The sequence below is a fragment of the Hydrotalea lipotrueae genome (assembly GCF_019249625.1).
Lineage (GTDB): Bacteria > Bacteroidota > Bacteroidia > Chitinophagales > Chitinophagaceae > Hydrotalea > Hydrotalea flava.
The window spans coordinates 57,672-115,342 of record NZ_JAESDL010000008.1 but is presented as its reverse complement, the minus strand read 5'-3'; the positions used below and the strand labels follow the sequence as shown (position 1 = coordinate 115,342).

Sequence of the window (57,671 nt, the reverse complement as noted above, 5' to 3'; positions counted from 1 at the left end):
GCCATCCCATCCTGCATTGGGTTGTGAAGTGGTGTAAATTAGTTGCCCCCAACGGTTATAAATACTAAAAAAATCTAAGCGACTGATCCCTAACAATATGGGTCGCATAATATCGTTTTTTCCATCGCCATTGGGTGTAAAGGCTTTGGGTACCAATATATCAGGCCCTGAATTATATACCTTGACCCATAAACTGTTTTCACCAAAACAACCTGAAATGGAATCAGTAGCTCTTACCGTAAATCTTATTTCGTTAACCGGGCTTGTAATGGTGGCAACAGGATGCGAAATAGCCGGGTTATTGAGATAGACTGATGGTGTCCAGTTGTATGCAAAATGACTGCTATCTGCTAATAAAGCCTGTAATTGCAGAGGTTGATTGAGTACTACTGAAGTATCATTTCCCACATTAATTTGTATGGGCTGTACCACTTTTACCAATACAGTATCTGTTACCTGTTTAATACAACCACTGTTATTTTGCCCGGTTAAAACATAATGAGTAGTTTGGTTAGGGCCTGCAATGGGTTGCAATGTATTGCCATTGAGCAGCGTGTTTATCGGCGACCAGCTAAAATTATCTGCATTGGTATTGCCGTTTAATTGGGTTCTATTGCCAAAACAAATAATAGCATTTCCCGAAGCCTGAACGGTTGGGTACGGAAATACCTGTATGTTAACCGTATCATAAGCAGGACATTTGCCTAAGTTGGCTTGCACATAATAAGTAGTATTAGTAAGTGGTGCTACTTTTGGATTCTTAACCGGCGCAATTGGTATACCGTTAGTGCTCGTCCATTTATAACTGAGTGCATAACTTACAGGGTTAAACTGTAAGGTATCGGTTTTGCAAATACTGGTATCGGGTCCTGCATTAATGGTAATGAACTGTAGTACATTTACCTGTATAGAATCTTTATTAATGCAGCCATTATTATTTACAGTTACCACATAAGTTGCCGTGTCTTTTGGATGTACCTGTGGGTTGGGTGCAGTAGCATTGATAATACTACCCGGTGCCTGTATACTTGTCCATTGAAAACTACTGCCGGGACTGTTGGCGATTAATGGTAAGGTATCTATGCTGCAAATCAGTGTATCATGAAAAGGTAAACTTAAGAAAGGTTTATCAGGAACGGCAATGAATTTAGAAAGCGTATCGGTACAACCTTTTGAACTATATACCGTGAAGAAAACCTTTTTAGTTCCGGTGGAAGCATAAGTGTATGTTGGATTTTGTTGGGAAGAAGTATCTGATGTTGTGTTGGCATCTCCAAAGTTCCATTGCCAGCCGTTTATGATTCCATATTTGGTATTACTTGCATCTTTAAACTGATAAGGATTTAAAATACAACTACCAGAAACAGAAAAATCTGCTTTGAATCCGGGGAAAACAGATACCTGAGCAGTTGCAGAATCTTCGCAACCGCCGGTTGCGGTTACTTTTAATTTCATTTCAAAAGTTCCGGTATCTGAATAAGTATAAGTGGGTTTTGGACTTGTTGAAGTATCTTTCAACGGGTTTTTTAAATCGCCAAATTTCCAGGCATACGACTGTATGTTTGGATTGGTACTCTCATTAAAAAAGTTAAATGTAAAATTGTTGCAGTTAATGTATTTCGGATTGAGGCTGGCGCCGTTTACAGAACAATCGCCAATTGTTAATATAAAATCTTTTCGGTGATGGTCTAATAAAACGCCATTACGCCATTCTTCTACAATTACACATACCACATATTTTCCTGCCGGGGGTGCAATACCTGAAATTAAACCGGTGTGAACGTCAATAGTAACACCGCTACCCAATGGACTAAGCCCCGAGTAAGGTGCTATATAATTTACTAAAACGGGTTGTAAAGTGGGAATAAGGCTGGGATCAGGATCGGGATTAGTGCTTACAGTGTAATTACCGGGTGTACCGTCGTATGCCGGCGCAAATTTATAGGCCAATGAATCTCCATCAGGATCAGAAGCTGAGTAATTGAAAGTAAATCCTGTGTTTTTACATACAATGGTCGTATCACTAATGGTAAAAACAGGGCTGCTGTTGGTGCCTACAGGTAATTGCTGTGTGCCGGGAATTTCGGCAGTAAAGGTAGCGCCAACACTGCTGCCTGCTACATTTTGAACCACTGCTCTTGAATAACGAACCCATGAAAGGGTATAGCCTCCTGTATTAATTGGTAATTCTATGGTGCTGCTATAAGTACCTACCTGATAACAAGCCACCGGATTACCGGTTAAGCAGGGATTGATGCCTTGTGTGTTTTGAATTGTGGGTGGATTGCCAGCAAATTGCTGTGCCAGTTTGATAGAGGTAATATAGGTGGCAGTTGCTTTATCATAAATGCCAACCGTTACATTTTCTTCATTCAAGGGTGCTGAATTTGCGGGAGCATTGCACTCTCTGAACAAACGCATGGTAATTAAATATTTAGCCGTGTTGGGTGAGGAGCCAGCACCCTGGTATAAATAGCTTAATTCACCTGCTGCAATATGCACGGCATTTGCATTTTGAACCAGAAAGAGTAATAAAAAACTTATGAATAAATATTTCAGCATATCAACTTCTGCATCAACAATTAGGTGAATAGAATCAGTATTTTATTTTTCAAGCGGATATTGGTTTTTTATATGTACAAAGATGTATTTGCATTTGATAATGCTGCTTATCTGATGAGTACCACTGTTCCCTTTTTATAAATTTTTTTACCTGTAAAATCTATTCCCTCTGCGGTATAAACATACGTACCTGCCGGCTGCATGCTGCCATTATAAGTGCCATCCCAACCTTCCCCAATTTGATTTGTGGTAAAAATAAGTTGCCCCCATCTATTATAAATGCTAAAATATCGTAAATCGGTTATACCAACGGGAATGGGTTTCAGTATATCATTTTTATTATCATGGTTGGGGGTAAAAGCAGTTGGTATAAAAATATCGGGGCCGGTTCTAAAAACTCGAACCCAAAGTTTATCAGCACCGGTGCATCTTGCACTGGTGGTTGCCATTACGGTATATTGAATAGAATCTGTAATTCCGTTAAAGGTTGCAATAGGGTTGGGAATGTTAGGATTACTTAAATAGCTGGTCGGAATCCAGGCATATTGTACTATAATGCCGGTACTATCACTATCATAATTACTGGTAGCCATTAATTGCAAAGGCTGGTTTACTACTACTGCCGTATCATTGCCGGCATTTACTTTAACCGGAGTATACACTGTAACTAAAATAGTATCGGTAACCGGTTTAATACAGCCGGTATCATAACGAACGGTGAGTGTGTAAGGGGTAGTATTGCCCGGTGCAACAATGGGTTGTAAGGTATTGCTGTATAGTATATTTTTATTGGGCGTCCATTCAAATGCGGAGGCATTGGTAGTTGCATTCAACTGTGTTCGTCCTCCAAAACAAATACCTACATCAGGCCCGGCATTGGCTTTGGGATAAGGGTCGGTAATAATACGTGTATAAGCAGTATCCCTGCATTTACCTAAATGAGCGATGAGCCGATAGTTGGTAGAAGTAGTGGGTTGAAATAACGGGTTTTTTAATTTTGGGTTATCTATTCCTGTAGCGGGAAACCATTCATAGCCCAACGCTTCACTTACCGGATATAACCGAAACGTATCATTTAAACAAACCGTTGTATCGGGCACTACTTTTACGGAAATAGAATCTAATACTCGAACGCGAATACTGTCTTTACTCACACAACCATTGTTGTTTACCGTTACCTGATAAGTAGTAGTAATTTTGGGATAAACAAAAGGATTGGGTGTATTGGGATTAATGATATTATAATTAGGTACCCAACTATAAGCGCCAATGCTGGCGGATTGTAGTTGAAGGGTATCAATACTGCAAATCAACGTATCGCGAAAAGGTAACTGCAATGGTGGATTACTATATATAATTACTGATTGTTTGGCAGTGTCAATACAACCTTTATCGCTTTGCGAAATAAGTGTAACATTTACGGTACCTGGGGCAGAATAGGTGTACGATGGGTTTTGTTGTTTAGAACTGGCAGCATTTGAATTGGGATCACCAAAATTCCATTGCCATTTACTAACGGTACCGTATTTTGCCGTACTCTTATCAGTAAATTGAAATGGCCTTAAATAACAATCGCCCTGTACACTAAAATCAGCTTTATATCCCGGATATACCATTACAATAGTACTGTCGGTACCTACACAATCATTAGGTCCGGTAACCGTTAAATGTGCAACAAAACGGCCGGAATACGGATAGGTATATTGCAGGGTAGGTGTGTTGGCCGAGAAGGAAGGATTGGCAGGGTCTCCAACCGTCCATTTATAGGAAAGTATGGAAGAAGACGTGGACTGGTTCTCGAAATAAACAGTATAATCTTTGCAATTTACAATGCTGGAAGGTAAGTCGGCTTCAATAATATCGCAGGATTGTACTTTTAAAATAAAATCTTTTCTATGATACCCAATTTGTTGACCATTCCTGAATTCAGCAATGCAAACATTCACTACATATTGCCCGGCCGGAGGTGCAATACCACTAATAATGCCGGTAACAGGGTCAATGGTTACCTGATTGCCCAATGGCATAGTGCCACTATAACCGCCACCATAAGGTACAGGCGTTAAGGTTAAAAATTGCGATGGTGCCTGATTTTGCCCGGTATTGGGTGCCGAATAAGCATCGCAAAAAGAGTAACTTAACGAATCATTATCGGGGTCCACGGCACTAAAATCCAAATTGAATTTTTTGTTGGCGCAAACCAATGTTGTATCTTTTATTTTGTATTCAGGGCTGCTATTGTGGCCAACGGGCAGGGTATTGGTGCCTGGCAAAAAAGTTACATAATCGCTACCTACATTGTTATTGGTAAGGTTTGAGATATTATCAATACGGCAGCAACCCATTCTGGAAAGTGTATAACCGTTGGCATTAATCGGTAAATCAATTGTGTTGGTATATAATGCAATTTGATAACACACGCTTACATTGCCCACCAGACAGGGAAAATTAGCTGTATTTAACTGAATGGTTGTGATGCCGCCGGTTAATGGCAGGCCCAATGATTTTACCAATGTGGTTCCATCATAAAATCCTACTATCACATTTTCAGATTGCAATAATGGCCCCGTTGAAGCACAGTCTCTAAATAAACGCAAAGTAACCTGATAGCTATTGGTGCCGGGTGTTGTACCAGGACCTAAATATTTATAAAATAATTCACCACCGGCTACATGCCTGGCCCGTGCCAGATGTGCAACTGCCATCAATATTATAATTATCAATAAAATCTTTTTCAAGTGGTATAAAGTTTTATGCTCTATTCACTGCTTCTCATGCTTCGGCAGGATTGTTATATACAGACATTAAAAAACTGTTGATATGCTGATTTACTTTTTCTGTTTCCTCCCACATACCTATGTGGCCTGTTTCAGGAAGAATATACACATAAGAACAGTTGGGCAAATGTGATTGTTGTAATACATCTTCCATAGGTGCAGCTTTATCTTCTGTACCCATAATAAACAAAACCGGGCAACCTGCGTTTTTTAAGACATTGGTTCTGTCTGGCCGCAAACGCATAGCTTCATAATATTGCTGACATGCCTGTGTATTGCTGTTTTTTGCCCGTTCTATTAACAGATCTATTTTTTCGGGATGTGCTGCCTTAAAACGTGCGGCAAATAAATTAGGGATGGTAGTTTTGATAAAAGCATAGGCACCATATTCTTCCATTACCTGGATGCCTTTTAAACGGGTTTCTTTTTTTTCGGCATTGTCTGCAAATGCGGTTGAATGAATGAGTCCAAAACCTTTTAACTGTTCCGGATACAATGCAGCAAATGCTAATGTAATATAGCCCCCTAAACTATGCCCCAACATTACAAAATGGGTGATGTTTTCTTCCTCAATTATTTTTTTGATGGCCTGCGCATAATCTTCCATTTCAACAGCATCTTTTCCTGTTTGCGGTTGTAACATATCGGCATTGCCCGTTCCGGGAATAGATGGTGTAATTACAGTAAAATTATTTTTTAAAAAAGCAACTTGTGCATTCCAAATAGATGCATCTTCTCCAAATCCATGTATTAAGAGTACCACAGGTCCGGCCCCAACTTTGTGATAGGCCAGTTTACCGTTTTTGTAGTTGCAATATCTTTCCATCATACAATTACCTTTTTATCTTCAATTGCCACCATTTGAACAATTGATATAAAATTACCAATAACGCTGCAAATGCCGCCAGTTTGTATAACCAATCGCCCCATTTTACATACAAGGTACTACCGGATGCAGCAGGAATAGGAATATTGAATTTAATTACCGCAGCTTTGTTGTAATCTGTTCGGGTTAAAATTTTGCCCGATGGGTCAATCACTGCACTAATTCCGGTATTGGCACTACGGGCTACAAATTTTCTGGTTTCTATAGCTCTTAAACGGGCATAGGCTAAATGCTGTAAATGACCGGGTGTATTGCCCCACCAACCATCATTGGTGATAATAGTTAATAAATTGGCGCCTTTTTTTACATATTCTGCCACATAAGCACCATATATACTTTCATAACAAATAATAGGTGCCATTTTGTAGGGATTGTTGGTTTCTGAAAAAACCACGGCAGCCGTATCACGGCCATAACCTCCGGTAGTTCCTCCAAATTTTTCAAAAACAGGCCCCATAAAATTTAAAAAGGTAGGCAATGATTCTACACCCGGCACCAATTTGCTTTTGTTATAAAACTGATTGGGGTGGCCTACATTGATGGCAACAGCACTGTTATAGGCATCATAGTATTGTCCATTGGGCATGGCGTGTGCAGTAGGTGTTACTTTTTCATTCCCATACAAAACATAGCTTTCTAACCCGGTTAAAAGGGTAAGATTAGGATGTTGTTGTACAAACTGAAATACAGGTTGGTAAATAGCACTATTATTGAGTTCTTGTTGAATAACCGGTTCGGGCAAAGCTGTTTCGGGCCAAATAACCAATACGGTTTGTGGGTTAATGGCCGAATCGGATAAGTGAATTAAACGTTCTATTTGTGTTTGTGTGGAAAAACTTTCAAATTTTTGGTAGGGGTCAATATTGGGTTGCACAATTACCACATTAGTACTCATATTAGCTGCTTTTATGGTGGGGATAGATAGGTATCCAATCATAAGCGGTAACAGCAAAGTGACCAAAAAAATGCCTGCTAATGGTTTAGAAATGCGTTGACTGGTTTGGTGTATTTGTAACAGTTGAAACAACAAAATATTGACCAATAGAATCCATAATGTTCCACCGCTAACGCCGGTAACTGAATACCATTGCACCCAATTGGGATGGGTAGCAAACACATTGCCGAGCGTTAACCAGGGCCAGCTGAGTTGCCAGTTTAAATGTATCCACTCAAACAGCATCCAGTATACAATCAATGCAACACCGCTATAGAATGGAGTGGTTTTTTTGCGCAGTTTAAAATAGCCCCATAAAGGAATGCACATTAATATAGTATTCGCTATTATGGCAGCAATACTGCCCACATCGGTTGAGTTCCAAATCCACCAGGTGGTACCCACATTCCATATCAACAGGCTCAAAAATGCATAACCTATAAAACTACGGATTTTAGTAGTAGAAGCTGCTATCCAAAGCAAAGGCACAAACGCAAAAAATATACAAAAGGTGAAGGGCGATACCGGCCAGGATGCTACCAACAGCAGGCCACTTGCCATACTTAAAAAAAACAGTTGACTCTTTTTCAAACAAAATATATTTTTTCGCTCGAAAGTTCGGTTTTTTTTTGAAAGTGCCTGTTTTTTTAAGTTAAGTGGTCATTATTTTTAGTTGTGGTTCGTGCGTCAGAGTAATGCAAGTTTTTTTGCTTTAGGAATCAACAGGTTGTTTTCAATTTGCAGGTGCTCCCCTAAATTTTGATACAAATCTTTTAATGCGATGAAACTGAGCTGAAAAGTTTTACAGGCTTGCGGAGGTGTAGTAAAATTTTGCGTAAGCGTTTTTATTTTTTCCATTAAATCATCAGAATGGTCATGTTCTTTTTCTAAGATGCGCAATAATTTATCTAATTCTGACATGGTATTTTCCTGATTGTCTGTTGGTTGTTTTTTTTCCAAAGCTGTAATGGCCGGAAAAAGCTTTGATTCTTCATAAATTAAATGTGCAGAAATTTCATCTTTCCACATCTCAAAAAAGAAAAACACATCTAATAAAAATGGAAATTTTTCACCATGTTTATTGGCTACTTTTTCTAATTGCCCCAATAACACGGGTAACTGCATTTTTAAATAGGCGTGGTAATTATTGAGAATATAATTGATGAGTTCTGTTAATGAAAGCTGGCTCAAATCGCTGCTGTTGTTATTTGGCTTGAATGCCAATACTTTTTGAATAGCATTTGCTATTACGGAAGCAGGTATTTGTTGGATAGCACAAACCTCGGCCAATGTTTTTTTGCTCAGATGACAATAGTCAACATGAAATTTTTCCAGTACTGCACCTGTTGCCGGCGATTGTGCTACAATGGAAAAAAGTGGTTCTGACAAAATGTTTTCCATAGCTTTTTTTGCAAAGCTACAATGGTAAGAAAGTACAAACTATGATTAAAGTCAGTATGTACGTTTGTTTTTAAAATTTAACCCAAAAATTCCGGCCATTAATACCAGCGCAGCAAAAAGCAATGCTTCATTCGTATATGGAACAGCGTGGTAAGATAAATCTGCAATTCCTTCTATCATCAATAGCAATTCATTGAGTAAAATACCGGCAATAAATACAATCATACCTTTTTTGATACTCGGAGTGAGTATGATTATTTCTGAAACCAAACAATGCGCAATAATGTACAAGGAAATTACCCCCAACAAAACCAAATGCAAATAGCCAATAACAATTGGCCTAAAGCCATAAGTTAAAGTGCTTAATGCAGGAATGGCTGAACCTAATTGCAACAACAACTTTATGCTAAATGCAATGGCTACCAGAAATAATACAATTTTTGTAAACTGTGGCATCTGTGTTAAGAGTTGTTTTTTGTTTTGCAGTATAATTTGTAGCATCATTATCCAGGCAATTACCTGGGCAAATGCAGCGGCTACCACCAGCCAATAAACGATGGTTGGAATGGGTATCCATGGTGCTGACAGAAAATAATCTGGTACACAGGAACCCGCAAAAAGATAAAATAACCATTTTAATTTTTCTGTATTCATGCCACTTTGCTCTAATAAATGATTCCATAAACCCAAACAGGCAAATAAAAACCATCCATTATATTGAAAGTGGAGAAAAAAATATACAGAAGCCAAATAATTGTTCTGTTCAATATGTTGGGTAGCCATCATATAGGCTAAGGCAAAAACACCAATAGAAGAAAGTGCATTGAATAAAACCGCAGCTTTAAAATAGGCGTGTGTGGTACTATACCACTGAATTTTTTTTACATCCTTCCAATATAAAACTGCAAAAACATAACTTACTATAATAGAAAGGGTAGAGAAAGTGATAGAAGCTGCAGCATACCCTTCAAAAGGGAAAGTAAACAACATGCCATAAGCAGCCATTAAATTAGCCCATAAAACCGGTTTGTATTTTTTAAAAGCATGCGGGTTTTGATGATGGGCTAAATATTGCACCAATAACGTCATTAATGCCATACTAACCCAGCCTGTAAATGCAAAATGCGAGTGGGCATGTAATAAATATTTTTGATTTACAACAGGCAGTGCGTAAGCAATCTTATACCGAAGCGTTACGCCGATGATGGCTACAATCAATAAGTTGAACAAACTAACGGATATCCATTTTTGTGTGGCATCTTTCATAGCGTTGCAAAGTAAAAACAGCATTTTGTGTGCCGATATGATTTCAATCATGCCAAAGTATAAAATATTTTAAACATTCATGATTGTTGTAAATAAAATGTTTGTTTACAGGCACATTATCAGAAATATACTTTTCCTTTTGCTATGGCCAATTTTCCTTTATCCTGTAATTGGCGAATACTTCTGATAACCGTTTCTACGCGAAGGCCTGTCATATCGGCTATTTGCTGGCGGGTTAGTTGTACCATATTGCATTTGGGGCAAAAAAATTTTTTATTGTTTTTGAAGTAAGTTAACAGGCTGCATATTTTTTCTTCTGGTTTGTTATTCGCCAGTTCTTTCGACATTAAGAATTTAAATCTTAATCTTTTGGCTAATAATTTCGAAAACATAAAATGAATTTCCGGTTCTTCTTTTATTAATTGGTGAAAATGATGTTTTTGTAATCTTAAAATAATACTTTCTTTATTCGAAACTGCAGTGGCAGCGTATGGTCCCTCATCAAATAACGACAGTTCACCAATGGGTTCGCCGGGTTCAATCATATCCTGAATAAATTCTTTTCCTTCCTCATTGATATTGATCCATCTTACAGAACCTTCAACTAATTGATAATAAAAATGACATTCATCTCCTTCACGGAAAATCACTTCATTAGCTGCTGTTTTTTTGTAGGTAGCCCCAAAAGAAAGTAATAAGTCTGCATCTATCATGGTATGTTGATTCTGGTGAAGTATAAATTTAGATGCCACACTGTGCCCTAAATATGATATTAAGCAGTTGGGCACATGATTTTCGTCATGTTTTTTTGAATTGTTCAATCGAAGCATCTGCTGAAATATTGATGTACAAAGGGTTTTAATAAAAATCTGCAATTATCATTTTTCCTGCAATTCGGGTTGATAAATGCAATATGATTCTACGCATAAAACGGTGCCATCACGCTTTGTAATCTTGTGTTGAAAAAAATCATTATTGTCCGACAAAACTTAACTAAAAAATCGCTGTAATCCTTTGTTGTAAATGATTACAGGCTAAAAAATGATTGTTTCAAAATTGGAGGTAGTACCCCATCTTTTGAAATCGGCTGAAATATGTTTCTGTAAAGGGTTTGGACCATTATTTTACAATTTTAGTCGGACAACAATGAAAAAAAATAAAAAGTTTGTTACATCCCGTTCTTTCAACACTTAACTAAACAATACAATTTAAATTTAAAATTAACATGAAAAAGCTGATTATTTTAAGCATTTTTGGATTATTGATGGTTGCCTGCAGCAATTCAGGCGAAAAAAATGAAACAACTGCAAATACTTCCGGCAGTGCTGCCACTTCAGAAACGGCTTCAAGTAACAATCCATCTTACGATCCCAACAGGGGAGAGGGCAAATTCACCCATGTGGAGGTGAGTTCTACGCTTGATGCAGCGATGGCAGAAGCAGGCAATAAAGTGTACACCGTTAAATGCAGTGCCTGCCATAAACTAACCGGTGAAAAGTTAGTTGGTCCCGGTTGGAAAGGTGTTACACAACGCCATACACCGGAGTGGATTATGAATTTTGTTACCAATACAGATGATATGCTAACAAAAGATCCCAAAGCACAAGCCATGCTTGAAATTTGTCTGGTACGTATGCCTAACCAACATTTAACTGATCAGGAAGCCAGAGAAGTGTATGAGTTTATGCGTAAAAATGATGGTGTAAAATAACCCAATTTTCATTTATAAAATTTAACAAATATGAAAAAGAATAACTTTTTTAACTATGCATGGATATCTCTGCTTGTAATGGGCGGTCTTTTTTCATGCAAACCCAAAAATACCAGTGATGCCGTAAGTGGCGATGCTGCACAAAGTGTATATGTAGCACCGGGAAAATACGATGAGTTTTACAACTTTGTATCCGGTGGTTTCAATGGCCAGTTAAGCGTTTACGGATTACCTTCGGGCCGCTTACTGAAAATTGTACCCATTTTTTCTGTTTTTCCTGAAAACGGATATGGTTATAGTGAAGAAACCAAACCCATGCTCAATACATCGCATGGTTTTGTACCTTGGGATGATCAGCACCATTTGGAATTATCGCAAACCAATGGCGAAATAGATGGTCGCTGGATTTTTGCCAATGCCAATAATACCCCTCGTGTAGCAAGAGTTGATTTAACTACATTCAAAACTGCTGAAATTTTGGAATTGCCCAATAGTGCAGGTAACCACTCCTCACCGTTTATTACAGAAAATACCGAGTATGTGGTAGCAGGTACCCGCTTTGCAGTACCGATGGATAATGATAATGGAGATGTGCCCATTAATTCATACCGCAAAAATTTTAAAGCATCCATTAGTTTTATTAGTGTAGATAAAAATTCCGGCAATATGAATCTGGCATTTCAATTGCAGGTACCTCCGGTTGATTTTGATTTGAGTCATGCCGGAAAAAATAAATCGCACGACTGGTTTTTCTTCTCCTGCTATAATACCGAGCAAGCCAATACACTATTAGAAGTGAATGCATCACAACGCGATAAAGATTTTATTTTGGCAGTAAACTGGAAAAAATTAGAAGAATATGCCAAACAAGGTAAAGGCAAAACAGAAGCAGTTCAATATGCACACAATGTGTATGATGAAAACAAACACATGGCCACTTCTACTATTGAAAAACAAGTACTGGTGTTAGATGCTAAAGATTTGAAAGATGTTTGTTATTTTATTCCCTGTCCTAAATCGCCACACGGGTGTGATGTAGACCCTTCAGGTGAATATATTGTTGGTAGTGGCAAATTAGCCGCATTAATTCCGGTATTTAGTTTCGATAAAATTCAACAAGCTATTACCAATAAAAAATTTATTGGTGATTATGATGGCATTCCGGTAATTGAATATGAAGCTGCATTGTATGGTGAAGTTAAAAAACCAGGTTTAGGCCCATTGCACACAGAGTTTGATGGAAGAGGTAATGCTATTACCACCATGTTTGTTTCTTCAGAAATTGTAAAATGGAATATTAAAGATTTAAAAGTAATTGACAGAGAACCTACTTATTACTCACCCGGCCACTTATGTATTCCAGGTGGGGATACCAAAAAACCAAATGGTAAATATGTAATTGTATATAATAAAATTACTAAAGACAGGTATTTGCCAACAGGTCCCGAACTGGCACAGGCAGCGCAGTTGTTTGATATTAGTGGAGATAAAATGAAATTACTACTCGATTTTCCTACCGTTGGTGAGCCACACTATGCACAAGCGGTAGCCGCTTCACTCATCAGAGATAAATCAGTAAAATATTTCGATATCAATAAAAATCAAAATCCTTATGTAACAAAAGGTGAAGCTGATTCAAAAGTGGTGCGTAATGGCAAGCGTGTAGATATTTATATCACGCAAATTCGTTCACATTTTTCACCCGATAATATTGAAGGTATAAAAGTGGGAGATGAGGTATACTGGCATGTTACCAACCTGGAGCAGGATTGGGATCTACCGCATGGTTTTGCCATTAAAGGTGTGCCTAATAATGCTGAATTACTGGTTATGCCCGGTGAAACACAAACCTATAAATGGAGTCCTGAAAAACCCGGTATATATCCATTTTATTGCACCGATTTTTGCAGCGCACTGCATCAGGAAATGCAGGGTTATGTAAGAGTTTCTCCTGCAAATAGCAACGTGTCGCTTACTTTTAGCACAGGTAAAAATATTCCTGATGCTGCAACGGCACCCCCTTTGCTCGATAAATAATCTCACCCCTATTCTAAAGCCAACTACCGGAATATATCACGATTCCGGTAGTTTATTTCTTTAAATTTTTTATCATGGCCAATCATTTCCATATCTCAAAAATTAGTCGTATTCTTCTGACAATAGGCGGTATTGCATTATTAATCATAGTAAAAGTGCCCATGTGGCGTATCGATTTATCGGCACCACAATATCCGGAAGGATTAAGTATGTTTATTTATCCCAATCATTTGGGCGGTAATCTTGATATCATTAATGGTTTAAACCATTATATTGGAATGAAACATTTACGGACTGAAGATTTTTTTGAATTTTCTATGCTGCCGGGTATTATAGTTGGTTTTGCTGTTTTGTTTTTTATTGCTGCTTTTTTTGGAAAAAGATGGATGGTGCAAACATTGATTGTTTTATTTGTATTATTTGGCATTGTTGCGATGTTTGATTTTTGGAGATGGGAATACAATTATGGCCACAACCTCAATCCGGAAGCGCCGATTATTGTGCCGGGTATGGCTTATCAACCACCATTCATTGGGTTTAAACAGTTGCTGAATTTTGGTGCGTATTCAATTCCCGACTTGGGCGGATGGCTTTTTGTAGGCGTGGGTTTATTGTTGTTGGGTGTTAATATTAAAGAATGGATGGATGTAAAAAAAATAGCTAAAACTCTTCGTCAGCCCGCTACCACTATGGTTGCTACAATGGCTTTTTTATTTTTTTCTTGCAATACAAAACCTACTCCATTAGTTGTTGGAACGGATATGTGCAGTTATTGTAAAATGCCCTACAGCGATAATCGCTTTGGTGCTGAATTAATTACCCGAAAAGGAAAGATATATAAGTTTGATGATGTGCATTGTATTGTTACTTTTATACATGATCATACCGCCGAAACCGAAAATGGGAAAATTTATTTTGTAAATTTTGAAAATGGCCATCAACTCATTCCTGCTGAAAATACTGTTTTAATTAAAAGTGATCAATTGCATAGCCCCATGAATGGGGATATTGCTGCCTTCAACAATGTTGCTGATGCTAAACAGGCCCTTGAAAAATATACAGGTACTGTAATGGAATGGAATGAAATGATAGCTATTCCCAAACCTTGAAATATAGAAAGGCCAAAGCATGTTACCTGAATTTTTTTGTAATATTTTATAAAACATGAAATCTTTTTTATTGTGCATAGGCTTCATGTGGTGTGTGTATTGTATCCCCATTCATGCTGCAATCATTTATGTTGGCAAGGGCCATGCATATGTTAGTATACAACAGGCTGTAACCGCAGCAAAAAATGGCGATACTGTTTGGGTGGCTCCGGGTATTTATAAAGAAAAAAATATTATTATCGAAAAGTCGCTTGTTTTATTGGGCAAAAATTATCCGGTTATTGATGGAGAACATACATACCAGATGATTTCAGTAAGGGCTAATGGGGTAACCATAAAAGGATTTAAATTAATACACTCCGGCACATCCAGCCTTATTGATATTGCAGGTATTAAAATTTACGATGTAAAAAATATTAATATTGAAAACAATGTATTAGAAGATACTTTTTTTGGGATTTATTTACAGGGTGCTACTAATTGTACCATAAAAAATAATCGTTTAACTGCTTATGCTAAAACCGATCAGCAAAGTGGCAACGGTATTCATTGCTGGAAATGTGACAGCTTAAGCATTATTGGTAATGCGGTAACCGGCCATCGTGATGGTATTTATTTTGAGTTTGTAACCAATTCGCTGATTTGGAAAAATCGGTCAATCAAAAATTCGAGATACGGGTTGCATTTTATGTTTTCGCACAATGATGCCTATATCGCCAATATATTTCAAAATAATAGTGCCGGTGTTTCTGTAATGTTTACACATGGTGTTAAGATGTTTAATAATGTATTTGAAGATAATTGGGGCGATGGCTGTTATGGTATTTTTTTAAAAGAAATTACCGATAGCCATATTTCCGGAAACACTTTTCTAAGGAATACCACTGCTATTTTTTTTGAAGGTGCCACCCGTGTGTTGGTTGAAAAAAATACATTCATAAAAAATGGATGGGCTGTTAAAATTCAGGCTAACAGTATTCAAAATACCATTAAGCATAATAATTTTTTAGCCAACAGTTTCGACATTGCTACCAATGGCTCGTTGGTTGAAAATACTTTTAACAAAAATTATTGGGATAAATATGAAGGGTACGATTTGAATAAAGATGGTGTTGGCGATGTTCCCTATCATCCGGTAAGTATGTTTTCAATGATTGTTGCTGAAAATCCTACGGCAATGATTTTGTTTAGAAGTTTTATGGCCACACTTTTCGATAAAACAGAGAAAATTTTACCCAGTTTAACGCCTGAAAATTTAGTGGACAAATTTCCATATATGAAACCTTTACGATTATGATTATTGCAACCAATGTTACTAAAAAATTCGGCAGGCTTACGGTATTAAGCAATGTATCGGTAAACTGTAATAAAGGCGAATGCATTGCATTAATTGGCCCAAATGGCAGTGGTAAAACTACTTTAGTAAAAAGCATATTGGGTATGGTAGTTCCTGATAGTGGTTTTATAACATTTAACGGACTAAACATTTTACACAATTGGCAATACCGCAGACATATTGGCTATATGCCGCAAATTGGTCGATATCCGGAAAATATGACCATCCGACATGTATTTACCATGATGAAAGATATACGTAAAGCAGAACAGCACGAGCCATTAGATGAAGAACTGTTACACTCATTTGGATTACCTGGCATCATGGAGAAACGGATGCGTACCCTTTCCGGGGGAACCACACAAAGGGTTAGTGCTGCACTGGCTTTTTTATTTAATCCGGATGTGTTAATTCTGGATGAGCCTACTGCCGGTTTAGACCCCATAGCTTCTGAAATATTGAAAGAAAAAATTGTAAAAGAAAAAGAGCGCGGCAAATTAATCATCATTACTTCTCATATTTTAAGTGAGTTGGATGATTTGGTTACACAGGTTATTTACATGCAGGATGGGAACTTGTTGTTTCACAAATCTTTGCAAAATCTACAAAAAGATACTGGTGAAACAAAATTGTCAAGAGCCATTGCTTTTATTATGAAAAATAAATAAGGAATATTTAATGATTGAAAGAACCATTTAACCATGATAAAAATTATAAAATATGTTATTGCAGATATTCTGCGTAATAAAATAGTGATTGCTTATACTATTTTTTTACTGGCTATTGGTATGAGTGTTTTTAATTTAGAAGACAATACAACCAAAGGCTTGTTGAGTTTATTGAATATTGTATTAATAGTGGTACCGTTGGTGTGTATTATTTTCTCAACCATTTATATTTACAATAGTGCTGAATTTGTAGAGTTATTGGTTAGTCAGCCATTACAACGAAAACATATCTGGTTAAGTTTATTCAGTGGTATAGCACTGGCATTAACACTTGCATTTTTTATAGGTATTGGTATACCGGTTTTACTTTACTCTTTTACTGCTACCGGTTTAATATTGGTAGGGGTGGGTTTATTGTTAACTACCATATTTGTGGCCATTGCTTTATTGGCTGCGGTGCATACCCGCGATAAAGCCAAGGGTATTGGTATTGCAGTATTATTGTGGTTGTATTTCTCTTTATTATTTGATGGGTTGATTTTATTTATTTTATTTCAATTTTCCGATTATCCTTTAGAAAACTTAATGTTGGTTTTAAGCGCTTTGAATCCGGTGGATATGGGCAGAATATTAATTCTTCTCAAAATGGATATTTCGGCGCTAATGGGTTACACCGGTGCTATTTTTCAGAATTTTTTTGGAACTACAACAGGTATTATATCCACTTTACTGGTGATGCTTTTGTGGATAGTATTGCCGATTGGTTTTTCTTTAAGAAAATTTAAGCGAAAGGATTTATAAAATGGAAGTTGCCGGGAAAATATGCACCGAAATTTTGAATAGCAAAACAAATCATTAATTGTATTGTTACTGATATTTTTTCATGAAAAAAGATATTGAAAATAGAAATGATATTGAACTGCTGGTCAATACTTTTTATGCAGCAGTAAAAAAGGATGCCCTGTTGTGGCCCTATTTTGCTGCTTTATTGGAAGCACAATGGCAGAAACATTTGGAACGCCAATATTTATTTTGGGAAAATGCTTTGTTTTATACCGGTGGTTATTTAGGAAACCCATTGCAAAAGCATAGAAAAATTCATCAAAAAAAAATGATTGAAAACAAACATTTTAAACGTTGGCTTGATTTATTTTTTTCAGTTACAGATAGTTTGTTTGAAGGTGAGAAAGCCGAATTAGCCAAGCAAAGAGCCTATAACATTGCCGTTGTAATGAAGCTGAAATTAGATGACCAGACAGGTGTTCATGAAAACTAACAAAAAATATTTTAAATAAGAAAGCCCCTTTTTTAAAGAGGCTTTGATGCGTTGTATTGTTGCAGTACAAGTGTGCGACGCAACAGAAGCATTATAGTAGTACCATTAGCCGGGTACATACAATTATTTTCTGCTATAGTTGGGTGCTTCCTTGGTAATATCAATATCGTGTGCATGGCTTTCCTTCATACCGGCATTGGTAATTTTGATGAAAGTGGCATTTTGTAAGGCCTTAATATTGGCTGCGCCGCAATAACCCATTCCTGCTCTTAAACCACCTACAAACTGGTAAACAATTTCACTTAGATTGCCTTTATAAGCCACTCTCCCTTCAATGCCTTCGGGAACAAATTTTTTAATATCATCTTCCACATCCTGAAAATAGCGGTCGCCGCTGCCCTGGCTCATGGCAGCAAGACTGCCCATACCTCGGTATTCTTTAAATTTACGGCCTTCGTATATAATGGTATCGCCAGGGCTTTCTTCCACACCTGCAAATACACTGCCCATCATCACTGTATTGGCACCGGCAGCCAGTGCTTTTACCATATCGCCGGTATAACGAATGCCTCCATCGGCAATACACGGTATACCCTTTGCTTTTAGTGCCCGGCTTACTTCCATAATGGCGGTTAATTGTGGCACACCTGCTCCGGCTACAATTCTTGTTGTGCAAATAGAGCCGGGCCCAATTCCTACTTTTACACAATCGGCGCCGGCATCGGCTAATGCTTCGGCACCTTCGGCGGTACCAACATTGCCTGCAATAATTTGTAAATGTTTAAAATTTTTACGAAGACTTTTTAACGCTTCAATTACACCTTTGCTATGTCCATGTGCACTGTCTAATGTAACTACGTCAACGCCCACCAGTATTAATGCCTCTGCACGTTCCAATACATCTTTGGTAATGCCTAAAGCGGCCCCAACCAGCAATCTGCCATAGCCGTCTTTCACTGCATTGGGGTTATTGGTTAATTGCAATATATCGCGGTACGTAATTAAGCCAACTAATTTCCCCAGTTTGTTTACAACGGGTAATTTTTCAATTTTATAGTTGCGTAAAATAGTAGCAGCTTTTTTTAGATCGGTTCCTTCCGGTGCGGTAATCAGATTTTCTTTGGTCATTACTTCTGCAACCTTTCTGGTGTTGTCTTTTTCAAAACGCAAATCACGGTTCGTTAATATACCCACTAATTTTTGCTGATTATTTACGATAGGAATACCTCCAATTTTATTTTCTTTCATTAGCTTTAAGGCATCGCCAATGGTGGCATCTACCAGCAATGTAACCGGGTCAATAATCATCCCGCTTTCACTGCGTTTTACCTTGCGTACCTGTTCAGCCTGCTTTTCTATACTCATGTTTTTGTGTAGAATGCCCAATCCGCCTTCACGAGCCAGTGCAATAGCTAAATTAGCTTCTGTAACTGTATCCATTGCTGCGGAAAGCATAGGTACATTGAGTATAATTTCTTTGGTTAAATGACTGGAAATATCAACTTCACGAGGTAGTACCTGGCTGTATGCAGGCATTAATAAAACATCATCGAAAGTTAAACCTTCGCCAAACAGGCGGGAAGCCGGGACGGAATTGCCGGAGTTTTTTTGTGTTGCCATGTGCAAAGATAGGGTACCATGCTATTACGATACAAATTTGAATGGATAAAAATATAGGAGAGTATGGTATGATTAATTTAAACGATACATTTTCCCCGGTAATGCTGTAATGACATTTTGTAATTCTAAATTGAGTATGGCTGCTGCAACACTGCTACTGCTTAAGCCACTATGCAGGTATAACGCATCAATGGGTAGCGTATCTTTTTGCTGTAGAAGGCTTACTAAAATTTTTTCTTCCTCCGTTAAATCAATAAATAAACTTCTTTGTGCGGGTGCTTTTATTTTTTTGGTTTGCCAACCCAATTCATCCAGCAATTGTGCGGCACTTGTAAAAATAATGGCTTTGTTTTGTTGAATTAATTTTAGGCAGCCACTGCTTTTATTATCAGTTATTTTTCCCGGTACTGCAAATACATCCCGATTGTAAGTGTAGGCCAGTTCCGCGGTGATCATACTGCCGCCTTTAGTTGCAGTTTCTATAACAATAGTGGCATCACTCATGCCTGCAACAATACGGTTTCGTTTGGGAAAGTTGTGTTTATCTGCAATTACTGTACAGCCAAACTCAGTTAGTAAACCGCCCAGCTGCAACATTTCTTTTGCCAATGATTTGTGTTGTTTTGGATAGATTGAACTTAAACCATGTGCCAGCACACCAACGGTGGGCAATTGCTGTTGCAGTGCTGCACGATGTGCAATACTATCAATACCAAATGCTAATCCACTGGTAATTAATACCTGATACGGTTGCAGTTCAGCCACAATTTGTTCTGTTATATTTTTTCCGTATTCGGTATGCAGGCGGGTACCAATGATGCTAATGACTTTGCTGTGATTTAAATCGGCGTTGCCTCTGTAAAATAATACAGATGGCGCATCATAGCAATGCATTAAACGCTGCGGATAGGCAGGGTTCCACAAGGTTAATATTTGAATATGGTGTTTTTGGCAAAATTCAATTTCCTGGTTTGCCTGCTCAAAATCTTTAAAGCCTTTAATTGCTTTTGCTCTTATTTCGCCAATTCCTTCAACATGTGCCAATTCTTTTTTTGATGATTTGAAAACCTGTTGTGCATTGCCAAAATGCTCTATCAATTGTTTGCCCTGCACAGCCCCAATGCCCTGTACCTGTGTTAAGGCAATTTCATAAACCAGTTCATCTAACATAAAAGCAATATTGTTTTGAATAACTAATATAATTTCTTTTTACTAAATGATTGAGTATAATTACATGCCGGTAATAATAAATGTGGTTCTCCGGTTTTTCATTCTGCCTGCTTCAGTGGTATTGTCGGCAATAGGATTGGCTGAACCATAACCTTTGTACGACAATCTTCTGTAATCAATTCCATGTATGGCCAAATAATTGGCAACTGCCTTGGCTCGTAAGGTTGAAAGCGTAATATTATCGGTTTCTTTACCGGTATTGTCGGTATACCCTTGCACTTCAATGGCAACCGATGGATTGTCGTTTAAAAAATCAATCACTTTATTCAATTCAATGGCATCTTGTGGTAACAACTCGTAAGAGTTGATGTTGAACTGAATGTTTTTGAAGGTGAAGCCGGCATTTTTGGTAATGGGTTGCAATGAAATATTTTTTTGATAGGTGCTATCTGCATGGTGTTGTTGCATGTTAAACAATTCGCTGTACAGTAAATAACCTTTTCTGTTCACTACGAAAGTATAATTGCGGCCTACCGGAAGCGGTACAAAGTATTTGCCCAATTCATCCACTTTTATTTGCATGGCCGGTTTGCCGCTATGGTTATCTATCAGTTCAATAGAACAGGGAATGCCTTTTTGCGTAACCGCATCTAATACTGCACCTTTTACAAACAGGGTTTTTAAGGGTTTAATATGAGGAGAAATGGTGAACGAATATAAATCCAATCCGCCACGGCTATCGCTTCTGTCGCTGGCAAAATAACCGGTGGTGCCTAACGAATTGATGGTGATGCTTCCTTCGTTTTCAATCGTATTGATGGGGTAGCCTGCATTTTTGGGTTTGCCCCAGTGTCCGGTACTATCTTTACGCATGATAAATAAATCGGTACCCCCATAGCCGGGTAAACCATCGCTGGTATAGTAAAAAGTTTGATTATCGGCATGAATATATGGGTAAGCATCATCACCGGCAGAGTTAATGGCCGGACCCATGTTGGTAGCCGGTCCCCATTGTCCATTGGGTTGGCGAATACATTGGTACAAATCTCTTCCTCCATAACCACCGGGGCGATTACTGCTGAAGTATAAAATATGATTATCGGGACTCAATGCCGGTGAACTATCCCAATATTCCGAGTTTACATTGGGGCCAAGGTTCTCGGGTTCACTCCAGCCTTGTGGTGTCCAGTAAGAAATATACAGATCAAAATTGCCAAAGCCATTTTTAAAATTACCTGCAAAAATAAGCCAGTCGCCATTTGCTGAAACGGTAATGGCGCCTTTGTAAGGTTCAATATTAATATCACCTTTTACTAATTCGGCTTTTGAAAATTTTTTATTGCGCATTACGCTTTGATAAAAGTTTTCAGAAACGCCATCGCCTCTTCGTGTAAATATGAGCAGGCTGTCATCAATGGTTAAGGTAGGGTAATATTCTGATTGCGGTGAGTTAACACTGTCGCCTAAATTCTTCGGGGCAAAGGCGGTTACGTTATTCATTGGATGTTCCTTTGCATATTGAATGGCAAATGCATAACATTGTTGCCGATAAAGGCCGCTTTTTCGGCTTCGTTCATTTAAATCTGGAATGGCCAGAAATGCATCAATAGCATTGGCTGCATCATTAAAACGGCCTAAACCCGCTAAATTAATAGAGTAGGGCAGATTGTAGGGAAGAAAGTAAACACTATCTGCATTTTTTACTTTTTCATAGTATTGTATAGCCAATGGATAATTTTTTAATTCGCCATATACACCAGCCAATGAAAGCCAGGCATCTAAAAAGGTAGAATCTTTTTCCAATACTTTGTGTAAAACAGGAATGGCATCTTTAACATATCCATCGTTTAAATATTGCATGGCTTTATTGTATTCCTCACGAATGGAACGGCTGCTGTTTGCAGGATGGTATGTTTGCGCAGGAAGTTCAGCAGCAAGTAGGCAGGTAATATAGAGGAAGCAAAATTTCATTGGGATATTTGTATTTTTTATGCAAATGAAAGATACTAAAAACCGTACACAGATTGTGCAATATGATATCCGGATGCGGTTTTCTGTTCACGAAAAGGGAAGATCGGATATGTTATGAAATTATCTTGTTCAAATCAGGGAACGTGAATGTATTTGTGCAATTGCAGACTAAGTTCCCATTGGGGATGTTGTTGAATGTATTCAATAATCAAGGGTGTAACGGTAGCAGCTTTATCCCATTCTGGCTGTAGGTATAGTTTACAATTGGGGTTGGTTTGCCGGGCATAGGTTTCGGCCCATTTAAAATCATGCTGATTAAAAATCACCACTTTCAACTCATTGGCCAAAGACACAATTTCGGGTAGGGGTGCTTTGAATTTTTTGGGTGAAAGGCATATCCAGTTCCAGTTGCCGCTTAGGGGCGATGAGCCTGAAGTTTCAATATTGGTTACAAAACCGACATTTTGCAATGCAGTAGTTAGTGCATCTAAAGGATGTAATAAAGGTTCACCACCGGTTACAACACAAAGCGCATTATGTACGGCGCCAGCCTGCTTGGTTACCTCTTCTACTGCTTTTTGCACAATGGCATCAATGGTGTATAGCGGATGTTTGGCGGCATTCCAACTTTCCTTTACATCGCACCAAACACAACCCACATCACAACCGCCCAAACGAATAAAATAAGCGGCATGCCCCTGGTAATACCCTTCTCCCTGAAGGGTATAAAAACTTTCCATAACCGGCAATTGTTGCATTGTTTGTTGCAATTGAGTTACTTTATTAAATAATAATTTTTTGAATAAGTACTTTTTTTTATGCTGTTACATTGTTTAAATAAGCTTGCAGGGTATTGGTTAATAAGCCTGCAATGGTCATTAATCCAACACCCCCGGGTACCGGTGTAATGGCGGTTGTTTTAGGTGCTACTTCATTAAAGGCAACATCGCCTTTAATACGAAAACCTTTTTTTGCAGTAGCATCTTCCACTCTGGTAATACCTACATCAATTACAATGGCACCGGATTTTACCATATCGGCAGTAACAAATTCGGGTTTGCCAAGTGCAGCTACCAAAATATCGGCCTGCAAACAAATGGCTTTCAAATTTTGTGTTTGTGAATGGGCAATGGTTACAGTGCAATTGCCATAAGGAATATTACTGCTGAGTAAAATACTCATAGGGCGCCCTACAATATTGCTGCGCCCCATCACAACTGCATGTTTGCCTTTGGTTTGTATATGAAAATGTTCTAACAACAGCATAATGCCATATGGGGTGGCTGGTATAAAACCGGGTAATCCCTGTACTAACTTACCTGCATTAACCGGGTGAAAACCATCTACATCTTTAGCAGGATGAATGGTTTCAATTACTTTTTGTTCGCTAATATGTTTGGGGAGAGGTAATTGCACCAAAATGCCATCTACTGTATGGTCATGGTTCAACTTTTCAATGGTTTGTAATAAGGTTGCTTCATCAACTGATGCATCGAGACGAATGAGTAACGATTCAAAGCCTGTTTCTGCACAATTTTTTACCTTGCTAGCTACATAAGTTTCGCTGGCGCCATTGCTGCCTACTAAAATTGCTGCCAGTTTCGGAGGGCGATGCCCATTTGCTGTAAAGTTTGCAACCTGCGCTTTCAGTTTGTCTTTTACGGCCTGTGCCGCAATTTTCCCGTCTAATACTATCATGCGGCAAAGGTAATTTTAAATAATTGCGTATAAAAACGAAAAATCGCTTTTCAAAAAAACAAGAAAACAAACCAATGTTTGTATTTATTTTTTCAATATTTATTTGTATTTAATTTGAAAAATTTAATTTGATAAATAATTGAAAATGAATGATTTGTTGAAAAAATATTTACTTTTTTGGAAAAACAGATTACTATGTAGAAAAATATTTTAATCAAATTCTAATCTCTCTTTGCAGCATTTTTGAATGTATTCTGTCCTTATATTTGACCATTGTTATAATTTAACAAATGCTTAATGGCATTTTTGAGGGTATAACAAGTCATTAACAAATTTTAGAAAATTAAAACGAAACACATGAGAAAATTGCTATCATTAGCTGTGGTGCTTTTGTTGGGTGTGTCAACTCTGTTTGCGCAGACACATTTGGTAAAAGGACGCATTTTGGATGGTGACGGAAAGCCTGTTGATGGGGCTACTGTCCGCGTTAAAAAAGGCAATGCCGCAACGGCAGCCGATGCGCAGGGTAATTTTAAAATTGAAGCCAAAGCAGGCGATGTGCTTGTCATTTCAGCCGTAAATTTTGGAACAAAAGAAGTTAAATTAGGCAATGAAACCGATGTGGCCGTTACATTGGCACGTCAAAGTTCTCAATTAGATGAAGTAGTAGTAACCGCAATGGGTATTAGACGGAGTAGAAATGCACTCCCTTATGCTGCCCAGGAAGTAGGCGGCGATGAGGTAAGCAAAACTCGTAATTCTAACTTTGTGGATGGCTTATCCGGTAAAGTTGCCGGTTTGCAAATTACACAACCCACTGCTTTAGGTGCCTCTACCAATGTGGTGTTAAGAGGTATTAAATCTATCTCTCAATCTAATCAGGCTTTATTTGTCGTAGATGGTGTTCCTTTTGATAATACATCTTCTGCTTCCGGCGGTCAAAGAGCCGGACGGGGTGGTTATGATTACGGTAGCAATGCCGCCGATTTAAACCCCGATGATATTGCCTCTATCTCGGTATTAAAAGGTGCTGCAGCTTCTGCCTTATATGGCTCCAGAGCAGCCAATGGTGTTATTTTAATTACCACAAAAAAAGCCAAAAGAGGCTTGGGTGTTACCGTAAATGCGGGTGTTAATGTAGGTTCTTACGATAAAAGCACTTTTGTGAAATACCAACACGAATATGGCGCTAACTATGGTTCAGGTCCTGAAATTGGTGGTGCATACCCTTACGGTTATGGTTCACCCGATGGGAACTTTTTATATGCACCTTTGCCGCAGTTTGGTCAGAATTCTCCACAACTGATCGTGCCCACAACTGAAGATGCCTCTTATGGTGCGAAATTTAATCCCAATTTATTGGTATACCAATGGGATGCATTTGCCAATTACCCCGGCAATCCGAATTATGGTAAACCAACACCATGGGTAGCTGCCAAGAATGACCCTTCTACCTTTTTTGTAAATCCGGTATCTTACAATACCAGTGTATATATTGATGGGGGTGGTGAAAACGGTTCTTTTAAATTAGGCTATACCCGTACCAGCGATAATGGTATTTTGCCCAATAGTAACATTACCAAAAACATGTTCAATTTTGGTGCAACCCATAACTTAACCAAAGATTTAACCGTGGGCGGTACCATCAACTATTCTGAAATCAGTGGGTTGGGCAGGTATGGTACAGGTTACACTTCAAACAACATCATGTCTAATTTTAGACAGTGGTGGGAAATGAATGTGGATATTAAGCAACAAAAAGCCGCTTACTTTAATTCAGGTGGTAAAAATGTTACCTGGAATATGACCGACCCTGTAAATGGCAATACTAACCCTATATATTGGGATAATGTATACTTTGTGCGCTATCAGAATTATGAACAAGATAGCCGGCAACGTGTATTTGGTAATGCTTATATCAACTATACACCTTCTAAGAGCATTACTTTATTGGGCAGGGTTTCCATGGATACTTATAATTCTTTACAGGAAGAAAGAGATGCCATTGGTTCAGTAAATGTGCCTTTCTATTCCAGAAACAACATCAACTACAAAGAAATTAACTACGATTTCTTAGCTACTTACAATAAAGATTTATCTACCAACTTTAACTTTAAGGCATTGGTGGGTGCCAACTTAAGGCAGGATACTTATTCCAGCATTTTTGCATCTACCAACGGCGGTTTAAATCTGCCGAACTTCTATGCTTTATCTAACTCAGTAAACCCCATTAATGCGCCTGTAGAGGCATTGTTGGAAAAAGAAGTAGGGGGTGTATTTGCCGGTGCAACATTAACCTATAAAGATATGTTGACTTTAGATGGTACAGTTCGTCGCGACCAATCTTCTACTTTACCTGCCGGTAACAATGCCTATACATATCCGGCCATTTCCGGTAGCTGGGCATTTTATAAAATGATTGACAATGCGCCATGGTTATCATTTGGTAAGGTTCGTTTAAACTATGCGGAAGTGGGTAATGATGCCCCTTATCATAGTGTATTGAATACATACACTATTAACTCTCCGTTTAACGGAAATGCATTGGTATCGCTACCTACAGTCAATAACAACCCCAATTTAAAACCGGAAAGAACCAAAAGTTTTGAAACCGGTTTGGAAATGGCGTTCTTTAAAAATCGGTTAGGTTTTGATTTCACTTATTTCACTTCTAAAACCTTCGATTTAATTACACAGGTTAATACTTCTGGTGCAACTGGCTATTTGAGTCAGTATGTAAATTTTGGTTCCATTCAAAACAATGGTATTGAATTGTCCATCAATGGTACCCCCATCAGAACACGTAATTTTTCATGGGATATCAATGTAAACTGGAGCAAAATCAATAACAAAGTATTGTCTCTCTTCAATAACCAGAAAAACCAGGTATTACAATCCTATCAGGGCGGAGTTTCTGTAAATGCAACCGTAGGTCAGCCTTTCGGAACCATTCAGGGAAATGACTTTGTGTATACCAACGGACAAAGAACCGTTGGTAGCAATGGTTATTATTTAAAGGATAATAAAACAACTGATATTATTGGTAATGCTACACCTAATTGGACCGGTGGTATCAACAACAGCTTCCATTACAAATCATTTACCTTAAGTTTCCTGATTGATATGCGCCAAGGGGGTAGTGTATTCTCATTAGATACCTATTATGGTTTTGCAACCGGCCTCTATGATATAACTGCAGGCTTAAACGATTTGGGTAATCCTTCCCGTAATTCCTTAGCCAACGGTGGTGGTATTATTTTAAAAGGAGTAACTGCCGATGGTAAACCCAATACAAAAAGGGTTGATAATAGTGGAAATGGGTATGGATTATATGGATACTACCGAAATCCTGCCAGAGCCTTTGTTTATGATGCCAGCTTTGTTAAATTAAGAGAACTGAATATTTCTTATTCATTACCTCAAAAAGCTGTTGAAAAAATGAAGCCCATTAAAGGAATTGATTTTGCTATTGTGGGAAGAAATTTATGGATTATCAGCAAAAATGTTCCTTATGCCGATCCTGAAGATGGTTTGGGTGCAGGCAATGCACAAGGCTATCAGAGTGGTTCATATCCTGCTGTACGCAATATCGGCTTCAATGTTAAATTCAAATTCTAAAATCAGGTATTATGAAAAAATTAATATTTTATAGCGTCCTATCGGTATTTGCGTTGGCATCCTGTCAAAAAAACATGATCAATCTGAATATCGATACCAAGAATCCCTCTTCTGCTCCTTCTTATGCGTTGTTTACCAACGGACAGAAAAATTTGGTGGATTACATTACTACACCTAATGTAAACTCGAATATTTTTCAATTGGTAGCTCAATACTGGACAGAAGCTACTTATACCGATGAGAGTAACTACAATTTGGGAAACAGAAATATTCCACAAAACTTTTGGAATAACCTGTATGTAGGTGCATTGAATAATTTTCAACAAGCCAAACTGTTAATTCCTACTGATGTTACTGATCCGGCTGTTGTTAAAAACGAGCTGGAAATTACCGACATTATGGAAGTGTATACGTATTATTATTTGGTAAATACATTTGGTAATATACCTTACACACAGGCCAATAATATCAACAAATATCCTTTCCCGGCTTATGATGATGCTAAAACCGTTTATTACGATTTATTAAAAAGGTTGGATACCTGTATTAATGGATTAAATACCAGTGCACCTAGTTTTGGTACTGCCGATTTAATATATGGTGGCAATGTGGCTAAATGGAAAACCTTTGCCAACTCTCTAAAATTAAAAATGGCGATGCTGATTGCAGATTCTGACCCTGCAACGGCTAAAACCAAAGTAAATGAAGCCATTGCCGGCGGTGTATTCCAATCTAATGCCGATAATGCAGTATTTGTATATACTGGTATTACACCCAATGCGAATCCGGTTTGGGTAAACCTGATACAAAGCAACAGAAAGGATTATGTGATTACCAAAACGTTACTGAGCCCAATGGTGGCATTAAATGACCCTCGCCGTTCTGCCTATTATACCAACCAGTATAGTGGTAGTGATGTAGGCGGTACCGTTGGTGTAACCAATACATGGAACAACTTTTCCAATCCCTATTTCAGCCCTTTAACCGGCACAATTGTAGATCCTGCTGCTCCCTCTGTATTATTAGATTATGCAGAAATTTCTTTCCTGCATGCAGAGGCTGTTGAAAGAAATTTTATTGCAGGCAGTGCTGCAACTTTTTATAACAATGGTGTTACCGCTTCTATTGAAGCATGGGGTGGTTCTGCAGCCGATGCTGCTACTTATTTGGCACAGCCTTCCGTTGCTTATGCTACAGCACCGGGCGGATTGGGTGCCGGCGCTATTGGTAGTACCGGAACCAATACTTCTTCTGTTCATTGGAAACAAGCCATTGGATTACAGCAATACATTGCTTATTATATGAGAGGTTTTGATGCCTGGACATCCATCCGCAGATTGTATTACCCTGCAATGGCAGTTCCGGGTAATCCGCAGTCTGCATTTCCATGGCGTTATACTTATCCTGCCAATGAAGCAACAGCCAATGGCCCCAGCTATACGGCAGCTATAAGTGCAATGGGTGGCGATGATGTTACCATTAAATTATTCTGGATGCAATAAACATTTGTTTGTTGTGTATTAAATACTTCAACTAAAAGGCGGCAGAGCAATATTTCTGTCGCTTTTTTATGTTTAGGAATGAATAGCTTGCCCTATCTTCGAACAAAATTTAAATTACATGCAACAAGTGCCCAATAACCAGTTAAATATTGAAATTTCTGAAGAAGTAGCCGAAGGCGTATATGCCAACTTAGCCATCATTACCCATAGCCATGCTGAGTTTGTGGTAGATTTTGTGAATGTAATGCCGGGCACACCAAAAAGTAAAGTAAAAAGCAGAATTGTTTTAACACCCATGCATGCCAAGCGTTTCATGAAAGCATTAACCGAAAATATTCAACGTTACGAGGCTGCCAATGGCCCTATTCAGGATATGGAACAGGTTGAAATTCCACTCAACTTTGGGGGGCCTACTGCACAGGCATAAATAGGTGTTTGGAACATATAATATATAGTATATTAATATATTATGTGTTTTCATTATAATAGTCCCTCATCAGCAAAGCTGAAATAACCTTCATGGCTTACAATAATATGGTCTAATACCACCATGTCAATTAATAAAGCAGCCTGCTTTATTTTTTGGGTTAGTTCTTTGTCTGCAGGACTGGGTTTTAAATTACCACTGGGGTGGTTATGCGATAAAATCATTGAACTGGCATTACATTCTAAGGCCTTTCTTAAAATAATTCTCGGATCGGCTATTGTACCCGTAATGCCTCCGGTGCTAATTACTTCATGCCGTATTATTTTGTTGGCACGGTTTAAATAAATAGCCACAAACATTTCAATTGGTTTGTGTTGCAATTGTGCCCTTAAATAATCGGCGGCATCTTTACTGGTAATAACACATGCTTTCTTTTGTTGAAAAGTATGGGTTCTAATTCCTAACTCTAATGCGGCAACAATGGTTACTGCTTTTGCAGGCCCTATTCCTTTAATTTTTAATTGGAGTATTTCAGGTACACTCATCCCCGCTAATCGGGTTAAATTATTGTTTACTGCATGCAACAAAGTTTTGGCTAATTCCAATGCAGATGTATTGGCAGTTCCATTATTCATTAAAATAGCCAGTAGCTCTGCATTACTTAATGCACCGCATCCTTTCAATAACATTTTTTCTCTGGGGCGGTCATCTACAGCCCATTGTTTAATACTGGTTTGTGCCATAAGCAGTTGATATGAATGAAGATGATTTTTTATGTATTATAAAAATAAACTTTGTTCACAAAATGCGGAAATCCTGTTTTCTCATTTCCTCGTTGAATGGTTATCTTCGCAACTCATTCCAGTTATTATGAATCCTTCAGTTAAAGTTTTTGCCGGTGCCGGTTCGCAAAAATTAGCAGAAAAAATTGCACAACGATTTGGCGCTCCGCTTGGGAAAGTAAATATTCAAAAATTCAGCGATGGCGAAATGCAGCCGGTTTTTTTAGAAAGTATTCGTGGTGATTATGTTTTTTTAGTACAAAGCACTTTTGCCCCGGCTGATAATTTAATGGAATTGTTATTGATGATTGATGCGGCCAAAAGAGCCAGCGCCTATAAAATTATTGCCGTTATTCCCTATTATGGTTATGCCCGCCAGGATCGAAAAGACCGCCCAAGGGTGGCCATTGGCAGCAAATTAGTAGCCAGTTTGTTAGAAGCAGCCGGTGCCAACCGTATTATTACCATGGATTTACATGCACCGCAAATTCAGGCTTTCTTTGAAATACCGGTAGATCATTTAGACAGTTCCGCTATTTTTATTCCATACATAGAACAATTGAAATTAGACAACCTCACCTTCGCATCGCCCGATGTGGGCAGTAGTAACCGCGTTCGCGAAATTGCCAGTTATTTTAATGCAGAAATGGTTATTTGCGATAAACACCGAAAACGTGCCAACGAAATTGCCAGCATGGTAGTAATTGGCGATGTTACCGGAAAAGATATTATTTTAATTGATGATATTTGCGATACAGGCAGTACATTAGCAAAAGCCGCTGCCCTGCTTAAAGAAAAAGGCGCTACCAGTGTGCGTGCCTTATGTACCCATCCGGTTTTAAGTGGTAATGCCTACCAAAATATTGAAAACAGTGAACTGGAAGAATTGGTGGTTTGCGATACCATTCCTTTAGCTAATCCCAATACCAAAAAAATAAAAGTACTTTCTGTAGCCGATTTATTTGCCATTGCTATTAGAAATGCTTACGAAAACAAAAGCATTACCAGCCTTTTCATTCATTCGCAACTAAGAAATACCAGAGTTTAAAGACTATTTAAGTGCCAGAAAAATATAGAAAGCACCGGTAAACGATAAATTTTATTGGCTGGTGCTTTTTTTAGGTGCATTCCCTTACCTTTGCCATCCAAAAAATTATCTCACAATAACTACAATACCCAATAAAAAAAAGTAAGTAGTTATTAAAACAAAAACAACAATGAAAACGATTACAATCGATGGACAACTGAGGACCGAAACCGGGAAAAAAGCCACCCGACAAATTCGCTCTCAGGAAATGGTGCCAGGTGTAATTTACGGTGGCGAAAAAGAAATTAATTTTGCTGCGCCTGTAAAGGCCTTTAAAGATCTGGTGTACACAGCAGAATTTCAGATTGCTGAAGTTAAAGTTGACGGTAAAACCTACCGTTGTATTTTAAAAGATTTGCAGTTTGACAGGGTGAATGATTCATTGGATCATATTGATTTATTAGAACTGCAGGATAACAAAAAAGTAATTGCAACCTTACCCCTTCATTTTACCGGTACTTCTATCGGTGTAAAAGGTGGAGGGAAATTAGTGATTAAAATGAAGGCATTGAAAGTAAAAACTTTACCTAAATACCTGCGTGAATTTATTGAAGTAGATATTAGCAATCTGGAACTAAACGGTAATATCCGCGTTGAAGATGTAAAGGCGGAGCACATGGAAATTTTAAACTCTCCACGTATTCCTATTGCATCTGTTGTTATGACACGCCAGTTAAAACAGGAAGAAGCAGCAGCTCCTGCCAAGAAATAAGGTTCAAATTCAACCCAAATATATCCTCCGGTGTTTGCCGGGGGATTTTTTTTGACCTCAAATTAGCCACGCTCTCAATATATTTACAGCCATAAATGCTTTTGTATAACTGTTTTTGCTTATAACCTTGTGGTACTATATTTCAGTTAGGTCATTGCTAAATGAATACTTACATGAAAAAATATTTAATTGTAGGATTGGGGAATATAGGTCCGGAATACATGCATACCCGCCACAATATTGGCTTTGATGTGGTGGATGCTTTTGTATTAAAACATGGTGGCTTTTTTATGCCCGACCGCCTGGCTTTTAAGGCCGAAGTAAAATGGAAAGGGCATCAGTTTATTTGTATTAAACCCACCACGTTTATGAATTTAAGTGGAAAAGCCTTTAAATACTGGCTCGATAAAACAGCCATACCCTTAGAACAAACCTTAACCATTGTAGATGATCTGGCTTTGCCCATAGAAGTACTCCGTTTACGTGCTTCCGGTAGCCCGGCCGGCCATAACGGGTTAAAAGATATTCAATTAACAATTGGTACCGACCAATACCCCAAATTACGCTTTGGTATTGGCAATAACTATCCCAAAGGCATGCAGGCCGAATTTGTTTTAAGCAAATGGCTCCCCAATGAACAACCCATCGTTCGGCAAAAAATTGAAAAATGTGTAGATATCATTGAACAATTCGCTGCTGTGGGTATAGAAAAAACAATGAATATGGCTAACAGCTATAAGTTTATCCCCTAATCTTATCATTTTTGAGCCAATATGAAAAACTTTACTTCGATTTAAGTAAATTCGCGATATTGATTAGATAAGTGGCAAAGGGTATATTACATAGTAACCCTAAATTAACAGGAGTATGAAAATTTTTTGTGTTGGAAGAAATTATGCAGAACACGCAAAAGAATTGGGAAATGCCATTCCGGAAGAGCCGGTTATTTTCATGAAGCCTAAATCGGCTTTACAAAAAACCAATGTTCCTTTTTATTATCCTGAATTTACCAACGAATTACATTACGAAGCCGAATTAGTTTTCCAAATCTGTAAAAACGGTAAATATGTTAAACAAAAAGATGCACAGCATTTTTACAATAAAATAACTGTTGGTATTGATTTTACAGCCCGTGATATTCAAAATGAATTAAAGAAAAAAGGTCTGCCCTGGGAGAAGGCTAAGGCTTGGGATCAATCGGCCGTAGTGGGCAAATGGATGCCTGTTGAAAAAGATATGATGAAGAAATCGATTGAATTTTCGCTCTTCAAAAACAATGAACAGGTTCAATTGGGCAATACTTCACAAATGATTTATTCGGTAGATTATCTAATTGCACATATTTCCAATTATTTTTCACTCAATATTGGCGATTTAATTTTTACCGGTACCCCTGCCGGTGTGGGTGAATGTGTGGTGGGCGATGAATTAACCGGATTTCTGGGTAAAGAAAAAATGTTTGAATTAACCATTAAATAATTACCGCTACTGCTGGTAACGGTAGGAAAAATATGCTAACGACTGATTTGCTTTTGCGTGCTTATCGCATCATGTTTACCGCCCGCTCCATGGCAGCCCTTTACGAAGAAAACCGAACCATTACCAAATATGTACATTCTACCTCAGCAGGCCATGAAGCCATTCAGATAGCCGCCGGATTACAATTATTACATACCGATTGGCTCAGTCCCTATTATAGAGATGATAGTTTAATGATGGCAGCAGGGTTTGAACCTGAACAATTGATGTTACAATTATTGGCCAAAGCCACCGACCCATTTTCGGGTGGGCGTTCTTATTACTGCCATCCCAACAGCCGCGATGCCGATAAACCCAAAATAATGCACCAAAGCAGTGCTACCGGCATGCAGGCCATTCCGGCTACCGGCATTGCACAAGCCATTCAATACCAATTACAACAAGGTTTATTGCCCCAAAACCTTAACCCATTGCCGGTAGTATTGTGTTCGTTGGGCGATGGTAGCGTTACCGAAGGTGAAGTAAGTGAAGCCTGGCAATTTGCCGTTTTAAAACAATTACCCATTATTTATTTGGTGCAGGATAACGGCTGGAGCATTAGCGCTGCCACAACCGAAGTGCGTGCCATGAATGCTTTTGAGTATGCCGATGGATTTAAAGGATTGCATAAACTGCAATGTAACGGTGCCCAGTTTGTGCAAAGTTACCAAACCATGCAACAGGCATTTGCTTATGCCAGAACCGAGCGTAAACCCGTTTTGGTACATGCCACTGTACCTTTATTAGGACACCACACTAGCGGGGTGCGGCGTGAATTTTATCGTAGTAAAGAAAATCTGCAACAGCATAGTGAAAATGATCCCATTCCGCAGCTGCGGCAAACTTTACTGGAAGCGGGTATTACCGAAACAATTATTCTGGAAATAGAAGCTACTGCCCGGCAAATGGCAGATGGGGCATTTGAAAAAGCAGTGGCCGCTCCTGAACCGAATACGGCCACAGTAACCGAACATGTATTTGCACCTGCTGCTATTACTGAAGAAAAGGGAGATCGAAGCCCCAAAACGGCTGAAAAAGTGTTGATGGTAGATGCGGCCTTACATGCCATTGAAGAAATTTTAGCTGCCCACCCTGAGGCCTTATTGTACGGGCAGGATGTAGGCAGGCGTTTGGGAGGTGTGTTTAGAGAAGCAGCTACTTTAGCCGAAAAATTTGGCGATAATCGGGTATTTAATACGGCCATTCAGGAGGCTTATATTGTGGGTTCTACAGCGGGCATGTCGGCTGCCGGTTTAAAACCAATTGTAGAGGTGCAATTTGCCGATTATATTTATCCGGGCTTTAATCAGTTGGTTACTGAAATTGCCAAATCCTGCTACCTCAGTAATGGCAAATTCCCGGTACAAATGGTGTTGCGCATACCCACTGGTGCTTATGGGGGTGGTGGCCCCTATCACAGCGGCAGTATTGAAAGTACGCTATTGTCTATCAAGGGAATAAAAGTAGTATATCCCTCTAATGCAGCAGACATGAAGGGATTAATGAAAGCTGCTTTTTACGACCCCAATCCCGTAATTATGTTAGAACATAAAGGGTTGTATTGGAGCAAAGTGCCCGGTACTGATGGTGCCAAAATGCCCGAACCGGCTGCCGATTACATTTTGCCATTGGGTAAAGCTGCAAGGATTTTAGAAGCTTCCCCACAGCACATTAAGCAAGGCACTTCCATTTGCATTATTACGTATGGCATGGGTGTATATTGGGCCAAGCAGGCAGCACATCCATTTCCCGGTCAGGTTGAAATTGTTGATTTGCGCACCCTGTTTCCATTAGATGAAACTTGCATTAAAGAAACCGTTACCCGCCATGGTAAAGTATTGGTTCTTACGGAAGAACAACAAAATAATTCATTTGCAGAAGCATTAGCATACAGAATTTCCCATTGTTGTTACCAGTTTTTAGATGCCCCGGTTGAAGTAATGGGTGCGTTAAATACCCCTGCTGTACCCATTCATGTAGCATTAGAAGCTGCCATGTTACCGGCAATTACAGAAATAGAAAAACGAATAGCGAAACTTTTAGCTTACTAAACTTTGCCAAACCATTCTATATACTATATTTGCAGCCCGAAATGGCGAGGTAGCTCAGTTGGTTAGAGCGCAGGATTCATAACCCTGAGGTGATGGGTTCAATTCCCATCCTCGCTACAAAAAAAGAGGCCGGTGTTGTTATTGCCGTCCTCTTTGCTATTTTGCAGGGGATTAATATTTAATAATTTGTTGCACGGTTCTTTTCTTATTGCCTTCATATAAAATAACCAGATAAGTACCTGCGGCCCAGTGTGTAGTATTAATTATTGGTTGAAGGGTATTGGGGCGTAGGGAATGTATTAACCTGCCATCTAAATTAGTAATGGTAATAAAGGCATTAGCTAAATCAGTGGTATCGGGTAGTTGAATAGTGAGTGAAGCCCTAAGGGGATTAGGAAACACTCGCACATTGTTGTTGGTATAAGCCTTGGTTTCTGCAAGAGGTTGACCAATAACCGGGCCTGTACTTAAATATCCTTTGCCACCCCCACTGCCGCAGTTAGCAGCAATAGGCCCAATGGTGAAGGAAGTAGTAGCACTGGGTGCTGAAGTACCACATTGATTGGTAGCTTGTACACTTAAATAATCATAGTAGGTATTACCCGGTGTGCTTTGGTTAGGTATGGGTTGTATTTTAAAATAGTTACCATAATAACCGGGATTATTTTGTATTACTTGACCAAAGTTAAAACTCCAGATAAAACCGGTAGAGTTAGGTGGGTTATTACAATAAGCTTCTGCAAAAGAGCCGCACCTGTTATCATAATTTAAATTGGTTATAGTAGGTGGTGTTCCTGTACCAATGGTAATGGTAGCCGTAACTGGATAAGTAAAAGTGCACTGTTGTACAGTAGCAGTTAAAACCACATCTCCATTAAAGCCATTGCTATTGGCGGTAACATTAATGGTGTTGGTATTATTAGGGCCATTAATTTGTGCAAGGGTAGTATTATCTATTTGCCAAAGTACGGTGGCACCGGGCGGTATTCCATTAATGGTATATGCACCAGTAGTAGCATTACATAAGTTAAATGAATTACCTGTTATGCTTAAAGTAGGAGCAGGGCGGGAAATGCTAATTTGGGCAGGAATATAACCATTTGCTAAATTAATGCCACAATCATTTGAAGGTCTAACTTGGATGCTACCATTTATTCCATTTGAAAAATCGGAAGTAACCGTTACATTATTTCCTGCTTTAATCCAGCTTGTACCATCTGAAGTGCTATTACCAATTGACCAGTTTTTCGGTAGCAAATATTCGTATGTTGTAATAGCCCCAAAACAATATGCCGGGTTTTCTCCATAAGTACTCCATTGTATATTTTGGAAATTAATGGGTATGTTAACAATCTGACATCTGGGAACAGTAACCGATGCAATATTGAGTTGTAATGGCTTACAAGTAGTAGAAGGTGTGATGTTGTAAAATAATGACTTTATTTTTTTGAATGAAAACGAATATGATCTAATGGTATCAGGATTAGTTTGGTACCTTACATTAAATACTTGATTAATGTTTACATCACGAAATCTACCAACAAATGTACATGTAGTTTGTGTTGGGGTATTAACAATAGAACTGGGTAAAATTCCGGTTATTACAATTGGGCCATTTGTAGAAGAAGCGACAGATGGAACAGTATTATCTAAAATTCTTGGTAGTGTTACTGTAAAAGTAATATCCTGTAATGGACAGAATTCAGTATCTTCTGCAGGGGAAATAATTTGCGAAAAAGCACATTGAGCAGAAAAAATTAAAGCAATAATGATGAATGAATTTTTCATAATGATATTTTTATTTTTTTAAATGAATCTGAAAGCCTACACTTATTTGAAAGCCTTTAGTAATAGCATTAATGCCACCAACATCAGTTTGCATTTCCTTACTATAATTATATCCGAGTAGCATTTCTAACCCAACCACAGAATTAAAATAAATAACAGGACCTGCTAAAGCAGAAAAAGTGGTTAAATTGCCTGTAGCTATGCCGCCAAAAACCCCGTACTGATAGCTAATTGCAGTTACAATATTAAATGGGTTGGCAGCATTTAAAATATAATATCTGGCAAATGGCCCAATTCGATATCGTTGGACATTTGTAGACATTCCACCAGTACTTGTCACTTTACCTTTTACTGATGAAAAGGTAGGTAGTACACCTACTGCAAATTTGTCCAAGATAAAAATACCAATATATGGTGTTAAACTAATGTTGGTATATTTACTATCAGTACTATAGTTGGGTCCGCTATTTAGAGCTGTATAATTATAATAGCTACCACTACCCCCCACCAGCCAGGTGCCTTGTTCTAATTGGGCATGTGCGGTTAGGGTGCAACAGAGTAGTAATAAAAAGCTGAAAAAAAGTTTCATAAAAAGTAATGATTTTGGTGAAAAAAATGAATAGTGATTCGTTGTTATTTAAACAAAAGGGGGTGCAGCACCGGCGGGCTGCGAGGTATGGCAGGAATATTGGTAAACAGGGTAAGCATAACAGCAAAAATGTTATGCCATAAAAATATACGAAAATTTTCATTTAAAATAACGTATTTCTACGTAGTGAAATCACCTATTATGATAATGTATTAACTTGAGTAAAATACTGAGCGATAAATGTTAAGAGTAGAAGTATTGGTTTGTTGAAGTGCATACAATGAAGTTAAAGTGAAAATAAAAGTGGCTATTATAAATAAAGTTCAATTCCCATCCTCGCTACTTAAAAAAGAGGCCAACGTTTTTACACGTGGCCTCTTTTCTGTTTAATGAATTCCGTATTTTATTGAATAAAATGGTACATCTGCTTCATTCATTTATTCATATTTCAGTACTTGTTGTACAGCTATTTTTTTAGTACCCTCATAAATGGTAACAAGGTAGATACCTGCCGCCCAATGTGTAGTGGAAATAAGCGGGCTAAGGCTATTGGGATGCAGGGTAATTATCCGCCTGCCATCTAAATTGGTAATGGTAATAAAGGTGTTCGATAAGTGAATACTATCGGGCAGTTGAATAGAGAGAGAAGCCTTAACAGGATTAGGAAACACTCGCACATTGTTGTTGGTGTAAGCCTTGGTTTCTGCAAGAGGTTGACCAATAACCGGGGCTGTACTTAAATATCCTTTGCCACCGCCACTGCCGCAGTTAGCTGCTATAGGCCCAACAGTAAAAGAAGAGGTAGCACTGGCTGCCGATACGCCACAATTATTAGTGGCCTGTACACTTAAATAATCATAATAGGTATTACCCGGTGTGCTTTGGTTAGGTATGGGTTGTATTTTAAAATAGTTACCATAATAACCGGGATTGTTTTGAATAATCTGTCCAAAATTAAAGCTCCAAATAAATCCGGTAGAGTTAGGTGGATTATTACAATAAGCTTCTGCAAAAGAGCCGCACCTGTTATCATAATTTAAATTGGTTATAGTAGGTGGTGTTCCTGTACCAATGGTAATGGTAGCCGTAACTGGATAAGTAAAAGTGCACTGTTGTACAGTAGCAGTTAAAACCACATCTCCATTAAAGCCATTGCTATTGGCGGTAACATTAATGGTGTTGGTATTATTAGGGCCATTAATTTGTGCAAGGGTAGTATTATCTATTTGCCAAAGTACGGTGGCACCGGGCGGTATTCCATTAATGGTATATGCACCAGTAGTAGCATTACATAAGTTAAATGAATTACCTGTAATGCTTAAAGTAGGAGCAGGGCGGGAAACCTTTATTAAACCTATATCGGAATTATGCCCTTTGATCAGATTAGCACCACAGGGATTTACTGCTCTTATTTGGATATAAGTATTATCTCCATTCGACAAATCACTGGTAACAGATACATTATTTTTACCGGGTAACCAGTTTGTACCCGTAGCAGTTTGCCCATTCAGCATCCATCCCTTTGGTAAAAGATATTCATAATCGGTAATGGTTCCATAGGCAATAGGGGTGGATAAGGCAGAATTGGAAAATTGTACATTATTAAAATAAATATTAAAATTCTGGCTCTGGCAACGTGGTGCAGTTATACTAGCAGGATTTGGCTTAACCTGAGAATACAGAGGGGAAGGAATATTGAGTGACTTAATTTTAGTAAATGTGAAATCATGAAATGAATTTACTCCATTTATATCTGTATAATTAACAGTAAAGGTTTGATTATCATTGACATCAACGAAACTACCATCAAATTTAAAAGTATAAATTCCACTACTTGAGGAAATGTCATATACATTATTTACAACTATTGGGTTAACATTCAAAGCTTTTGCCTGAACGTTTTGAATACTTTTAGCTTGAATGCTTACAGTAAAAGTAATTGTTGTGCCTGGACATTGTTCAGTAGAAATATCTGGTGCGATTTGAAAACTTTAAGATAAACAGTATTGTGATAGATAGATAAAACTGCATGCAAGAATAACTTTTTTCATAATTAATTTTTTTATTTGAATAAATGAATTTGGAAACCAAGGCTAAATTGATACCCTCTTTTATTATAAATATTATCACTTTGAAAGTGTATTATTTCTTTTTGTTGATAATAACCAAATAAAAACTCTAATGCAACGCTTGAATTTAAAAATAAAGATGGTCCAATTAAGGCACTAAAAGTTTGATTTTCACCCTTAACAGGTGTAGACCAATATAATCCATACTGATAGCTAATTTCTGTCAATATATTATAGGATTTTTCTGCATTTAATAAATAATATCTAATAAATGGGCCTAACATTATTCGATTGTCATTTGATTGCCCACTACCAGGGGCGTATGCTACATTTTTATATTTAGTAAATTCAGGTTTTAGTCCGATTACAACTTTACTTTTAATAAAATAACCAATATCTGATGATATGATAATATTAAGATTATCAGTTGATTGTGTTGTATTCAGATTTGTATACTGTGATTTGTATGACATAAAACTGCCACTACCCCCCACCAGCCAGGTGCCTTGTTCTAATTGGGCATGTGCGGTTAGGGTGCAACAGAGTAGTAATAAAAAGCTGAAAAAAAGTTTCATAAAAAGTAATGATTTTGGTGAAAAAAATGAATAGTGATTCGTTGTTATTTAAACAAAAGGGGGTGCAGCACCGGCGGGCTGCGAGGTATGGCAGGAATATTGGTAAACAGGGTAAGCATAACAGCAAAAATGTTATGCCATAAAAATATACGGAAATTTTCATTTAAAATAACGTATTTCTACGTAGTGAAATAAATTATTTATTAAATATGTTTTCATCACTTTTGTTACCATTGGGCTTTTAAATGCCCCCTTTGGGTACCTATTTGATAGCCTCTGATAACGCTTTCATGGAAAATAATTAGCTGTCATTTTTGCAGTTTTACACCCCGCAAACAGGGTATTTGCAGGCAAATTGGTTCGAGACTTGTTCGAGGCATGTTCGACTTAACAGCGGTGAAAACCGAACTTGCATCGAATATGCCTAAATGTCATTTGCAACGAGCAATTGGTTGATTCGTTGTAGTTTTTAAACCGGTTTTTTGCTTAGCGTAAAGGGTAGTTGAATGGCCATGCGTTTGTATGGAGATTTTGGTTGAAGTAAGTGTGTTATGTGTTTGAATGTACCTTGAAATGGCAAAAGCACTTTGCTTTGTTGTAAAATTTTTAGGTAAGCTAATACCTGCAGGGTGGCATCGGGATAAATCGCGGTAATTATAATCTGAAACTTACTTTATTGCTATTAATATACATAAAATTAATTTATATTTTAAACTCATTCTGTTATAATTTATTACCTTCCAACCAAACGATGGCGATATGGAAAAATTTATTCTGGCTTTTGATGCAGGTACTACCAGCAGCAGAGCCATTATTTTCAATAAAAAAGGCAATATAGTTTCTCTTGCTCAGAAAGAGTTTACCCAGCATTTCCCCCAACCCGGTTGGGTAGAACATGATGCCAATGAAATTTGGAGTACACAAATGAGTGTAGCTGCTGAAGCAGTGATTAAAGCAAAAATTACCATGCAACAAATTGCTGCTATTGGCATTACCAACCAGCGTGAAACTACCGTAGTATGGGATAAACGTACCGGCGAACCCATCTGCCACGCCATTGTGTGGCAAGACCGGCGTACCGCTGCTTACTGCGACCAACTGCGAAAAGAAGGCATGGCACCAACCATTCAACAAAAAACCGGGTTGGTAATTGATGCCTATTTTTCTGCTACTAAATTAAAATGGATTTTGGATGAAGTGCCCGGCGCCAGAGCAAAAGCAGAAAAAGGCCAATTGTGTTTTGGCACTATTGATTGCTGGTTATTGTGGAAGTTAACCAACGGTAAGGTGTTTGTTACCGATGTAAGTAATGCCTCACGTACCATGTTATTCAATATACATACCCTGCAATGGGATGAAGATTTACTGCAATTAATGAACATACCCCTGCAAATTTTACCGCAGGTAAAAAGTAGCAGCGAAGTGTATGGTGTTACGCATGCTATTTTAACCAATGCAGCTTCACCGGTAGCCGGTATGGCAGGTGATCAGCAAGCGGCTTTATTCGGGCAAATGTGTACCGAGCCGGGTATGGTTAAAAACACTTATGGTACCGGTTGTTTTATGTTAATGCAAACCGGTGAAAAAATTGTACACTCACAACACAACCTGTTAACAACCATTGCTTGGCAAATTGATGATAAAACAGAATATGCTTTGGAAGGAAGCGTATTTATGGCCGGAGCTACCGTACAATGGTTGCGTGATGGGTTGGGACTGATTAGGCATGCTGCCGATATTGAAGTATTGGCTTTACATGTAAAAAACACAGAGGGGGTATATATAGTGCCTGCTTTTGCAGGACTGGGTGCACCGTATTGGAACCAGGAAGCCAAGGGTATGTTAACCGGTTTAACCAGGGGTACAACCGCAGCACACATAGCCCGTGCCGTTATTGAAAGTATTGCTTACCAAACTGTAGATGTGCTAAAAGCCATGGAGGCTGATAGTGATATTGCCATTCATGAGCTAAGGGTAGATGGCGGCGCTACTGCCAATGCTTTATTAATGCAGTTTCAAAGCAATGTATTGGGTTGTAATGTAGTGAAGCCTGCCATTACAGAAACAACTGCATTAGGAGCAGCTTATCTGGCCGGTCTTGCTGTGGGCTTTTACAGTAGTAGAGATGAAATAGCTGCCTTATGGCAAATGGAGCAAACCTTTGAACCGCAGGCAACACCCCAAGAAACCCAACAGCTTGTGGCAGGATGGCATCGTGCAGTCAATGCTGCTATTCATTGGGCTAACGATAAATAGTTTTTATTTTTTTAATATTTTAAGTGTCAGGCTATCATGAAAAGAGAAAAGATGATTCAAAATATCCGTGATACACCACATTGGGATGTTATAATTATTGGAGGCGGCGCTACCGGATTAGGTACAGCTTTGGATGCTGCCACCAGAGGTTACAGCACCTTGTTGGTTGAACAATTGGATTTTGCGAAAGGCACATCCAGTCGCTCTACCAAATTGGTACATGGCGGGGTGCGCTATCTGGCTCAAGGCAACTTAAGTTTGGTGATGCATGCCTTAAAAGAAAGAGGCCGTTTGTTGCGGAATGCACCGCATTTGGCACATGCCCAGCAATTTATTGTACCGGTATATTCATTTTGGACAAAATGGTTCTATTTTTTAGGCCTGGCGTTTTACGATTTTTTATCGATAGGATGGGGTATAGGCAGAACCCGTTTACTATCTAAAAAGAAAACCATTGCTGCATTGCCCCTTATTAAAACAGGGAATTTAAAGGGCGGTATTCAGTATACAGATGGACAATTTGATGACAGCCGTTTGTGTATTGATTTAGCAGCAACGGCACACCGCTATGGTGCCACAGTTTTAAATTATGCTGCTGCAGCTTCATTTACAAAAAACGAAGGCGGCCAATTAACAGGAGTTGTAATTCAGGATCACATCAACGGCGAAAAATATACCGTAACTGCCAATGCTATTATTAATGCCACAGGTGTATTTGCCCATTCAGTAATGGAAATGGATGACCCGGAAATGCCCGATTCCATTGCTCCTTCACAGGGTGTTCATTTGGTCATTGATATGGAAAAATTTCAGTCAACGCAGGCACTGATGGTGCCTAAAACCACCGATGGGCGGGTATTATTTGCCGTTCCCTGGCACCACAAAGTAATAGTGGGTACTACCGATACACCGGTTGAACAAATTAGTACAGAACCCAAACCATTGGAAGAAGAAATTCAGTTTATTATTGACAATTATAATATTTATGCAAGCAAGCCCATTTCAATGAGTGATGTTAAAAGCGTGTACGTTGGTTTACGGCCTTTGGTTCGGAAAAAGGGAGCAGGGAAAAATACTTCCATGATATCGAGAGATCATACCATTATGGTATCGGCTTCCGGATTAATTACCATTACCGGCGGTAAATGGACAACCTATCGCCGTATGGCTGCCGATGTGTTAAACCATGCCATTCAATTGCATCTACTCCCTAAAAAAAAGGCCGTAACAGCCACCCTGCCCATTGGTAAATGGGGTTGGCCCATCAATTTTTCAACCCACTGGCATCTGTATGGCACCAATGCCCGCCTTATTCAGGATATTATGAAAGAAAATAAAGATTGGGCAACAACCATTCATCCTGATTATCCTTATACCCAGGCAGAGGTAATATGGTTTGTGCGTCATGAAATGGCACAAACGGTGGAAGATGTGTTGGCTCGAAGAATACGCTTGTTGTTATTAGATGCGCATGCAGCCCTGGAGGCTGCTCCAGCTGTGGCTTATTTAATGCAACAGGAGCTATCTCACAGTGAAGAGTGGAAAGCAGCACAAATATTGCATTTTTCAAATTTGGCAAAACAATATATCTTGTAATGAGTTCTTGCTTTTTTATTTTTTTGTAAACAAAACAAATTACATTCAAACAAAACAATCCGGCACATGGTCATGCATCAATTACTGGGCGAATATTTGGGTACCGTTTTATTAATTTTATTGGGCAATGGGGTAGTAGCCAATGTTCATTTAAAACATACTTATGCCCATGGTGGTGGTTGGATAGTGATTACCTTTGGTTGGGCTATGGCGGTTTTTGTAGGTGTTTTTGTGTCATCCAAAGCAAGCGGCGGACATTTAAATCCTGCTTTTACTATTGCATTAGCTGCCATTGGTAAATTTAGCTGGCGGTTGGTGCCGGGTTATATTGCTGCGCAAATTTTAGGTGCCATGACGGGTGCATTGCTGGTATGGCTTACTTTTTACAAACACTATGCTTTGCAAAATGATGCAAGTACAATTAAAGCAACTTTTTGTACCGAACCTGCCATCAGAAAATTTGGATGGAACATACTTACAGAAATGATTGGTGCTTTTGTGTTGGTGTTCAGTGTATTCAAAATGTCTTCTCCTGCACAAAGCCTTGGTACGTTAGATGCATTACCGGTGGCATTCGTAGTGCTGGCCATTGGTTTAAGTTTAGGGGGTGTTACAGGCTATGCCATCAATCCGGCCCGCGATTTAGGCCCACGTATTATACATTCGTTATTGCCAATTCCCGGAAAAGGTACTACCGACTGGCAATATAGCTGGGTGCCCATTGTTGGGCCAATTATTGGTGGATTGTTGGCTGCATTTGTTTTTCAGATGACTACTTAAAATTTACTTAAAGCGCCATATACTAAGTGGAAAATATGCTGTATTATCAAAAAATAAATATATTTTTATTACATGGATAATGTAATGGACCTGCAAAATAAAGCCGCAACCATACAATGTTGGGTAGCACAATATACCGATACACTTTTTCAGTGGGCCTGGCACAAAACCTCTGATAAAGTACTGGCCGAAGATTTGGTGCAGGATACTTTTTTATCGGCAGTAGAATCATTCCATACATTTCAGGGCAAAAGCCAACCCAAAACCTGGTTGTTTAGTATTCTTAACTTTAAAATTGCCAATCATTTCCGTAAATGTTTTAAAATGCCGGAAGTATCGTGGCAGGATGAATTGTTGCAGCATGGCGATGATTTGATTGAAAGTTTTTTTGATGAAAATGGCCATTGGCGCATGAACAAAATACCTAAAGATAATTGGCAGGATGCCGATTTGCATTTGTTAGATAATCCAGAATTTGCAACAGTGCTGAACAATTGTATGGATAAATTGCCCAAACACTGGTTTTCGGCTTTGCATTTAAAATATTTAGAGGCAAAAAGTGGAGAGGAAATTTGTCAGGAATTGCAGATTTCTACTACTAATTTTTGGCAAATAATACACAGGGCTAAATTACAGTTGCGAAAATGTTTAGATGTACATTGGTTTAAATAATCAGTACCTTCTTATAAAAAATGTAATTAATTTAATTGTTTGAATCACATGCAGTAAAAATAAATTTATGAAGCGGAAGGTAATGCGGTCATTGATGATTTCCTGTTTAAAAGCAACGGAATTGATTGAAAAAAAATCTTTGATGCCCCTGTTATGGATAGAAAAAATAAAATTAAAAGTACATTTAAGTCTTTGCGACCTCTGTGTACATTACGAACACCAAAGCAAAGTGATTGATGATTGGATGAAAACGGAGAAAACAGATATAAACATCCCTGTATCTGATACGAATACTTTGCAGCAACGTATACTAAAATCACTTCCATCTCAAGAATAACCCATTATTTTCTGTTGTAAGTTTCATTTTTTTTACCTGCATAGCGAATACGTTAGCCGTCTTACATTTTCTTTTATCCTTCTGCAGTTTTTTGCTATTGAATGCAATGGTTAAAAAAATATTTTTCTCTTTTGTCAGGATATGAATGGTTGTGCGACTATTGGGTATAATTATTCATTAAACATTTTAAAAAAGCACAAAATGGAAAACAAAAAAAGTATCCTTGCCGGTTCAATTTTAGCCGGAGCATTATTAGCAGTAGCCGGAATCAATGCCAATGCATCCAGCCTGATTCGTTACAATCATGTAACTTCTGCAGATGAAGTAATTGCCGGTCTGCACACAAAAAATGTTAGTAATAACAATTTTGAATTAAAATGTGGCGCAACAAAAAAATCAGACACCACTAAAACCAAGAAAAAAGGAAAAGATGGTAAATGTGGCGAAGGCAAATGCGGCAGTACCAAAAAATCAGGTAATTAAAATTATGTTTTACTAAAGCAGGTAACGCTATGAATAGGGTTGCCTGCTTTATTGTTTCACACCACAAATAAATGTTATGGTAGGCATAGGTTATAGAAAAGATTTTGCAGCCGATTTTGCTGAAAGCAACACCCTGCATCCTGCATTTATAGAAGTAGCACCTGAAAACTGGATGGGAGTGGGTGGCTATTGGAAAAAACAATTTCAAAAAGCATTGGAAAAATATCCTCTGTTTACGCATGGGTTGTCACTTTCTATCGGTAGCCCGGATCCATTAGATTTTGCTTTTTTAAAGCAGGTAAAACAGTTTTTGCAACAAACTAATGCTGTGCTGTATTCAGAACATCTCAGTTATGCCAAATGCGATAATGCTCATTTATACGATTTATTGCCCATACCTTTTACCGAAGCAGCAGTGCACCATGTGGCCGAAAATATTAAACAGGTACAGGATTTTCTGGAGAGAAAGATAGCCATTGAAATTGTAAGCTATTACACACCTGTTGCGCCTGAACTTACTGAAATAGATTTTATTAATGCTATTTTGGAAGAAGCGGATTGCGATTTGTTACTCGATGTGAATAATGTGTATGTCAATAGCTTTAATCATCAGTACAATGCTAAAACATTTATTGCACAATTGCCTATGCAACGGGTAAAATACATTCACATGGCGGGGCACGAAAAAGTTGCCGATGATTTAATTATCGATACGCATGGAGAAGCTATCATAGATCCTGTATATGATTTGTTTGCTTTTACCATGCAGCAATTACAACGCGATGTGCCGGTACTATTGGAACGTGATTTTAATATTCCTGAATTGCATGAACTGCAATATGAAATAAATAAACTCAATCAAATCAAACAAAAAGCCTTACAACCCGCTATGTATGCAACCTTATAATCTTACTCAAAGCTATCAAAGCCAATTAGCCGGGTATTGCAGAACGGGTAAATGGAATGATATTCCCGGCGTGTATACAAATCATGTACAACAATACAGAAGGTTGGTATATAATGTTGTAGATGATATGTTACGCAACGCCTTTCCTGTTATGAATGAACTGGTTACTAAACAAGAATGGGATGATGTAGTACAGTTTTTTTTCAGTAGCCATTCTTGTCATTCTCCCCAGGTTTGGTATATGCCCAAAGAATTTTATCAGTTTGTTTTGAATAGTCAACACGCATTGCTTCAACAATATCCCTGTCTGGCAGCGCTCATGCAATATGAGTGGATGGAGGTTGAATTGTTTATGATGGAAGACAGAAAGGTACCTCATACTACATTGGGTGATGTGGTATTTAGTAAATTAGTATTAAATCCTGAACATACTTTAATGGCATTGCACTATCCGGTACATCAAAAAAAAGCAACAGCCATAACCGAAGCCGACAAAGGCAATTATTTTATAGCCGGTTATAGAAATACCAATGGCGATGTATTATTTACCGATCTCTCGCCTGCATTGGTGCGTATGATAGAATACCTGTCAGTAACGCCTCTTTCTGTAAAGCAGTTGATAGAACAATTAGAAAGTGAATTTCAATTAATATTAACTGAAACAGATAAACAGGCCGTAATACAGTTTTTTGAAACAGCGTATATGCAGCAATTGATTATTGGATTTGCAGATAATTGATAATTGCCATTTATTTTTTACCTGTGAAAATAAAAAGTAACCCTATACCACGAAAAACCGCTTTGCAACAAAGCAAAAACTCAGTTTAAACTTTTCATTCTCATTCATCAACAACCATTTAATCAAAACAACATGAAAAATTCAATCAATACCCTGTGCACAAAATATTTGAATGGAGCCGCAAAAGCCGGTTCATTTCCCTTGCTGTTGATTCGGTTGGTGTTGGCTTATGGATTTTTTGGCCCTGCCACCATGAAGTGGAACGATATACATGCAGTAGGCGATTGGTTTGGAACTCTGGGTATTCCTGCACCGCATTTCAACGCATATTTAGCCGCTACTACCGAGAGTATTGGTGTAATTTTATTGCTGCTGGGTTTGGGTACGCGTTTTATTTCCATTCCGCTAATCATAGTAATGCTGGTGGCCATTCGCACTGCCCATTGGGGCAATGGCTTTGAAGCAGGAAATAATGGTTTTGAAATTCCATTGTATTATATCATTATGTTACTTACCTTAATTAGTTTTGGTGCGGGTAAGTTTAGTATAGATTACCTGCTTGCTAAAAAAATGGCTACTAAAAAAATGTCCATCACTTCGTGATAATTTTTTAGATAAATAGCTTGTACAATCAACAATAAATATTGTTTCTAAAATTTAAAATTGGTTTCAACAGGTTTGTTTAAGTGCATTTTAATATCTTTTTTTATGATTTTCTGAAATGTACTTATATTTATTGCTCGTTTTGCAGCACACTCATTAAAACATTCTATTTTTTTAAGATGATATGCAGCAAAATGAAAGTTAGATGAACTATGAGGATTATCGCATATAAAATGCGATGAATGCTCATGGTTTTTCTTTTTTAAATGATATTCAAAAAAGCAATGATGAAATGAACTGTAATAAATATAAACACATGAAAAAAATGATGAAAACGGTTTCGCTTTTTCTGCTGGCTACTGTATTAATGGTAGCTTGTAAACCTAAAAATGCGTATGAAAAAATTACACATAACCCTTTGTTGTACACCCAAATGCAGCATGAGTTAAATTATGTAATTATCTATGATATTTTTACTCCTCCGGTAGCCTCTCGTGTATTTGCCTACTCCAATTTGGCGGCTTATGAAGTATTGGCGAAGGAAGGAAAACATATTGAAACGCTGGAAGGAAAAATTAAAGATTTAGATAGTATTCCTGCGCCAACTGCTGAAGAAAAAACTGCTATAGATTATCCCTTTGCTGCAACCCTTGCATTTTTAAAAGTAGGGAAGGAGTTAACTTTTTCACAAGATAAAATGCAACACATTACCGATTCGTTGTTAGATGTTGTGCGCCAGTCGGGCATGCCGGATAAAATGTACACCAGCTCGGTGGCTTATGCAACAACTGTTGCCAATGCCATTATTCGTTGGAGTAAAAAAGATAATTATGCACAAACCCGTGGCGCAAGATTTACGGTTACCAATTTGGAAGGACATTGGGAACCCACCCCACCCGGCTATTTTGATGCAGTAGAACCCAAGTGGATGACTATCAGAACCCTGGTGATGGATTCAGCCGGCCAGATAAAAGCACCCGGGCCCATTCCATTCAGCAAACAACCCGGCAGCCCCTTTTACAAAATGGCACAACAAGTGCAGGAAACCGGCAATCATTTAGATACTAACCAAAAATGGATTGCCAATTTTTGGGATTGTAACAGCTTTAAATTGCATGTACAGGGTCACCTCATGTTTGCAACCAAAGCCATGACACCCTGTGGACATTGGATGGAAATTGCAGGTACCATTGCCAAAAATAAAAATGCCGATTTCTATAAAACCGTGTACACCTACACCGGTGTTTCTTTGGGTATATTCGATGCGTTTATTGCTTCCTGGTATGCAAAATATACTTACGATTTGGTAAGACCCGAAACCTTTATTAATAAGTACATTGATCCCAACTGGAAACCCTATTTACAAACCCCTCCGTTTCCTGAATATAACAGTGCGCACTCTACTATTTCCAGCGCATCTGCTGCTGTGTTAAAAACCATTTACGGCAATGAAACGCCATTCAGAGATTCCAGTGAAAGAAATTGGGGCTGGCCCGATAGAAGTTTTCCTTCATTAGATTCTGCTGCACGTGAAGTATCGATGAGTCGTTATTATGGTGGTATACACTACCTGCCTTCCGTTTGGGATGCTTATGCACAAGGCAAGGAAATTGGCTTAATGGTAATGAGTAAATTGTTAAAAAATTACAAAGAATAGTTGCTAAAAATTTCCTTACAATGGCCATTTTCTGCTTTAGTTTAGCAGAGATGGCCATTTTTATTAGTTTATATATTGGAATATTGGAGCATCTTTAAAAAGGTTGGCTGCTTTTCACGTGTTGAACGAAAGGTTTTGTTCATCCGCTGTCTTTCTTTTAAGCCAATCTATTCTGCTTTTTTATAGCAAACTCCTACCTTCGCTGCATGCAAAAAATACAGGTAACCATTACCAATTCATCGCATCATCCCTTGCCGGCTTATGCTACCGCAGGTGCATCCGGAATGGATATACGGGCATTTATACCACAACCCATAACCCTGCATCCATTGGAAAGAGTTTTGATTCCTACCGGTTTACAGATAGCCTTGCCGGAAGGGTTAGAAGCACAAATAAGGCCCAGAAGCGGCTTGGCCATTCAACAGGGTATCACCTGTTTGAATACTCCCGGCACCATTGATGCCGATTACAGAGGAGAAATAAAAGTAATTTTAATTAACTTGTCGAATCAACCGGTAACGATTCAGGATGGTGACAGAATAGCACAAATGGTAATTCAGCAGGTTGAACAAATTAACTGGTTACCGGTAGAAGTTTTATCAGAAACGGAAAGAGGTGTAGGCGGTTTTGGCCATACCGGTAAACAGTAATGTAATATGATGCAAAGAATAATTGTTTTTAACCTGCTTGCTTTAACAGTTTGGGCTTGCCATCCTGTAAAAAAAGTACAATCTATTGAAAAAGCTATCTCTAAAAAAGATACGGCACAGATAGTGATTGTTACTGAAACTCCAAAGGTTGATTCTGCTGCTATAGTGAAAGAGATAATGGAGAAAATAATGAAAAGCTCTATTAACTTCAACACCTTTAATGCTAAAATAAAGGTAGATTATGAGGGGCCTGAAGAAAGCCAGCATGTAAATGCCTACCTGAGCATGATTAAAGACAGTGTTATTTTTGTAAAAATAGCATTGCCTCCCTATGGTGTGGTAGCCAATGTATTGGTTACACCCGATAGTGTTATTCTCATAAAATTAAAAGGAGGAAAATCTATTCAATATCGGAGCATTGCCTATTTACAGGATGTAACACAAATCCCATTTGATTTTTCAACGCTGCAGGATTTAATTGTTGGAAATCCGGTTTTTTTAGATAGCAATGTGGTTTCATATAAATGGAGTAATAATCAATTACTGGTATTAATGGTTGGTAATATGTTTAAACATCTGGTAACATTAGATAACACTGATTTCAGGGTATTACACAGTAAGTTAGATGATGTTGATATTCAACGCAACCGAACCTGCGATATTACTTTTAGTAATTATCAGCCGGTCAATAATTTTTTATTTGCTACCTTTCGGCAAATCTCGGTTGCTGAAAAATCGAAGCTGGATATATTTTTAGATTTTAAAGAGTTTTCATTTAATGAGCCGTTAAAGTATACCTTTTCGGTGCCTAAAAATTATCGGGTGAAATAATATTAAGGTGGCAGGTTCGTTATTCAACCATATTCATTCTATTTTCTATTTAAAAATGAGGATTGTATAATGCGGTTATTATTGTTGTGTTTTTTTGTTTTTCCCTTCTTGCAGTTATCTGCCCAAACACAGGGTACATATCAGCCCCCTACCCGTGAAGCGTTGCAGCAGCAGCAAAAACAATTGCAGGAAGAAATTGATAATTTGAATGCCGCATTGAATTCTATTCGTAAAAACAAAAAACAATCCATCACCGAAGTAGCAATTTTACAGCGAAAATTAGCTGTTCGGGAACGGCTCATTCATAAAATTAATCAGGAAATTCAACGATTGAATGATGATATTTATGATAAACAATTAGAAATAAACCGTTTAAAGCGGCAATTGGATACACTGAAACAAAACTATGCCAAAAGCATTGTTTTTGCTTATAAGAATAGAAGCAGTTATGAATACTTAAACTTTTTGTTTTCTGCCAGAGATTTTAATGATGCGCTCAAGCGAATGGCATTTTTAAAAAGTTACCGTCAATACCGTGAAGCAGAAGCACAAACTATTTTAAAAACCAGCGAACTTCGTCAGCAGGCTATTGCCGATATGAACAATGCCAAACTGCAACAAACCAAGGTATTGGAGGAACAAAGTACGCAGTTAAAAGTATTGGAACAGGATAAAAAAGAAAAAGACCAGGTTGTAAATCAACTAAAAAATAAAGAAAAAGATTATTTGGCACAATTGCGTAAAACCGAAAGGCAACGTAAGGTATTAAACGAAGCGATTAAAGCTGCTATACGGCGTGAGATTGCTGAAGCAGAGCGGAAAGAAAGAGAGCGACTGGCAAAAGCAAAAGCAGATGCTGCAAAGAGGAGTGGTGGGGCTGTGGCCAATACCCCTTCACTAAAAAATAATACGCCTGCTAATAACAATGCGCCAAAAGCGAATGATGAGCCCATTACCGGGGTGGTATCTACCGATAGAAATGAGAACCGCACTTACAGTGTATTTGAAACTACACCGGAAGGAAGGGAAATGTCTATTAATTTCGAAAACAACAGAGGCCGTTTACCCTGGCCTGTTTCCGGGGGTGCTGTTGTTGGGCAATTTGGAACCAATATTGTGCCGGGCACCAAATTAAAAGAAACCAATGATGGAATTTTTATTTCAACGAAAATTGGTGCTCCGGTTCGTTGTGTTGCAGATGGCGAGGTAATATCGGTAATGGATTTAGGCGATTTTCAGGGCGTATTGGTACAACATGGTAAGTATTTTACGGTATACAACAAATTGTCTGATGTTAGTGTTAGCAGAGGCCAGTCAGTAAAGGCGGGTACGTTAATTGGCCATGCTGCGGCCGATTTTGATGGTGAGGGCAAAATTGAATTCAGGGTAATGAATGGCAGTAATAAATTTGTAAATCCTGAAACCTGGTTAAAATCCAGATAATTTGACTTGCATCCGCTTCTATCGGAAAATGAAATAAAGGCGCCATGGCAAAAGCAGCAAATAAAAAATTAGTAGATGTTATAGATAAAATTTTAGATGCCTGCTATCAATACAATCCGGATGCTTTATTTATTTTAAGCTTAATGCACCAGTATGAGGAAAGGGGCAGTTTAAGCAAAAAACAATTGCAGGGGCTATTGCAAAAGGCAGGTAATATACCCAATATGCCGGCTAACTGGCTGGGTACTTTAGAAGCCATTATTTTAAAAATGCCCGATCGACATAAAATTGCGAAGGAAAATACAATTGCAGTTGCCATGCAGCATATACACCCCGATGCTGTTTATTTACCTTTAATTACTGCAATACTTCAAAAATATCCGCAACATAAAGGCGCATTGTTGTTACAAACCAAGTGCAGCTTGCACCAACCCCTTACCAATGCAGAAAAGGTGCAATTAAAACAATGGGAAAAATTATTGAAATAAGAGGTGATTAGATATCAGATATTTTGATTTGCAACCTTCAATATTTTTTTTCATCTCGCCATCTTATCTTTTGTCATGCAATAAATTATTTTCAGTTTAGGTTTAATGGGTGTTATCCACTATTTCATTCAACAATAACTTCTAAATCCTTGATTTGTGTATTATTTTTTTTTAAAAAAATATAATTATCCACATTTATGTGGAAAACTATTTTTAAATTGTACGCTCTATTCATTCCTTAACACCCTTTAAAATTCGGAAGGTGAGAACAATTGCTGTGTACAATATTAAAGGAGGGGTTGGTAAAACCACCACCTCTATTAACATGGCCTGCTTAATGGCCAAAATGGGTTTTAGTGTACTTATTTGGGATTTAGATCCTCAGGGCGGCACCAGCTATTTTTTTAAAAGTGAAGGAGCTAATAATAATCGGTACAAACGCCTGTTCGAAAACGATATTTTAATTTATGAAGTGATCCAAACCTGCGATACCAATCATATTGATATCATTAGCAATGACAGTTCGTTTGGTGATGACGCTTTGAGTAAAGGTTCACTATTGTCGCGGCTTAATTTCGTAAACAATGCAGTAATTCAATCTTTATTAGATAAAGTAAATGACGACTATGATGTGTGTATTATTGATTGCCCACCGGGTAAATTTTTATTACACAACAATGTATTTACTGCCGCTGATTTGTTATTAATACCTAATATACCTGCACCCCTTTCATTGCATTGTTTTGAAGTGTTACAAGAAGATTTAAAAAAGTTTATAAGGGCAGATAAGAAAGTATTGAGTTTCTATAACATGGTGCAAATTCGAAAAAATCTGCATCGCCTTTATTTAGAACAAGGTGCAGGAAGGATACCGACTTTGCATCAATACATTCCTTTTTATTCTGATATTGAAAATATTAGTTTTAGTAAAAAATCTATTTTTCATCAGTTAAAAGAGGCCAAATCCATTCAATTTTATGAGGCTTTGTGGGATGAAGTGTGCGATATATGCAACTGGTCGGCATTTAAAACCAATAAGGGCAGGGTAATTGATTTCCCTGACATCCATTCTATTGCCGGGTTGGCTATAGCCGACTAATCTGTTTTGTTAGTGTTATACTTCTTTTCCGGGATATTGTGTTAATGCAACTGCCAGGCAGTCCATAGCAGCATTAATATCTGTTTTGTTCAGCACGTATGCCAATCGAACTTCTTTTTTCCCCAGTCCCGGTGTTTGATAAAAACCTCCTGCAGGTGCCAGCATAACGGTATGCCCTTTGTATTCAAAAGATTCTAATAGCCACTGACAAAATTTTTCGGCATCATCAACTGGTAATGCAGCAATTGCATAAAATGCACCGCCGGGATTAGGGCAGATAACACCGGGCATTGCCTGTAAACGTTGCACAATCAAATCGCGGCGCGACTGATATTCAGTTTTGGTTGTTTCAAAATAATTTTCAGGTAAGTCCACTGCAGCTTCACCTGCTATTTGGGCAAAAGAGGGCGGGCTTAAACGTGCTTGTGCAAATTTCATCACTGCATCTAATACTGTTTGGTTTTTTGTAACCAATGCTCCAATTCTTCCTCCGCAGGCACTATATCTTTTACTGATAGTATCCATCAACACCACATGTTCTTCAATACCTTTTAAATGCATGGCACTGATATGGGTACCTTCATAACAAAATTCGCGATAGGCTTCGTCTGAAAATAAGTACAACCCGTGTTTTAAAACCAATGCCTGTAAGGCTTCCATTTCTTCCTTGGTATATAAATAACCGGTAGGATTGTTAGGATTACAAATTAAAATGGCTTTAGTTTTTGGTGTAATTTTTGCTTCAAATGCAGCAATGGGCGGTAATGCAAAACCATTTTGTATGGACGAACTAACCGGAATTACATTTACGCCGGCAGCCACGGCAAATCCATTGTAATTGGCATAAAAGGGTTCAGGTATAATGACTTCATCTTCTGCATCTAAACAAGCCATGAATGCAAATAAAATCGCTTCACTGCCACCGGTGGTTACAATAATTTCATCTTTGGTAACGGTAATGGCTTTTCGCTGATAGTATTCTGTTAACTTTTTTCTGTAACTTTCATTTCCGGCACTATGGCTGTAAGCCAATACAGTAAAATCAGTATGTCGTACCGCATCTAAAACGGTTTTCGGTGTTTCAATATCGGGTTGCCCAATATTTAAATGATATACCTTCACTCCTTTTTGCTTTGCAATTTCCGCAAAGGGTACTAATTTTCTGATGGGGCTGGCTGGCATTGCCATGCCACGTTTACTGATGGTTAACATGGCGCAAAGATAACGTGTGTTAGTAAACAAAAAAGCCACTTCTTGCGAAATGGCCCTGTATATTTTTTTAAAAATTTCTTTATTTAGAATGTCCGCTATCTTCCACAATACCTTCAATGGTTAACACAATCGGTTCGTTTACACCGGCTAATTTAACATTCACCTTTTTGGTAAATGCGCCGGATAAAGCAGCATTGTAGGTTACTTTAATTTCTCCTGATTTGCCTTTTCCAATGGGTGCTTTTGGATATTCAGGAGTGGTACAGCCACATTCTGCAGTAGCTACTTCAATTACAACGGGTTTATTGCCTATGTTTTTAAAATGAAAAACATAAGTGGCAGGTATCCCTTTTTTTATTTTACCAAAATCGTGTTTTACGGTATTAAATTGTATCGGACTTTGTGCAAAACACATGGTTCCTGCAAGTAAAAAAAAAGCTACTAATAATTGTTTCATAATGGAATAAATTTTATTGTAAATATAAAGTGTTTAGTGTTATTGTAATTTCAGATGAAATGAATTATTTGCCTGATGCAGTTTATTGGTGAAGAACGGTGCCTGTTTGTTTGTTTTTGGTACTATCAGCAAGTTTGTTTTCCTGAAAAGTTTCTCCTTTAAAACTCACTTGTTTGCTCAGTTTATAATTGTTTAAAAAAATGCCTGCTGTTTTGTAAAAAGCACCTAAAGTATTACCATTAAAGCCCAATACAATAGCAACAGACTGACCGGGTGCAAATTTCCTGCCTCTTTCAAATTGTGGCGTGGTGCAGCCGCAAG

At 38.1% G+C, this 57,671-nt stretch carries 50 protein-coding genes and 1 tRNA gene (2 of these 51 cut by a window edge); 31 read left to right on the top strand and 20 right to left on the bottom strand.

The annotated features are described in order from the left end of the window. From JK139_RS06985 to JK139_RS06955, 7 genes are all read right to left on the bottom strand, one after another. Positions 1 to 2,562 carry the 5' portion of a PKD domain-containing protein gene (locus JK139_RS06985; RefSeq protein ID WP_218330907.1) on the bottom strand. It extends 111 nt beyond the left edge of the window, so the window shows 2,562 of its 2,673 coding nt (coding positions 1–2,562); the start codon lies at positions 2,560 to 2,562; the stop codon falls past the left edge of the window. Between the two features lie 107 nt (positions 2,563 to 2,669). Continuing rightward, positions 2,670 to 5,300 carry a PKD domain-containing protein gene (locus tag JK139_RS06980; protein WP_143439394.1) on the bottom strand — a complete coding sequence of 877 codons (2,631 nt, stop codon included), beginning with the start codon at positions 5,298 to 5,300 and terminating at the stop codon, positions 2,670 to 2,672. Between the two features lie 34 nt (positions 5,301 to 5,334). Beyond that, complete coding sequence (locus JK139_RS06975) at positions 5,335 to 6,168, bottom strand: alpha/beta fold hydrolase (RefSeq protein WP_074420079.1); 834 nt, start codon at positions 6,166 to 6,168, stop codon at positions 5,335 to 5,337. A gap of 4 nt (positions 6,169 to 6,172) precedes the next feature. Beyond that, positions 6,173 to 7,750 carry an apolipoprotein N-acyltransferase gene (gene lnt, locus JK139_RS06970; RefSeq protein ID WP_143439395.1) on the bottom strand — a complete coding sequence of 526 codons (1,578 nt, stop codon included), beginning with the start codon at positions 7,748 to 7,750 and terminating at the stop codon, positions 6,173 to 6,175. A 96-nt stretch (positions 7,751 to 7,846) separates the two neighbouring features. After that, on the bottom strand, positions 7,847 to 8,560 hold the full coding sequence (locus JK139_RS06965; RefSeq protein ID WP_074420081.1) for a hemerythrin domain-containing protein: 714 nt from the start codon (positions 8,558 to 8,560) through the stop codon (positions 7,847 to 7,849). Between the two features lie 51 nt (positions 8,561 to 8,611). Further along, entirely contained in the window at positions 8,612 to 9,877 is a 1,266-nt protein-coding gene (locus JK139_RS06960) for a hypothetical protein (RefSeq protein ID WP_143439396.1), read from the bottom strand. A gap of 68 nt (positions 9,878 to 9,945) precedes the next feature. Further along, on the bottom strand, positions 9,946 to 10,539 hold the full coding sequence (locus JK139_RS06955) for a Crp/Fnr family transcriptional regulator (protein WP_074420096.1): 594 nt from the start codon (positions 10,537 to 10,539) through the stop codon (positions 9,946 to 9,948). A 512-nt stretch (positions 10,540 to 11,051) separates the two neighbouring features. Between JK139_RS06955 and JK139_RS06950 the strand changes: the two genes are divergently transcribed. The 7 genes from JK139_RS06950 (at position 11,052) to JK139_RS06920 (ending at position 17,963) form a co-directional block, all read left to right on the top strand. Continuing rightward, positions 11,052 to 11,537, top strand: a complete 486-nt coding sequence (locus JK139_RS06950) for a c-type cytochrome (RefSeq protein ID WP_074420083.1) — start codon at positions 11,052 to 11,054, stop codon at positions 11,535 to 11,537. Positions 11,538 to 11,567: 30 nt separating this feature from the next. Beyond that, positions 11,568 to 13,574 (top strand): Sec-dependent nitrous-oxide reductase, encoded by a 2,007-nt coding sequence (gene nosZ, locus JK139_RS06945; protein WP_074420084.1) that lies wholly within the window; start codon positions 11,568 to 11,570, stop codon positions 13,572 to 13,574. 74 nt (positions 13,575 to 13,648) lie between these two features. Next, on the top strand, positions 13,649 to 14,683 hold the full coding sequence (locus JK139_RS06940) for a nitrous oxide reductase accessory protein NosL (RefSeq protein ID WP_074420085.1): 1,035 nt from the start codon (positions 13,649 to 13,651) through the stop codon (positions 14,681 to 14,683). A 55-nt stretch (positions 14,684 to 14,738) separates the two neighbouring features. Continuing rightward, the gene (locus JK139_RS06935) at positions 14,739 to 15,980 is read left to right on the top strand and encodes a nitrous oxide reductase family maturation protein NosD (protein ID WP_074418520.1); all 1,242 of its coding nucleotides are present in this window, start codon (positions 14,739 to 14,741) and stop codon (positions 15,978 to 15,980) included. Further along, positions 15,977 to 16,687 carry an ABC transporter ATP-binding protein gene (locus JK139_RS06930; protein ID WP_074420086.1) on the top strand — a complete coding sequence of 237 codons (711 nt, stop codon included), beginning with the start codon at positions 15,977 to 15,979 and terminating at the stop codon, positions 16,685 to 16,687. Before JK139_RS06935 ends, JK139_RS06930 begins: the two co-directional genes overlap by 4 nt. Before the next feature lie 33 nt (positions 16,688 to 16,720). Next, entirely contained in the window at positions 16,721 to 17,488 is a 768-nt protein-coding gene (locus JK139_RS06925) for an ABC transporter permease subunit (protein WP_074419657.1), read from the top strand. Between the two features lie 82 nt (positions 17,489 to 17,570). Then, positions 17,571 to 17,963, top strand: a complete 393-nt coding sequence (locus JK139_RS06920; RefSeq protein WP_074418523.1) for a group III truncated hemoglobin — start codon at positions 17,571 to 17,573, stop codon at positions 17,961 to 17,963. A gap of 123 nt (positions 17,964 to 18,086) precedes the next feature. Here the strand turns inward: JK139_RS06920 and guaB are convergent, their stop codons facing one another. From guaB to JK139_RS06895, 5 genes are all read right to left on the bottom strand, one after another. Beyond that, positions 18,087 to 19,583 (bottom strand): IMP dehydrogenase, encoded by a 1,497-nt coding sequence (guaB, locus tag JK139_RS06915; RefSeq protein WP_074418524.1) that lies wholly within the window; start codon positions 19,581 to 19,583, stop codon positions 18,087 to 18,089. 72 nt (positions 19,584 to 19,655) lie between these two features. Then, the gene (gene dprA / locus JK139_RS06910) at positions 19,656 to 20,753 is read right to left on the bottom strand and encodes a DNA-processing protein DprA (protein WP_074420087.1); all 1,098 of its coding nucleotides are present in this window, start codon (positions 20,751 to 20,753) and stop codon (positions 19,656 to 19,658) included. Positions 20,754 to 20,813: 60 nt separating this feature from the next. Then, a complete protein-coding gene (locus JK139_RS06905; protein WP_218330906.1) occupies positions 20,814 to 22,724 on the bottom strand; it encodes an OmpA family protein in 1,911 nt (636 codons plus the stop codon). A 134-nt stretch (positions 22,725 to 22,858) separates the two neighbouring features. After that, complete coding sequence (locus JK139_RS06900; protein ID WP_218330905.1) at positions 22,859 to 23,464, bottom strand: 7-carboxy-7-deazaguanine synthase QueE; 606 nt, start codon at positions 23,462 to 23,464, stop codon at positions 22,859 to 22,861. Between the two features lie 76 nt (positions 23,465 to 23,540). Continuing rightward, positions 23,541 to 24,422: a bifunctional 5,10-methylenetetrahydrofolate dehydrogenase/5,10-methenyltetrahydrofolate cyclohydrolase gene (locus JK139_RS06895; RefSeq protein WP_074420090.1), complete on the bottom strand. Its 882-nt coding sequence runs from the start codon at positions 24,420 to 24,422 to the stop codon at positions 23,541 to 23,543. Between the two features lie 357 nt (positions 24,423 to 24,779). On the opposite strand from JK139_RS06895, the gene JK139_RS06890 reads away from it, so the two are divergent. The 3 genes from JK139_RS06890 (at position 24,780) to JK139_RS06880 (ending at position 29,969) form a co-directional block, all read left to right on the top strand. Then, a complete protein-coding gene (locus JK139_RS06890; protein WP_074420091.1) occupies positions 24,780 to 28,040 on the top strand; it encodes a SusC/RagA family TonB-linked outer membrane protein in 3,261 nt (1,086 codons plus the stop codon). A gap of 11 nt (positions 28,041 to 28,051) precedes the next feature. Then, positions 28,052 to 29,542, top strand: a complete 1,491-nt coding sequence (locus JK139_RS06885; protein WP_074420092.1) for a SusD/RagB family nutrient-binding outer membrane lipoprotein — start codon at positions 28,052 to 28,054, stop codon at positions 29,540 to 29,542. A 118-nt stretch (positions 29,543 to 29,660) separates the two neighbouring features. Continuing rightward, positions 29,661 to 29,969, top strand: a complete 309-nt coding sequence (locus tag JK139_RS06880; protein ID WP_074420093.1) for a DUF3467 domain-containing protein — start codon at positions 29,661 to 29,663, stop codon at positions 29,967 to 29,969. Positions 29,970 to 30,022: 53 nt separating this feature from the next. Here JK139_RS06880 and radC read toward each other — a convergent pair whose 3' ends face one another. Continuing rightward, a complete protein-coding gene (radC, locus tag JK139_RS06875) occupies positions 30,023 to 30,712 on the bottom strand; it encodes a RadC family protein (protein ID WP_074420094.1) in 690 nt (229 codons plus the stop codon). A 127-nt stretch (positions 30,713 to 30,839) separates the two neighbouring features. Here radC and JK139_RS06870 point away from each other — a divergent pair, with 127 nt between their 5' ends. The 6 genes from JK139_RS06870 (at position 30,840) to JK139_RS06845 (ending at position 36,236) form a co-directional block, all read left to right on the top strand. Beyond that, on the top strand, positions 30,840 to 31,799 hold the full coding sequence (locus JK139_RS06870; RefSeq protein ID WP_218330904.1) for a ribose-phosphate pyrophosphokinase: 960 nt from the start codon (positions 30,840 to 30,842) through the stop codon (positions 31,797 to 31,799). A gap of 169 nt (positions 31,800 to 31,968) precedes the next feature. Next, positions 31,969 to 32,550, top strand: a complete 582-nt coding sequence (locus JK139_RS06865; RefSeq protein ID WP_218330903.1) for a 50S ribosomal protein L25 — start codon at positions 31,969 to 31,971, stop codon at positions 32,548 to 32,550. 173 nt (positions 32,551 to 32,723) lie between these two features. Next, positions 32,724 to 33,302: an aminoacyl-tRNA hydrolase gene (gene pth / locus JK139_RS06860; RefSeq protein WP_075051654.1), complete on the top strand. Its 579-nt coding sequence runs from the start codon at positions 32,724 to 32,726 to the stop codon at positions 33,300 to 33,302. 115 nt (positions 33,303 to 33,417) lie between these two features. Continuing rightward, positions 33,418 to 34,029 (top strand): fumarylacetoacetate hydrolase family protein, encoded by a 612-nt coding sequence (locus JK139_RS06855; protein ID WP_075051643.1) that lies wholly within the window; start codon positions 33,418 to 33,420, stop codon positions 34,027 to 34,029. A gap of 32 nt (positions 34,030 to 34,061) precedes the next feature. Beyond that, positions 34,062 to 36,119 (top strand): alpha-ketoacid dehydrogenase subunit alpha/beta, encoded by a 2,058-nt coding sequence (locus tag JK139_RS06850; RefSeq protein WP_218330902.1) that lies wholly within the window; start codon positions 34,062 to 34,064, stop codon positions 36,117 to 36,119. 43 nt (positions 36,120 to 36,162) lie between these two features. Next, positions 36,163 to 36,236, top strand: a tRNA-Met gene (locus tag JK139_RS06845). A 54-nt stretch (positions 36,237 to 36,290) separates the two neighbouring features. Here the strand turns inward: JK139_RS06845 and JK139_RS06840 are convergent. From JK139_RS06840 to JK139_RS06825, 4 genes are all read right to left on the bottom strand, one after another. Then, complete coding sequence (locus JK139_RS06840; RefSeq protein WP_218330901.1) at positions 36,291 to 37,907, bottom strand: T9SS type A sorting domain-containing protein; 1,617 nt, start codon at positions 37,905 to 37,907, stop codon at positions 36,291 to 36,293. Positions 37,908 to 37,917: 10 nt separating this feature from the next. After that, positions 37,918 to 38,496 (bottom strand): hypothetical protein, encoded by a 579-nt coding sequence (locus JK139_RS06835; protein ID WP_218330900.1) that lies wholly within the window; start codon positions 38,494 to 38,496, stop codon positions 37,918 to 37,920. A gap of 437 nt (positions 38,497 to 38,933) precedes the next feature. After that, entirely contained in the window at positions 38,934 to 40,379 is a 1,446-nt protein-coding gene (locus JK139_RS06830) for a T9SS type A sorting domain-containing protein (RefSeq protein ID WP_218330899.1), read from the bottom strand. A 179-nt stretch (positions 40,380 to 40,558) separates the two neighbouring features. Then, a complete protein-coding gene (locus JK139_RS06825; protein WP_218330898.1) occupies positions 40,559 to 41,140 on the bottom strand; it encodes a hypothetical protein in 582 nt (193 codons plus the stop codon). 759 nt (positions 41,141 to 41,899) lie between these two features. Between JK139_RS06825 and glpK the strand changes: the two genes are divergently transcribed. The 15 genes from glpK (at position 41,900) to JK139_RS06750 (ending at position 55,681) form a co-directional block, all read left to right on the top strand. After that, positions 41,900 to 43,396, top strand: a complete 1,497-nt coding sequence (gene glpK / locus JK139_RS06820) for a glycerol kinase GlpK (RefSeq protein ID WP_074421112.1) — start codon at positions 41,900 to 41,902, stop codon at positions 43,394 to 43,396. Positions 43,397 to 43,432: 36 nt separating this feature from the next. After that, positions 43,433 to 44,992, top strand: coding sequence for a glycerol-3-phosphate dehydrogenase/oxidase (locus tag JK139_RS06815; protein ID WP_218330897.1), 1,560 nt, complete (start codon positions 43,433 to 43,435; stop codon positions 44,990 to 44,992). 66 nt (positions 44,993 to 45,058) lie between these two features. Continuing rightward, on the top strand, positions 45,059 to 45,772 hold the full coding sequence (locus JK139_RS06810) for an MIP/aquaporin family protein (protein WP_287100995.1): 714 nt from the start codon (positions 45,059 to 45,061) through the stop codon (positions 45,770 to 45,772). A 72-nt stretch (positions 45,773 to 45,844) separates the two neighbouring features. Further along, the gene (locus JK139_RS06805) at positions 45,845 to 46,444 is read left to right on the top strand and encodes a sigma-70 family RNA polymerase sigma factor (RefSeq protein WP_218330896.1); all 600 of its coding nucleotides are present in this window, start codon (positions 45,845 to 45,847) and stop codon (positions 46,442 to 46,444) included. Between the two features lie 67 nt (positions 46,445 to 46,511). Next, positions 46,512 to 46,781: a hypothetical protein gene (locus JK139_RS06800; protein WP_074421115.1), complete on the top strand. Its 270-nt coding sequence runs from the start codon at positions 46,512 to 46,514 to the stop codon at positions 46,779 to 46,781. A 201-nt stretch (positions 46,782 to 46,982) separates the two neighbouring features. Then, a complete protein-coding gene (locus tag JK139_RS06795; RefSeq protein WP_143439274.1) occupies positions 46,983 to 47,264 on the top strand; it encodes a hypothetical protein in 282 nt (93 codons plus the stop codon). A 76-nt stretch (positions 47,265 to 47,340) separates the two neighbouring features. After that, a complete protein-coding gene (locus JK139_RS06790; RefSeq protein WP_074421117.1) occupies positions 47,341 to 48,171 on the top strand; it encodes an HvfB family MNIO-type RiPP peptide maturase in 831 nt (276 codons plus the stop codon). Further along, complete coding sequence (locus tag JK139_RS06785; protein ID WP_074421118.1) at positions 48,158 to 48,910, top strand: HvfC family RiPP maturation protein; 753 nt, start codon at positions 48,158 to 48,160, stop codon at positions 48,908 to 48,910. Before JK139_RS06790 ends, JK139_RS06785 begins: the two co-directional genes overlap by 14 nt. A 132-nt stretch (positions 48,911 to 49,042) precedes the next feature. Then, positions 49,043 to 49,513, top strand: coding sequence for an HvfX family Cu-binding RiPP maturation protein (locus JK139_RS06780; protein WP_218330895.1), 471 nt, complete (start codon positions 49,043 to 49,045; stop codon positions 49,511 to 49,513). A 316-nt stretch (positions 49,514 to 49,829) separates the two neighbouring features. Continuing rightward, complete coding sequence (locus JK139_RS06775) at positions 49,830 to 51,170, top strand: vanadium-dependent haloperoxidase (protein WP_228733152.1); 1,341 nt, start codon at positions 49,830 to 49,832, stop codon at positions 51,168 to 51,170. Between the two features lie 206 nt (positions 51,171 to 51,376). Further along, positions 51,377 to 51,820, top strand: coding sequence for a dUTP diphosphatase (gene dut / locus JK139_RS06770; protein WP_218330894.1), 444 nt, complete (start codon positions 51,377 to 51,379; stop codon positions 51,818 to 51,820). 6 nt (positions 51,821 to 51,826) lie between these two features. Beyond that, on the top strand, positions 51,827 to 52,651 hold the full coding sequence (locus JK139_RS06765) for a DUF4292 domain-containing protein (RefSeq protein WP_075051724.1): 825 nt from the start codon (positions 51,827 to 51,829) through the stop codon (positions 52,649 to 52,651). Positions 52,652 to 52,720: 69 nt separating this feature from the next. After that, complete coding sequence (locus JK139_RS06760) at positions 52,721 to 54,094, top strand: murein hydrolase activator EnvC family protein (RefSeq protein ID WP_074418042.1); 1,374 nt, start codon at positions 52,721 to 52,723, stop codon at positions 54,092 to 54,094. Positions 54,095 to 54,138: 44 nt separating this feature from the next. Next, a complete protein-coding gene (locus tag JK139_RS06755; protein WP_074418041.1) occupies positions 54,139 to 54,582 on the top strand; it encodes a hypothetical protein in 444 nt (147 codons plus the stop codon). A gap of 262 nt (positions 54,583 to 54,844) precedes the next feature. Then, a complete protein-coding gene (locus JK139_RS06750) occupies positions 54,845 to 55,681 on the top strand; it encodes a ParA family protein (protein WP_074418040.1) in 837 nt (278 codons plus the stop codon). A 15-nt stretch (positions 55,682 to 55,696) separates the two neighbouring features. Here the strand turns inward: JK139_RS06750 and JK139_RS06745 are convergent, their stop codons facing one another. From JK139_RS06745 to JK139_RS06735, 3 genes are all read right to left on the bottom strand, one after another. After that, entirely contained in the window at positions 55,697 to 56,893 is a 1,197-nt protein-coding gene (locus JK139_RS06745; RefSeq protein WP_074418039.1) for a pyridoxal phosphate-dependent aminotransferase, read from the bottom strand. A gap of 79 nt (positions 56,894 to 56,972) precedes the next feature. Continuing rightward, the gene (locus tag JK139_RS06740; protein WP_074418038.1) at positions 56,973 to 57,350 is read right to left on the bottom strand and encodes a DUF1573 domain-containing protein; all 378 of its coding nucleotides are present in this window, start codon (positions 57,348 to 57,350) and stop codon (positions 56,973 to 56,975) included. Positions 57,351 to 57,432: 82 nt separating this feature from the next. Next, positions 57,433 to 57,671, bottom strand: the 3' portion of a protein-coding gene (locus JK139_RS06735) for a DUF1573 domain-containing protein (protein WP_176712996.1). The gene runs 211 nt beyond the window's last position; the window shows 239 of its 450 coding nt (coding positions 212–450); the start codon falls outside the window, past its right edge — the gene reads right to left on this strand; the stop codon is at positions 57,433 to 57,435.

Coding starts and splice junctions, on each gene's coding strand:
- JK139_RS06975 (WP_074420079.1), bottom strand. CDS start 6,168: ATGATGGAAAGATATTGCAACTACAAAAACGGTAAACTGGCCTATCAC.
- JK139_RS06965 (WP_074420081.1), bottom strand. CDS start 8,560: ATGGAAAACATTTTGTCAGAACCACTTTTTTCCATTGTAGCACAATCG.
- JK139_RS06960 (WP_143439396.1), bottom strand. CDS start 9,877: ATGATTGAAATCATATCGGCACACAAAATGCTGTTTTTACTTTGCAAC.
- JK139_RS06955 (WP_074420096.1), bottom strand. CDS start 10,539: ATGATAGATGCAGACTTATTACTTTCTTTTGGGGCTACCTACAAAAAA.
- JK139_RS06950 (WP_074420083.1), top strand. CDS start 11,052: ATGAAAAAGCTGATTATTTTAAGCATTTTTGGATTATTGATGGTTGCC.
- nosZ (WP_074420084.1), top strand. CDS start 11,568: ATGAAAAAGAATAACTTTTTTAACTATGCATGGATATCTCTGCTTGTA.
- JK139_RS06940 (WP_074420085.1), top strand. CDS start 13,649: ATGGCCAATCATTTCCATATCTCAAAAATTAGTCGTATTCTTCTGACA.
- JK139_RS06935 (WP_074418520.1), top strand. CDS start 14,739: ATGAAATCTTTTTTATTGTGCATAGGCTTCATGTGGTGTGTGTATTGT.
- JK139_RS06930 (WP_074420086.1), top strand. CDS start 15,977: ATGATTATTGCAACCAATGTTACTAAAAAATTCGGCAGGCTTACGGTA.
- JK139_RS06925 (WP_074419657.1), top strand. CDS start 16,721: ATGATAAAAATTATAAAATATGTTATTGCAGATATTCTGCGTAATAAA.
- JK139_RS06920 (WP_074418523.1), top strand. CDS start 17,571: ATGAAAAAAGATATTGAAAATAGAAATGATATTGAACTGCTGGTCAAT.
- guaB (WP_074418524.1), bottom strand. CDS start 19,583: ATGGCAACACAAAAAAACTCCGGCAATTCCGTCCCGGCTTCCCGCCTG.
- dprA (WP_074420087.1), bottom strand. CDS start 20,753: ATGTTAGATGAACTGGTTTATGAAATTGCCTTAACACAGGTACAGGGC.
- JK139_RS06905 (WP_218330906.1), bottom strand. CDS start 22,724: ATGAAATTTTGCTTCCTCTATATTACCTGCCTACTTGCTGCTGAACTT.
- JK139_RS06900 (WP_218330905.1), bottom strand. CDS start 23,464: ATGGAAAGTTTTTATACCCTTCAGGGAGAAGGGTATTACCAGGGGCAT.
- JK139_RS06895 (WP_074420090.1), bottom strand. CDS start 24,422: ATGATAGTATTAGACGGGAAAATTGCGGCACAGGCCGTAAAAGACAAA.
- JK139_RS06890 (WP_074420091.1), top strand. CDS start 24,780: ATGAGAAAATTGCTATCATTAGCTGTGGTGCTTTTGTTGGGTGTGTCA.
- JK139_RS06885 (WP_074420092.1), top strand. CDS start 28,052: ATGAAAAAATTAATATTTTATAGCGTCCTATCGGTATTTGCGTTGGCA.
- JK139_RS06880 (WP_074420093.1), top strand. CDS start 29,661: ATGCAACAAGTGCCCAATAACCAGTTAAATATTGAAATTTCTGAAGAA.
- radC (WP_074420094.1), bottom strand. CDS start 30,712: ATGGCACAAACCAGTATTAAACAATGGGCTGTAGATGACCGCCCCAGA.
- JK139_RS06870 (WP_218330904.1), top strand. CDS start 30,840: ATGAATCCTTCAGTTAAAGTTTTTGCCGGTGCCGGTTCGCAAAAATTA.
- JK139_RS06865 (WP_218330903.1), top strand. CDS start 31,969: ATGAAAACGATTACAATCGATGGACAACTGAGGACCGAAACCGGGAAA.
- pth (WP_075051654.1), top strand. CDS start 32,724: ATGAAAAAATATTTAATTGTAGGATTGGGGAATATAGGTCCGGAATAC.
- JK139_RS06855 (WP_075051643.1), top strand. CDS start 33,418: ATGAAAATTTTTTGTGTTGGAAGAAATTATGCAGAACACGCAAAAGAA.
- JK139_RS06850 (WP_218330902.1), top strand. CDS start 34,062: ATGCTAACGACTGATTTGCTTTTGCGTGCTTATCGCATCATGTTTACC.
- JK139_RS06840 (WP_218330901.1), bottom strand. CDS start 37,907: ATGAAAAATTCATTCATCATTATTGCTTTAATTTTTTCTGCTCAATGT.
- JK139_RS06835 (WP_218330900.1), bottom strand. CDS start 38,496: ATGAAACTTTTTTTCAGCTTTTTATTACTACTCTGTTGCACCCTAACC.
- JK139_RS06825 (WP_218330898.1), bottom strand. CDS start 41,140: ATGAAACTTTTTTTCAGCTTTTTATTACTACTCTGTTGCACCCTAACC.
- glpK (WP_074421112.1), top strand. CDS start 41,900: ATGGAAAAATTTATTCTGGCTTTTGATGCAGGTACTACCAGCAGCAGA.
- JK139_RS06815 (WP_218330897.1), top strand. CDS start 43,433: ATGAAAAGAGAAAAGATGATTCAAAATATCCGTGATACACCACATTGG.
- JK139_RS06810 (WP_287100995.1), top strand. CDS start 45,059: ATGGTCATGCATCAATTACTGGGCGAATATTTGGGTACCGTTTTATTA.
- JK139_RS06805 (WP_218330896.1), top strand. CDS start 45,845: ATGGATAATGTAATGGACCTGCAAAATAAAGCCGCAACCATACAATGT.
- JK139_RS06800 (WP_074421115.1), top strand. CDS start 46,512: ATGAAGCGGAAGGTAATGCGGTCATTGATGATTTCCTGTTTAAAAGCA.
- JK139_RS06795 (WP_143439274.1), top strand. CDS start 46,983: ATGGAAAACAAAAAAAGTATCCTTGCCGGTTCAATTTTAGCCGGAGCA.
- JK139_RS06790 (WP_074421117.1), top strand. CDS start 47,341: ATGGTAGGCATAGGTTATAGAAAAGATTTTGCAGCCGATTTTGCTGAA.
- JK139_RS06785 (WP_074421118.1), top strand. CDS start 48,158: ATGCAACCTTATAATCTTACTCAAAGCTATCAAAGCCAATTAGCCGGG.
- JK139_RS06780 (WP_218330895.1), top strand. CDS start 49,043: ATGAAAAATTCAATCAATACCCTGTGCACAAAATATTTGAATGGAGCC.
- JK139_RS06775 (WP_228733152.1), top strand. CDS start 49,830: ATGAAAAAAATGATGAAAACGGTTTCGCTTTTTCTGCTGGCTACTGTA.
- dut (WP_218330894.1), top strand. CDS start 51,377: ATGCAAAAAATACAGGTAACCATTACCAATTCATCGCATCATCCCTTG.
- JK139_RS06765 (WP_075051724.1), top strand. CDS start 51,827: ATGATGCAAAGAATAATTGTTTTTAACCTGCTTGCTTTAACAGTTTGG.
- JK139_RS06760 (WP_074418042.1), top strand. CDS start 52,721: ATGCGGTTATTATTGTTGTGTTTTTTTGTTTTTCCCTTCTTGCAGTTA.
- JK139_RS06755 (WP_074418041.1), top strand. CDS start 54,139: ATGGCAAAAGCAGCAAATAAAAAATTAGTAGATGTTATAGATAAAATT.
- JK139_RS06745 (WP_074418039.1), bottom strand. CDS start 56,893: ATGTTAACCATCAGTAAACGTGGCATGGCAATGCCAGCCAGCCCCATC.
- JK139_RS06740 (WP_074418038.1), bottom strand. CDS start 57,350: ATGAAACAATTATTAGTAGCTTTTTTTTTACTTGCAGGAACCATGTGT.